At 65.3% G+C, this 57,671-nt stretch carries 46 protein-coding genes, 3 rRNA genes and 1 pseudogene (2 of these 50 running past the window's edge); 34 read left to right on the top strand and 16 right to left on the bottom strand.

The window, feature by feature from the left end:
- Nucleotides 1-657 carry the 3' portion of a cation diffusion facilitator family transporter gene (locus MUN23_RS01315; RefSeq protein WP_248761739.1) on the top strand. 348 nt of this gene lie to the left of the window's left edge, so only the last 657 of its 1,005 coding nucleotides appear in the window; the start codon falls outside the window, past its left edge; the stop codon is at nucleotides 655-657.
- 59 nt (nucleotides 658-716) lie between these two features.
- Here MUN23_RS01315 and MUN23_RS01310 read toward each other — a convergent pair whose 3' ends face one another.
- Nucleotides 717-1,925 carry an MFS transporter gene (locus MUN23_RS01310; RefSeq protein WP_248761737.1) on the bottom strand — a complete coding sequence of 403 codons (1,209 nt, stop codon included), beginning with the start codon at nucleotides 1,923-1,925 and terminating at the stop codon, nucleotides 717-719.
- Nucleotides 1,926-1,993: 68 nt separating this feature from the next.
- On the opposite strand from MUN23_RS01310, the gene MUN23_RS01305 reads away from it, so the two are divergent.
- From MUN23_RS01305 to MUN23_RS01290, 4 genes are all read left to right on the top strand, one after another.
- Complete coding sequence (locus tag MUN23_RS01305; RefSeq protein ID WP_248761736.1) at nucleotides 1,994-2,446, top strand: (deoxy)nucleoside triphosphate pyrophosphohydrolase; 453 nt, start codon at nucleotides 1,994-1,996, stop codon at nucleotides 2,444-2,446.
- Nucleotides 2,447-2,607: 161 nt separating this feature from the next.
- Entirely contained in the window at nucleotides 2,608-3,588 is a 981-nt protein-coding gene (locus MUN23_RS01300; RefSeq protein WP_248761735.1) for a methionine ABC transporter ATP-binding protein, read from the top strand.
- Nucleotides 3,585-4,286 (top strand): methionine ABC transporter permease, encoded by a 702-nt coding sequence (locus MUN23_RS01295; RefSeq protein WP_248761734.1) that lies wholly within the window; start codon nucleotides 3,585-3,587, stop codon nucleotides 4,284-4,286. The genes MUN23_RS01300 and MUN23_RS01295 overlap by 4 nt, the downstream gene beginning before the upstream one ends.
- A gap of 70 nt (nucleotides 4,287-4,356) precedes the next feature.
- Nucleotides 4,357-5,160, top strand: coding sequence for a MetQ/NlpA family ABC transporter substrate-binding protein (locus MUN23_RS01290; RefSeq protein ID WP_248761733.1), 804 nt, complete (start codon nucleotides 4,357-4,359; stop codon nucleotides 5,158-5,160).
- A gap of 10 nt (nucleotides 5,161-5,170) precedes the next feature.
- Here the strand turns inward: MUN23_RS01290 and MUN23_RS01285 are convergent, their stop codons facing one another.
- The 3 genes from MUN23_RS01285 to MUN23_RS01275 all read right to left on the bottom strand — a co-directional run bounded on the left by MUN23_RS01285 (nucleotide 5,171) and on the right by MUN23_RS01275 (nucleotide 7,531).
- Complete coding sequence (locus MUN23_RS01285) at nucleotides 5,171-6,298, bottom strand: Rv2578c family radical SAM protein (protein WP_248761732.1); 1,128 nt, start codon at nucleotides 6,296-6,298, stop codon at nucleotides 5,171-5,173.
- A 91-nt stretch (nucleotides 6,299-6,389) separates the two neighbouring features.
- A complete protein-coding gene (locus MUN23_RS01280; RefSeq protein WP_248761731.1) occupies nucleotides 6,390-7,046 on the bottom strand; it encodes an SIMPL domain-containing protein in 657 nt (218 codons plus the stop codon).
- A 2-nt stretch (nucleotides 7,047-7,048) separates the two neighbouring features.
- Nucleotides 7,049-7,531, bottom strand: a complete 483-nt coding sequence (locus MUN23_RS01275) for a hypothetical protein (protein ID WP_248761730.1) — start codon at nucleotides 7,529-7,531, stop codon at nucleotides 7,049-7,051.
- A 200-nt stretch (nucleotides 7,532-7,731) separates the two neighbouring features.
- Here MUN23_RS01275 and pheS point away from each other — a divergent pair, with 200 nt between their 5' ends.
- The 3 genes from pheS to MUN23_RS01260 all read left to right on the top strand — a co-directional run bounded on the left by pheS (nucleotide 7,732) and on the right by MUN23_RS01260 (nucleotide 12,068).
- Complete coding sequence (gene pheS / locus MUN23_RS01270) at nucleotides 7,732-8,793, top strand: phenylalanine--tRNA ligase subunit alpha (RefSeq protein ID WP_248761728.1); 1,062 nt, start codon at nucleotides 7,732-7,734, stop codon at nucleotides 8,791-8,793.
- 2 nt (nucleotides 8,794-8,795) lie between these two features.
- Nucleotides 8,796-11,339, top strand: coding sequence for a phenylalanine--tRNA ligase subunit beta (gene pheT, locus MUN23_RS01265; RefSeq protein WP_248761727.1), 2,544 nt, complete (start codon nucleotides 8,796-8,798; stop codon nucleotides 11,337-11,339).
- A 63-nt stretch (nucleotides 11,340-11,402) separates the two neighbouring features.
- The gene (locus MUN23_RS01260) at nucleotides 11,403-12,068 is read left to right on the top strand and encodes a 4'-phosphopantetheinyl transferase superfamily protein (protein WP_248763952.1); all 666 of its coding nucleotides are present in this window, start codon (nucleotides 11,403-11,405) and stop codon (nucleotides 12,066-12,068) included.
- A 27-nt stretch (nucleotides 12,069-12,095) separates the two neighbouring features.
- Here MUN23_RS01260 and MUN23_RS01255 read toward each other — a convergent pair whose 3' ends face one another.
- The 5 genes from MUN23_RS01255 to MUN23_RS01240 all read right to left on the bottom strand — a co-directional run bounded on the left by MUN23_RS01255 (nucleotide 12,096) and on the right by MUN23_RS01240 (nucleotide 19,802).
- Nucleotides 12,096-13,475, bottom strand: coding sequence for a M1 family metallopeptidase (locus MUN23_RS01255; RefSeq protein WP_248761726.1), 1,380 nt, complete (start codon nucleotides 13,473-13,475; stop codon nucleotides 12,096-12,098).
- A 51-nt stretch (nucleotides 13,476-13,526) separates the two neighbouring features.
- Nucleotides 13,527-15,905, bottom strand: coding sequence for a Pls/PosA family non-ribosomal peptide synthetase (locus MUN23_RS23565; protein ID WP_371875960.1), 2,379 nt, complete (start codon nucleotides 15,903-15,905; stop codon nucleotides 13,527-13,529).
- Nucleotides 15,856-17,388, bottom strand: a complete 1,533-nt coding sequence (locus MUN23_RS23560) for an amino acid adenylation domain-containing protein (protein ID WP_371876023.1) — start codon at nucleotides 17,386-17,388, stop codon at nucleotides 15,856-15,858. Before MUN23_RS23560 ends, MUN23_RS23565 begins: the two co-directional genes overlap by 50 nt.
- Before the next feature lie 187 nt (nucleotides 17,389-17,575).
- Nucleotides 17,576-18,538, bottom strand: coding sequence for a quinone oxidoreductase (locus MUN23_RS01245; protein WP_248761725.1), 963 nt, complete (start codon nucleotides 18,536-18,538; stop codon nucleotides 17,576-17,578).
- Nucleotides 18,539-18,710: 172 nt separating this feature from the next.
- Entirely contained in the window at nucleotides 18,711-19,802 is a 1,092-nt protein-coding gene (locus tag MUN23_RS01240; protein ID WP_248761724.1) for an acyl-CoA desaturase, read from the bottom strand.
- Between the two features lie 176 nt (nucleotides 19,803-19,978).
- Here MUN23_RS01240 and argC point away from each other — a divergent pair, with 176 nt between their 5' ends.
- From argC to MUN23_RS01195, 9 genes and pseudogenes are all read left to right on the top strand, one after another.
- Nucleotides 19,979-21,010 (top strand): N-acetyl-gamma-glutamyl-phosphate reductase, encoded by a 1,032-nt coding sequence (argC, locus tag MUN23_RS01235; protein WP_248761723.1) that lies wholly within the window; start codon nucleotides 19,979-19,981, stop codon nucleotides 21,008-21,010.
- Nucleotides 21,007-22,173: a bifunctional glutamate N-acetyltransferase/amino-acid acetyltransferase ArgJ gene (gene argJ, locus MUN23_RS01230; protein WP_248761722.1), complete on the top strand. Its 1,167-nt coding sequence runs from the start codon at nucleotides 21,007-21,009 to the stop codon at nucleotides 22,171-22,173. Before argC ends, argJ begins: the two co-directional genes overlap by 4 nt.
- Before the next feature lie 43 nt (nucleotides 22,174-22,216).
- Complete coding sequence (gene argB / locus MUN23_RS01225; RefSeq protein ID WP_248761721.1) at nucleotides 22,217-23,188, top strand: acetylglutamate kinase; 972 nt, start codon at nucleotides 22,217-22,219, stop codon at nucleotides 23,186-23,188.
- The gene (locus MUN23_RS01220; RefSeq protein ID WP_248761719.1) at nucleotides 23,185-24,480 is read left to right on the top strand and encodes an acetylornithine transaminase; all 1,296 of its coding nucleotides are present in this window, start codon (nucleotides 23,185-23,187) and stop codon (nucleotides 24,478-24,480) included. Before argB ends, MUN23_RS01220 begins: the two co-directional genes overlap by 4 nt.
- A pseudogene (gene argF, locus MUN23_RS01215) lies at nucleotides 24,477-25,545 on the top strand (ornithine carbamoyltransferase). The gene MUN23_RS01220 and the pseudogene argF overlap by 4 nt, the downstream one beginning before the upstream one ends.
- Nucleotides 25,545-26,081 (top strand): arginine repressor, encoded by a 537-nt coding sequence (locus tag MUN23_RS01210; RefSeq protein WP_056343008.1) that lies wholly within the window; start codon nucleotides 25,545-25,547, stop codon nucleotides 26,079-26,081. Before argF ends, MUN23_RS01210 begins: the two are co-directional and overlap by 1 nt.
- A gap of 107 nt (nucleotides 26,082-26,188) precedes the next feature.
- Nucleotides 26,189-27,394, top strand: coding sequence for an argininosuccinate synthase (locus MUN23_RS01205; protein WP_058929438.1), 1,206 nt, complete (start codon nucleotides 26,189-26,191; stop codon nucleotides 27,392-27,394).
- A gap of 5 nt (nucleotides 27,395-27,399) precedes the next feature.
- Nucleotides 27,400-28,839: an argininosuccinate lyase gene (gene argH / locus MUN23_RS01200; RefSeq protein WP_248761718.1), complete on the top strand. Its 1,440-nt coding sequence runs from the start codon at nucleotides 27,400-27,402 to the stop codon at nucleotides 28,837-28,839.
- 107 nt (nucleotides 28,840-28,946) lie between these two features.
- Nucleotides 28,947-29,714: a maleylpyruvate isomerase family mycothiol-dependent enzyme gene (locus MUN23_RS01195; protein WP_248761717.1), complete on the top strand. Its 768-nt coding sequence runs from the start codon at nucleotides 28,947-28,949 to the stop codon at nucleotides 29,712-29,714.
- Nucleotides 29,715-29,716: 2 nt separating this feature from the next.
- On the opposite strand, the gene MUN23_RS01190 is transcribed toward MUN23_RS01195, so the two are convergent.
- Entirely contained in the window at nucleotides 29,717-30,238 is a 522-nt protein-coding gene (locus MUN23_RS01190; RefSeq protein ID WP_248761716.1) for a methylated-DNA--[protein]-cysteine S-methyltransferase, read from the bottom strand.
- Nucleotides 30,235-31,761: a DNA-3-methyladenine glycosylase 2 family protein gene (locus MUN23_RS01185; RefSeq protein WP_248761715.1), complete on the bottom strand. Its 1,527-nt coding sequence runs from the start codon at nucleotides 31,759-31,761 to the stop codon at nucleotides 30,235-30,237. Before MUN23_RS01185 ends, MUN23_RS01190 begins: the two co-directional genes overlap by 4 nt.
- Nucleotides 31,762-31,839: 78 nt before the next feature.
- Between MUN23_RS01185 and MUN23_RS01180 the strand changes: the two genes are divergently transcribed.
- Nucleotides 31,840-32,490: a DNA-3-methyladenine glycosylase gene (locus MUN23_RS01180; protein ID WP_248761714.1), complete on the top strand. Its 651-nt coding sequence runs from the start codon at nucleotides 31,840-31,842 to the stop codon at nucleotides 32,488-32,490.
- On the opposite strand, the gene MUN23_RS01175 is transcribed toward MUN23_RS01180, so the two are convergent.
- Nucleotides 32,460-33,095, bottom strand: coding sequence for a GNAT family N-acetyltransferase (locus MUN23_RS01175; protein WP_248761713.1), 636 nt, complete (start codon nucleotides 33,093-33,095; stop codon nucleotides 32,460-32,462). The genes MUN23_RS01180 and MUN23_RS01175 overlap by 31 nt on opposite strands.
- A 155-nt stretch (nucleotides 33,096-33,250) precedes the next feature.
- Here MUN23_RS01175 and MUN23_RS01170 point away from each other — a divergent pair, with 155 nt between their 5' ends.
- Together MUN23_RS01170 and tyrS are read left to right on the top strand one after the other, a co-directional pair.
- Nucleotides 33,251-35,479 (top strand): AAA family ATPase, encoded by a 2,229-nt coding sequence (locus tag MUN23_RS01170; protein ID WP_248761712.1) that lies wholly within the window; start codon nucleotides 33,251-33,253, stop codon nucleotides 35,477-35,479.
- A gap of 79 nt (nucleotides 35,480-35,558) precedes the next feature.
- Nucleotides 35,559-36,872, top strand: a complete 1,314-nt coding sequence (gene tyrS / locus MUN23_RS01165) for a tyrosine--tRNA ligase (RefSeq protein ID WP_248761711.1) — start codon at nucleotides 35,559-35,561, stop codon at nucleotides 36,870-36,872.
- Nucleotides 36,873-36,889: 17 nt separating this feature from the next.
- On the opposite strand, the gene MUN23_RS01160 is transcribed toward tyrS, so the two are convergent.
- Complete coding sequence (locus MUN23_RS01160) at nucleotides 36,890-37,156, bottom strand: hypothetical protein (RefSeq protein WP_248761710.1); 267 nt, start codon at nucleotides 37,154-37,156, stop codon at nucleotides 36,890-36,892.
- Between the two features lie 218 nt (nucleotides 37,157-37,374).
- On the opposite strand from MUN23_RS01160, the gene MUN23_RS01155 reads away from it, so the two are divergent.
- The 14 genes from MUN23_RS01155 to MUN23_RS01090 all read left to right on the top strand — a co-directional run bounded on the left by MUN23_RS01155 (nucleotide 37,375) and on the right by MUN23_RS01090 (nucleotide 54,145).
- Nucleotides 37,375-38,900 (top strand): 16S ribosomal RNA (locus MUN23_RS01155).
- Between the two features lie 61 nt (nucleotides 38,901-38,961).
- On the top strand, nucleotides 38,962-39,426 hold the full coding sequence (locus MUN23_RS01150; protein ID WP_248761709.1) for a hypothetical protein: 465 nt from the start codon (nucleotides 38,962-38,964) through the stop codon (nucleotides 39,424-39,426).
- A 22-nt stretch (nucleotides 39,427-39,448) separates the two neighbouring features.
- Nucleotides 39,449-42,584: ribosomal RNA gene (locus MUN23_RS01145) — 23S ribosomal RNA — on the top strand.
- A gap of 233 nt (nucleotides 42,585-42,817) precedes the next feature.
- Nucleotides 42,818-42,934 (top strand): 5S ribosomal RNA (gene rrf / locus MUN23_RS01140).
- Together the 16S, 23S and 5S rRNA genes form the textbook arrangement of a ribosomal RNA operon.
- 404 nt (nucleotides 42,935-43,338) lie before the next feature.
- The gene (locus tag MUN23_RS01135; RefSeq protein ID WP_248761708.1) at nucleotides 43,339-45,303 is read left to right on the top strand and encodes a tetratricopeptide repeat protein; all 1,965 of its coding nucleotides are present in this window, start codon (nucleotides 43,339-43,341) and stop codon (nucleotides 45,301-45,303) included.
- A 6-nt stretch (nucleotides 45,304-45,309) separates the two neighbouring features.
- Nucleotides 45,310-46,299: an HAD-IIA family hydrolase gene (locus MUN23_RS01130; protein ID WP_058929429.1), complete on the top strand. Its 990-nt coding sequence runs from the start codon at nucleotides 45,310-45,312 to the stop codon at nucleotides 46,297-46,299.
- Between the two features lie 9 nt (nucleotides 46,300-46,308).
- Complete coding sequence (locus MUN23_RS01125; RefSeq protein ID WP_248761707.1) at nucleotides 46,309-46,539, top strand: hypothetical protein; 231 nt, start codon at nucleotides 46,309-46,311, stop codon at nucleotides 46,537-46,539.
- A 2-nt stretch (nucleotides 46,540-46,541) separates the two neighbouring features.
- On the top strand, nucleotides 46,542-47,354 hold the full coding sequence (locus tag MUN23_RS01120) for a TlyA family RNA methyltransferase (protein WP_248761706.1): 813 nt from the start codon (nucleotides 46,542-46,544) through the stop codon (nucleotides 47,352-47,354).
- A gap of 13 nt (nucleotides 47,355-47,367) precedes the next feature.
- The gene (locus tag MUN23_RS01115; protein WP_058929426.1) at nucleotides 47,368-48,393 is read left to right on the top strand and encodes an NAD kinase; all 1,026 of its coding nucleotides are present in this window, start codon (nucleotides 47,368-47,370) and stop codon (nucleotides 48,391-48,393) included.
- Nucleotides 48,394-48,396: 3 nt separating this feature from the next.
- Nucleotides 48,397-50,136 (top strand): DNA repair protein RecN, encoded by a 1,740-nt coding sequence (recN, locus tag MUN23_RS01110; protein WP_248761705.1) that lies wholly within the window; start codon nucleotides 48,397-48,399, stop codon nucleotides 50,134-50,136.
- Nucleotides 50,137-50,224: 88 nt separating this feature from the next.
- Entirely contained in the window at nucleotides 50,225-51,970 is a 1,746-nt protein-coding gene (locus MUN23_RS01105) for a CTP synthase (RefSeq protein ID WP_058929424.1), read from the top strand.
- 25 nt (nucleotides 51,971-51,995) lie between these two features.
- A complete protein-coding gene (locus MUN23_RS01100; RefSeq protein ID WP_056342385.1) occupies nucleotides 51,996-52,658 on the top strand; it encodes an NUDIX hydrolase in 663 nt (220 codons plus the stop codon).
- Nucleotides 52,658-53,641: a site-specific tyrosine recombinase XerD gene (gene xerD, locus MUN23_RS01095; protein ID WP_248761703.1), complete on the top strand. Its 984-nt coding sequence runs from the start codon at nucleotides 52,658-52,660 to the stop codon at nucleotides 53,639-53,641. Before MUN23_RS01100 ends, xerD begins: the two co-directional genes overlap by 1 nt.
- Before the next feature lie 30 nt (nucleotides 53,642-53,671).
- Complete coding sequence (locus MUN23_RS01090) at nucleotides 53,672-54,145, top strand: 8-oxo-dGTP diphosphatase (RefSeq protein ID WP_248761702.1); 474 nt, start codon at nucleotides 53,672-53,674, stop codon at nucleotides 54,143-54,145.
- Nucleotides 54,146-54,231: 86 nt separating this feature from the next.
- Here the strand turns inward: MUN23_RS01090 and MUN23_RS01085 are convergent, their stop codons facing one another.
- The 3 genes in view from MUN23_RS01085 to MUN23_RS01075 are tightly spaced (at most 35 nt apart) and all read right to left on the bottom strand, a layout consistent with a single transcriptional unit that may run on beyond the window.
- On the bottom strand, nucleotides 54,232-55,371 hold the full coding sequence (locus MUN23_RS01085; protein ID WP_248761701.1) for a bifunctional 2-methylcitrate synthase/citrate synthase: 1,140 nt from the start codon (nucleotides 55,369-55,371) through the stop codon (nucleotides 54,232-54,234).
- A gap of 35 nt (nucleotides 55,372-55,406) precedes the next feature.
- Entirely contained in the window at nucleotides 55,407-56,312 is a 906-nt protein-coding gene (gene prpB, locus MUN23_RS01080) for a methylisocitrate lyase (RefSeq protein ID WP_248761700.1), read from the bottom strand.
- Nucleotides 56,313-57,671 carry the 3' portion of an MmgE/PrpD family protein gene (locus tag MUN23_RS01075; RefSeq protein WP_248761699.1) on the bottom strand. It continues 162 nt past the right edge of the window, so 1,359 of the gene's 1,521 nt are visible here — the last part of the coding sequence; its start codon lies off the right edge, out of view — the gene reads right to left on this strand; the stop codon is at nucleotides 56,313-56,315.

Here is a 57,671-nt window from a genome sequence, read left to right as displayed (position 1 = left end):
CCTTTGGCGGTGCTGATCGGCGCCATTGTTGCTGAGTCTTTCTCGTTCCGGACGGCCATTATCGAATCCAACCACGTCCGCGGCAAGCAGGGCTGGGTGAGCTTTGTGCGCACGGCCAAGCAGCCGGAGCTGCCGGTCATCCTGCTGGAAGACCTCGGGGCGCTTCTTGGCCTTGTGTTCGCGCTCGTGGGTGTGAGCATGACCCTCGTCACCGGCAACGGGATCTGGGACGCCGCGGGTACCGGCATGATCGGCCTGCTGCTCGTGGCCATCGCTGTGGTGCTGGCTATCGAAACCAAGTCCCTGCTGCTGGGCGAGTCCGCCACCCGGGATGACGTGGCCCGCATCAGTGAGGCCATCGAGGCTGGGGGACACAACCGGATCATCCACCTCAAGACCCTTCACCTCGGACCGGAGGAGCTGCTGGTGGCCGCCAAGATCTCCGTGGGTGCCGCAGAAACCGGCCGGGACATCGCCGCCGCGATTGATGGTGCCGAGTCTCGAATCCGCACGGCCGTTCCGATGGCGCGGGTGATCTACCTCGAACCGGATCTGCACCGCGAGGACAGTCGCACGGACGAGGTCTCAGGCGCCGGTCAGGTTCCCAATGCCGGCCAGCTAGCCGCGGAGGCCGGGGCTCAGGACGCGCAGGCCTGACGTTCCTTCCTCAGCGCACCGAATGCTTCGGTGAAGCCGCTGCCCGCCCGTTCCCAGGATCAGGCGGCCAGCGGCTTTTTGCGTTCCAGGACGCCGCTGGTCAGCGCGATGCCAAAGCCCAGGACTGCCAACACGGCGCCCACGAGCGCGGGTGCCACGAAGCCCCAGCCCCAGGCGATCACTAGGCCGCCCAGGAAGGCGCCCAGGGCATTGGCAACGTTTAGCGCGGCGTGGTTCAGCGAAGAAGCCAGGGAGGGGGCGTCCGGCGACGCATCCAACAAACGGGTCTGCAGGGCCGGGATCAGCATGGAGCCGGACGCTCCCACCACAAAGACCATCACCAGGGCTGACCAGGGCCAGTGCACAGCCACCGCGTAGACCACCAGTGCGACGGCGATCCCGGGCAGGACCCAGTACAGCGTCCCCATCACTGACTTGTCGGCCAGCCTGCCGCCGACGACTGTTCCGGCCACCATGCCCAGTCCGTAGAGGGCCACCACAATGGGCAACAGCGATCCCGGAATCCCGGCCACCAGGGTCATGGTGTGCGCAATGTAGGTGTAGGTCGCGAAGAAGCCACCAAAACCCACGATGCCGATCAGGATGGCCAGCCACACCTGGAGCCGCTTGAGCGCACCGAGTTCGCGGCGGATGCTCGCGTCAGGATGGGGGGCCTGGTACGGGACATAGCGCCACAGCAGCACCAGTGTCAGCAAGCCAATGCCTCCCACGAGGAGGAACAGCAGCCGCCAGCCGAAGGTCTGGCCCACCCAGGTGGCCGCGGGCACGCCGATGACGTTCGAAACGGAGAGGCCCGCCATCACCATGGAGATGGCCCACCCCCGACGTGTGGGGGAAACCAGGGAGGCGGCGATCACAGCCGCGACGCCGAAGAATGCACCGTGCGGCAGCCCGGCCGCAAACCGGGAAACCAGCATGCTCCCGTAATCGGGAGCAACATAGGACGTCAGGTTGGCCAGCGTGAAGAACAGCATGAGGCCCAGTGCGAGGTATTTGCGTGGCAATTTGGCACCTACTGCGGCGAGCAGCGGCGCGCCCACCACAACTCCGAGGGCGTAGGCGGAAATGAGGTGTCCGGCCTCCGGGGTGCTGATGCCGAGTCCTTGTTCCACCTCTTTCAGCAGGCCCATCATGGTGAACTCCGTGACACCGATTCCGACGCCGCCCATTGCCAGCGCGAAAATCGCTGCGCCAACATGCGGAGTCTTCGCCTTGGGCGCGGTGGAGGTTTGGACGACGCTGCTCATGTGCCTGCTTTTCAAAGGGGATGTTTGGGGGAAGGCCCGTAAACCATTCTCCCTCATAGACTGGGGCGGTGAGTGGACTGATACAGGTAGTTGGCGGAGCAATAGTGGACTCGTTGGCGAACCCTGCCCGTATGCTGGTGGCCAGGCGGACTGCTCCCGAGCAGTTCGCTGGGCTCTGGGAATTTCCCGGCGGGAAAGTGGACGCCGGTGAGAAATGCGAGGCCGCGTTGCACCGGGAACTCAGGGAAGAACTGGGCGTAGAGGTCCGTCTGGGGCCGGAACTCCCCTCCGGGACGGCAGCTGGCTGGCGGCTGAACGAGCGGGCCAGCATGCGGGTGTGGTTCGCGGAGATTTCCGACGGCGATCCCCAGCCGCTCGAAGACCATGACCAGCTGAGATGGATCAGCACCACGAATCGTGATGAAGCTCTCAGTCTTCCGTGGATCCCCGCCGACTTCCCGATTGTCCGGGCACTTCTTGAATCACTGGGCACGCCTGTGGGCTCAGCCCCCCTTCGCTGAATTTTAGGACGCCACGACGCCCCGAAACGCGGCTTATGTTCGGATTTGGGTGCCGGTTTTGTGAGTTGGCAGAATCTTTAGGATTGCCGCGCCAGACGCGCGCGCCGTTTCCCCGGAGGCCATTCCGGATTCACCACAGCACAGAACTTCTGAGGAGCGCCATGATTTCGGTAAGCCGGGTCACCAAGAGCTACGGCTCGGGGACAGCCCGGGTTCGGGCGTTGGACGATGTCTCACTAACCGTCCGCCAAGGTGAGATCTTCGGCGTGGTGGGCCAGAGCGGTGCCGGCAAGAGCGCCCTGATCCGCGCCATCAATTCGCTGGAGCGTCCTGATACCGGCAGCGTCACCGTTGACGGCCGTGAGATGACCACCCTGGAAGGGGCGGAACTCCGCGCGGCCCGGCACAACATCGGCATGATTTTCCAGCACTTCAACCTGCTCAGCAGCCGCACAGTCCAGGCGAACGTGGAGCTGTCACTGGAAATCACCGGTGCCAGCCGCGGGCAACGCCGTACGCGTGCGCTGGAAATCCTGGAGCTTGTGGGCCTTCACGGAAAGGCCTCCGCCTATCTCGCGCAGCTGTCCGGCGGCCAGAAGCAGCGCGTGGGCATCGCCCGCGCCCTGGCGTCCAGCCCGTCGGTCCTGCTCAGTGATGAGGCCACCTCGGCACTGGACCCTGAAACAACAATGCAGATCCTGGACCTGATCCGGCAGCTCAGCAATGACCTCGGATTGACTGTGCTGCTGATCACCCACGAAATGGACGTTGTGAAGCGGATCTGCGACTCCGCCGCGGTGATGAGCCAGGGACAAATCCTGGAGCAGGGATCGGTGGAGCAGTTGCTGACAACGGAAAAGTCCCTGCTCGGCCACGCGCTGTTTCCCCTCGGTGAGATCCCCGAAACCACGAACACCATTGTGGAGATCACCTTCACCGGTGTGACCGCGGACCGCCCTGTCATCGCCCAGCTGGCGCGAACACACAGCATCGACGTCGGTATCCTCGGCGCCGCGCTCGAAACGATCCACGGACACCAGGCCGGCCGGACCAGGCTGGAACTCCCTGGCGAGAGGCACGTCGTGGACGCGGCCATAGCCGACCTTAGGTCGCAGGGACTTTTTGTGGAGGTAATCAAGTGATTGACCGCAATGATCCGTACTTCTGGGCCGACTGGTTTGAGACGATCCTCAAGGGCACCGGCGAAACTTTCTACACCGTGGGCGTCAGCCTGCTGTTCACCGTCCTGTTCGGGCTGGCCGCCGGTGTGCTGCTTGTGACCACGGAATCCGGCGGACTGCTGTCCCGGCCGTTTGGCAGCCGGGCGCTGGGCCTCGTGCTGAACCGGGTCCTGGACCTGCTGGTGAACATTGGACGCTCCATTCCGTTCATCATCCTGCTGATCCTGCTGATCCCGTTCACACGGCTCATCGCCGGGTCCTTCATCGGCCCCACAGCAGCGATCGTCCCCTTGACGATTGCCGGCATCCCGTTCTTCGCCAGACTGGTCGAAATAGGCATCCGCGAGGTCCCCGTTGGACTGGTGGAGGCTGCCCAGTCGCTGGGCGCCACCCGCTGGACCATCCTGACCAAGGTCATGATTGCGGAGGCAGTGCCTGCCCTGGCGCTCGGACTTTCCACCACGGTGGTCGGACTGATCGGCTACTCCGCCATGGTCGGGGCCGTGGGCGGCGGAGGCCTGGGAGACGTTGCCTTCCGTTACGGCTACCAGCGCTACAGCCCCGAATACATGTTCGGCGTTGTCATCCTGCTCATCCTGCTCGTCCAGATATTCCAGTCCCTGGGGAACTTCGCCGCACGCAGGCTTTCCCACCGCTGACCACAGCACCCCGAAATTCCCTCAGTGACGCATCCCCAAATCACCCCGCACCATCCTGAAAGAGATCCCCATGATCCGAACACATGTCCTCAAAGCAGCCGCCGCCGGTATCGCAGCCATCCTGGCACTGTCCGCCTGCGGTTCCAGTAGCTCCTCCGAGGCGTCCAGCACCATCAAGGTGGGCGCCCTCGCCGTCCCCGCCGGGGACATGGTCAAGCACGTCCAGCGCGAGCTTGCAGCAGCGGAAGGCCTGACGGTCGAGTACAAGGAGTTCAGCGACTACAACACGCCGAACCCCGCCGTCAGCGACGGTGACATTGATGCCAACCTCTTCCAGAACACCACGTTCCTGGAGACCTACAACAAGGCCTCCGGCAAAAACCTGGTCAGCGTCGGCAAGGTCTACCTGCCGCCGATGGCCCTCTACTCGAACGACATCGCCGAGCTGCAGGACCTGCCCGACGGCGCCAGCATCGCCATCCCGAACGATCCCACCAACGAGTCCCGGGCCCTCAAGCTGCTTGCCTCCAAGGGCCTCATCGAGGTGACCGAGAACCCCATCACGCTCAAGGACGTCACGGCCAACCCGAAGAACATCCAGTTCACCGAGATTGAGAACGCCAGCCTCCCGCAGGCCCTCAACGACAAGGACGCCGCCATTGTGACCCTGGCCTTCGCACTGCCTGCCGGCCTGAGCGCCGACAAGCAGCTGCTGGTGGAAGGCAAAGACAGCGCCTACTACAACGTGCTGGCAGTCAAAGCCGAGATGAAGGACGATCCCCGGGTCCTGAAGCTCTACAAGATCCTGACCTCGCAGGACATGAAGGACTTCCTGCAGGAGAAGTACAAGGGCCTGGTCATTCCGGCCAGCTAGGAATCCGTCCCTAGAACAGGGTGGGCTGCTGACGCGGCCCGGCGGCGGCCGGTTGGGACTCCCCAGCCGGCCGCTCCTGTATGCCGACGCCGGGAGACGGGATACTCCCCGCCGGATACTGGGCTTCCTCGCCACGGGGATCGTCCTCGAGGTCACGGTGGCTGAAGCCGTGGCCGCTGGTGAAGCCGTGCCGGTGCTTGAAATAGCGCACCTTTGCGGCGAGCCAGGTGCGGTATTCCTTGGACGCGTAGGACCCTGTGCCATAGAGGCGCCGGTAGCGGCCAGCCAGTTCCGGATGGTCCTTGGCAATCCACTGCAAAAACCACTCGCGTGTTCCCGGCTTCAGGTAGAGGGCGCCGGCGGTGACGCCCGTGGCACCGGCCGCGGCCAACGAAGCGAACAGGGAATCAAGGGCTTCGTCACTGTCGGACAGCCACGGCAGGATAGGCATCGCCATAACACCGCAGGGGAGCCCGGCATCGCGTAAGCGGGAGACCAGCTTCAGCCGCGCCCGAGGCCCGGGCGTGCCCGGTTCCACGGCTTCCGAGAGTGCCTCATCCGTCATCGCCAATGAAATACCCACCCCTACCGGCACCTGGGCGGCAGCCCGCTTCAGGAGCGGAATGTCCCGGGCGAGCAGCGTCCCCTTGGTGAGGATGGACAACGGCGTACCTGATTCAGCCAGCGCCGTGATGATTCCCGGCATCAGCTGATAGCGGCCCTCGGCCCGCTGGTAGGGGTCCGTGTTGGTGCCAAGCGCCACCTGGTGACGGCCCCAGAACGGTTTGGCCAGCTCCTTCCGGAGGACCTCGGCCGCATTGACCTTGACCACCACCTGGCTGTCGAAATCCAGGCCGGCGTCAAAGTCGAGATACGTGTGGCTCTTGCGCGCAAAACAGTAAACACAGGCATGGCTGCAGCCGCGGTACGGGTTCACAGTCCACTCAAACGGCATCCGCGACCCGGCCACCACCTTATTGAGCACCGATTTGGCGGTGACCTCGTGGAAGGTGATGCCGGCGAATTCGGGGGTGGTCACAGAACGGACCAACCCGGCAAGGGGGAGCAGGGCAGGTGATGGGCCACTTCCGAGGTCATCGGCGGGCCGGGGCATCAGCGCTTGTGCATCCCATCTCATGTCTCCATTCGAATATATGTTCGAACATAAGTCAAGGACCGGACACCGCGGAAGTCCGCGCCGCGGGTTCGGCGCCGGGCTGCGGGAACCGTCAGGCCAGCAATTCCCACACCACGGTGACGCTGGCGTTAATGCTCGCGTGGCCCGCCTCCACGCTGATGGCTTCGCTGGCGGCGGCGCGCTGGATCCGGGCCACCGGGATGGGCCCGTGCGCATCCGGGTGCTCGGCAACGGACATCACCGCGCCAAGCCGCGCGGACGCCAAGGATGCAAACTGTTCGGCTTTGGCTGAGGCATCCTGCCATGCAGCGTCCCGGGCGAGGGCGGCGACGGCTGACACATCCGAGAAGCCAAGTTCCAGTCCGTTCAGGCGCACGTCATCGCCGCCGGCGTCTACTGCGGCGGCAATAACGGCGGATGCCGCGCTGACCTGCCGCAGGCGCACGGTGAGCATGCTGGAGGTCACGTACCCGGTCACCTGCTGGCCCACGCCGTCGCGCCAGACGATCTCAGGCCGGATGTTCAGTCCGGAGGTCCGGATGTCCGTGTCGGCCAGGCCGTGCCGGCGGAGCGCACCAGATACAGCTGCGGACGCTGTTCCTGCATCCGCATAGGCGGCGCCCACGCTGTCCCGCCGGCACTCGACGCCCACGGAAATCGTCAGTAAGTCAGGTGGCGCCTCCGCCGTCCCCGTTCCGGTCACGGTGATGGTCCTGTTGTTGGTCGTGGTGTTGGGTTCGCCCGTCATTGTCAGACCTCGATTCCGCCGGCCCCATGGGGCGCTGGCTTTGGTTTCCTGATGTCAACGTAACCGCCGGCTGCCAGGCCGGCCTGCCGTTCGAAGAAATTTGCCGACGCCGGATTGCCCGTCCGGAGCTGCGACCAGCCGGCGGCCAGGAAATACAGCGGAAGGAAGGGCAACCCCAGGCAGTAGGCGTACTGGCTGCAGTGCTTTTCCTCATGCCCCAGGAGCGCCGGAATGGACGTCAGTTCTTCAGTCCGGATCCGGCAGATGACCACGTTGCCCAGGGTGAAGGCCCCCGCATACGGAATGCGCCACCGGTAGCCGGACGCTATGACCAGCCCGCGGGGGCCTTTGCTGACGGCGGTTCCCGCAGCCGCGGCAACGGCCAGGCCCAGCAGGGTAGTGCCGTTGGCCAGGTTGGCGAGCTGTCGTACCCGCTGCCCCGGCGTCAACAGCTGCGCGGCTGACAGGCCCTGACCTTGTGTCATGAGGCCATGGTAGCCGGAGCCTTCACTTAGACTGGAGGATAGTGGCCGCCAGTTTGACCGGTGTGCCCTGACCTGGTCATCGAGTGCCTTCATCTTGGGTGAATCCACAACATGACCTGCCAGTGACGGATGCGCTGCCGGGAAACCGCGCACGGCTGCACCCCTCACCGGCAGCCCCGACTCGTAGCTAAGAACAGTAGATGACTGAAACTTTGCCGGGCGCCGCCATCCCGAACCCTACGGATGAAGCCGCCATCACTGCCGCTGTAGACCATGCCATCGCCGCCATTGCCGGCGCAGGCACCCTTGACGAACTCAAGGCGGTGAGGCTGGCCCACACCGGTGAGAAGTCACCGCTCAGCCTGGCCAACCGGGAGATCGGCGGACTGCCGAAAGACCAGAAAGCCGTAGCCGGCAAACTCATGGGTTCCTCCCGTGGCCGGGTCAACAAGGCGCTCGCGGACCGCACCGCCGAGCTGGAAGCCCAAAACGACGCCCGGATCCTGCTGGAAGAGACAGTCGACGTCACTGCCGCACCCCGCCGTCGTCGGGCAGGAGCGCGTCACCCGCTCTCCACGCTGCAGGACCGCGTGGCGGACATCTTTGTGGGCATGGGCTGGGAAATCGCCGAAGGCCCCGAGGTGGAATCCGAATGGTTCAACTTCGACGCCCTGAACTTCAAGCCGGACCACCCCGCCCGCGAAATGCAGGACACGTTTTTCGTGGAGCCGCCGGAGGCCCACCTGGTGATGCGTACGCACACCTCCCCGGTGCAGGTCCGTTCCATGCTGGAACGCGAAGTACCCATCTACGTCCTCTGCCCCGGCAAGGTGTTCCGCACCGATGAACTGGACGCGACCCACACCCCGGTGTTCCACCAGTTCGAGGGCCTGGCCATCGACAAGAACCTGAGCATGGCCGACCTCCTGGGCACGCTGGAGCACTTCACCCGGCAGCTGTTCGGCGACGAGGCGTCCGTCCGGCTGCGCCCGAACTATTTCCCCTTCACCGAACCCTCTGCGGAACTGGACATCTGGCACCCGGGCGCCAAGGGCGGCCCGCGCTGGATCGAATGGGGCGGCTGCGGCATGATCAACCCCAACGTCCTCCGCGCCGCGGGCATCGACCCGGATATCTACTCCGGTTTCGCATTTGGCATGGGCATCGAGCGCGCGCTCATGTTCCGCAATGACGTCGGCGACATGCGCGACATGATCGAAGGCGACGTACGTTTCAGCGAGCACTTCGGGATGGAGATCTAACAGTGCGTATCCCACTTTCCTGGCTGCGTGAATTCGCAGCAGTACCGGCCGGAGCAACGGCCGAAGACGTGATGGCCGAACTGGTCAAGGTCGGTTTTGAAGAAGAGGCCGTCCACCGTCCCACGGACGCCTTGCAGGGTCCGGTTGTGGTGGGCCAGGTCCTGAGCATCGTCAAGGAACCCCAGACCAACGGCAAAACCATCAACTGGTGCCAGGTCCGGGTTGTCCCCGAAGGCCAGGAACAGACCCTCACAGGAGACGGCATCGACCCGTCCGGGGTGCAGGGGATCATCTGCGGCGCCCACAACTTCGTTGCGGGCGACAAGGTAGTTGTCACGCTGCCCGGCGCGGTCCTGCCCGGCGACTTCCACATCTCCGCGCGGAAGACCTACGGCCACCTTTCCGCCGGCATGATCGCCTCCGTGCGTGAGCTTGGCATTGGCGAGGACCACGACGGCATCCTGGTCCTGTCCCGCATTGGGCTTGATCCGGAAATCGGCACGGACGCCATGGACCTGCTCGGCCTCTACGACGAAGCCGCCGAGATCAACGTGACCCCGGACCGCGGCTACGCGTTCTCCATCCGTGGTGTGGCCCGTGAATACGCCCACGCCACCGGCACGGGATTCACGGACCCCGCTACCAAGGTCCAGGCTCCGGCGGAGCTTTCCGGCGGCTACGGCGTGAAGCTCAACGACGACGCTCCCATCTATGGCAAGCCCGGCTGCGACCGCTTTGTGGCCCGCACCGTCCGCGGCGTCGACGCGACCAGGCCGACGCCGCCGTGGATGACCTCAAGGCTGCGGCTTGCCGGGATCCGCTCCATCTCCCTGCCCGTGGACATCTCCAACTACGTGATGCTCGAGCTTGGCCAGCCCACGCACTGCTATGACCTGGACAAACTGTCGGGCGACATCGTGGTCCGCCGGGCCGTGGCGGGGGAGAAGATCACCACCCTGGACGACAAGGAGCGCACGCTCGACGTCGAGGACCTCCTCATCACCGACGGTTCCGGCGCGATCGGCATTGCCGGCGTGATGGGCGGTGCAGCCACCGAGGTGAGCGATTCGACGTCGAACGTCCTGGTGGAAGCTGCGCACTTCGACGAGGTGTCCATTGGCCGTTCCCGCCGCCGGCACAAGCTGCCGTCCGAGGCGTCCAAGCGCTTCGAGCGCGGCGTCGACTGGCACGTGGCGGACATCGCTGCCCAGCTTGTTGTTGACCTCCTGGTGGGCCTCGCCGGCGGGATTGCTGATCAGGCAGGGACCGACGTCGGGACCGCACCGGACGCTGTGACCATCGCGCTGCCGGCAGCCTTCGCCGCCCAGCGGATCGGCATCGATTTCACCGAAGAGCAGATCACCACCTCGCTGGTGGACCTCGGTGCCGTGGTGGAAAAAGCCGACGGCGGCTGGACCGTTACCGCCCCCAGCTGGCGCAGCGACCTGGAAACCAAGGAAGACCTCACCGAGGAAATCGCGCGGCTGGTGGGTTACGACAACATCCCCGCCACCCTTCCGGTGGCCCCTCCGGGACGTGGCCTGACCCGTGTGCAGCAGCAGCGCCGTCGGCTCATCCAGTCACTGGCTGACGCCGGTCTGACCGAAGTCCTGGCCTACCCGTTCGTCTCCAAGGCGGCCAACGACACGTTCGGCGTCGCCGAGCAGGGTGCGGCCCGGAGCGCGGTCAAGCTGGCGAACCCGATCAGCGAGGAACACGGCTTCCTGCGCACGTCCATCCTCCCCGGGCTCATCGAGGTGGCCAAGCGGAACTACTCCCGCGGGTTCCGCGACCTGGCGCTCTTCGAGTCGGGCCTCGTTTTCCTGCCGGGCGAGACCGTGGGTACGCCGTCCATCCCGCCGCTGGGCGTCAAGCCTTCCGACGAGGTACTGGATGCACTGTACGACGGCGTTCCGGACCAGCCGCTGCACGTCGCCGCTGTCCTCACGGGCCACGATTCACCCGCTGCCGCCGGCCACACGCCGCGCTTGTGGGACTGGTCCGACGCGCTTGACATTGCCCGGCTCGCCGGGGATGTCCTGGGTGTGGAGGTTGTGGTCAGCCAGGGTGCGCACCAGGCGTTCCACCCGGGCCGTGCCGCGCAGCTCTCGCTGCGGACCGGTGAAGTAGTGGGTTACGCCGGCGAGCTGCACCCGAAGCTCCTGGCCGCGCACGACATGCCTGCCCGTTCGGTGGCGCTGGAGTTCAACGCGGATGCCCTGTTCGAGGCAGCCGCGGATGTGATTGTGGCCCGCCACATCTCCACGTTCCCGGTGGCCACCCAGGACGTTGCCCTGGTGGTGCCGCAGGAGATTCCCGCGGACCAGGTCCTCGAAGCGCTCCGCGAAGGCGCCGGCGAGCTGCTGGAGGACGTGGCGCTGTTCGACGTCTACGCCGGCAAGGGAATTGAAGAAGGCAAGAAATCGCTCGCCTTCGGCTTGCGTTTCCGGGCAACGGACCGGACGCTGACGGCCGATGAGGCCTCGGCTGCGCGCGAAAGCGCGGTTGCCCTGGCTGCAGAGCGCTTCGGCGCCGTCCAGCGCTAAACGCGGATCCGGATGGCGGGGCTGGTGGGGCGGGTGCCAGAGATGGCGGGGCCGTTGGCGCCAGTGCCGGTCCTGCGTTCCTGCCCTCCCGGAATACCGGGAGGGCAGGACCCGACGGCGGGCGGCCAGCTGGTAGTGCTGGGGCCTGCCGAGCTGGCCCGCGCTGCCGCCCTGGCACCCGGCCCGCGGGCCGTTTTTGTGGCTGGCCGGCGTGCCCTGCGAAGGTTCGCAGCAGAACTGCTGGACGTACCGGCGTCGGACCTCACCACTCACTTCAGCTGCCCCCGGTGCGGCTCCGGCCCCGAGCTATCGCACGGCAGGCCGGGCTATACGCTCAGGGGAGAGCCGGTGCCGCTCGCGCTGAGCCTGTCCCGGAGTTCCGGGTGGATCCTGTTGGGCGCCGTGGTGGATCCACCGGCCGGAGTCACGATGGGCCTGGACCTGGCGGACCCGTCCGGCATGGCCTTTGAGGGGTTCGACGGCGTGGCCCTCACCGACGCCGAGCGCGCGGCCCTAGCCGGGCTTGCCGGGCCTCTGCTGCTGCAGGAGCGGGCAAGGCTCTGGGTCCGCAAGGAGGCCTGGCTCAAGATGACGGGCGACGGTCTCGCCACGGCGCCGGACACGCTCGACGTTTTGTCGCGCCCGGAAATCCGGGACCTGGCCGCCGGCGAGGCGGGCCTCCCGCTCAACTTTCGCGCCGCCGTCGCGGTTTCGCGCACCGGCAGCTAGCGACGTTGTTGTCAGCGCACTTGCTCGTCAGCGCACCGGCAGCGGCGGAAGGGCCGCTTCGAGCAGCCACGGGTGCAGCAGCGCCTCGGTGTCCAGTCCGGTGGCCCGGTCCGCGGCGAGAATAAAGGCCGCCGTGGACACTGAACCGTGACGGTGGGCATCCGTCCAGTCGTGCAGCAACGCAAAGAATGCCAGGTCGCCGCACCGGACCCGCAGGGCATGCAGGGCCAAGGCTCCCCGCTTGTAGACGCGGTCATCAAACATAAGCTCCGGCCCGGGGTCGCCCACGATAATGTCCTGGCTGCCGGCGGCCAGTTTCCGCCAGGCTGCGGCGGCCCGGTTCGCGGCAGGCAGGACGCCCGCCTCCTCCGACCAGATCCACTCCGCATAGCAGGCGAAGCCCTCGTGGAGCCAGATGTCCGACCATGATGCGGCAGTGAGGGAGTTCCCGAACCACTGGTGCGCGAGCTCGTGGGCGATGAGCCGCTGGGATTCCCACTCCTGCGTCAGGTGGTTCCGGCCCAGAATGGAGAGCGTCTGCGCTTCAAGCGGTATTTCCAGCTCGTCTTCGGTCACCACCACGGAGTATTCCGGGAAAGGGTAGGGCCCGAAACAGCTGGCAAAGGTGCGCATCATCTCAGGCTGCCTCGCCAGGCCTTCGCGGGCCGTTTCGACCAACAGTGCCGGGACGGCGGCGAACTGCGGAACCTGCCCGTCCACGGGGAAGGGAGTCAGGGCGAGGAACTCATAGCGGCCGATCTGGACCGTGGCCAGGTAGGTGGCCATGGGCTCGGCCTGTTCGTAGACCCAGGTCTCGCGGCTGGCCCTGCTGGTGTGGGAGATCAGGGTGCCGTTACACACGGCCCTGTAATTCGCGTCGGTGGTCACGCTGATCCGGTAGCTGGCCTTGTCACCGGGGTGGTCGTTGCACGGGAACCAGGAGGCGGCGCCGTTCGGCTGGCCGGCCACAAGGACGCCGTCGGTGAGTTCCTCCCAGCCCACCTCGCCCCAGAACCCGCGCCGGGGACCAGGGTTGCCTTCGTAGCGGATGTCGAGGGTAAATTCCTCGCCCGCCGGCAGCGCGGCCTCGGGCACAATGACCAACTGCCCGGCTCGCTGGCTGAACTTTTTGACCCGGCGCCCGCTGAGCTGGATCTTCGTGGCCCGGAGCCCGGTCAGGTCCAGCACAAGGGCCGCCGTCGCGTACCGGGTGACGGCGTTCAGGACCGCGCGCCCGTTCAGGCGGTTGCTGCTGAGCTTGTAGTCAAGATCCAGTTCGTAGCGGCTGACCTTGTACGCGTTCGTGCCATGGCCGGGCATATAGGGGTCGGGCGAAGATGCGCCGTGCTCCGAGGTGCGTGCAGGGCCGTTACTGGCGGCCGTGGGGCTCGGTGCGGGGGAACTCATAAGACGGTCTTTCCGATCAGCGTAGGGCGGCAGGACAGCTGGTACTGCGGGCTAGCGTGGTTTGGGAGCAGACGCTGCGGGACCGCTCCAGGGGCTCACGGGGTTGCCCATCCAATAGGTCGCGGCGGGAACGGATTCGCCCCGCATCACCAGCGAGGCCGGTCCTACAGTTCCACCGCTGCCGATGCTCGCCTGCGGCAGGATGACGCCGTGGGGGCCCATGGTTGCTCCGTCTTCGAGGGTAACAGTGTCCAGGCTCATGACCCGGTCATGGAACAGGTGGGTCTGGACCACACAGCCACGGTTGACGGTGGAGTTCCGCCCGAGGGTGACCAGGTCCGCTTCGGGAAGCCAGTAGCTTTCGCACCACGTGCCGCGGCCGATCCGGGCGCCGAGCGCCCGGAGCCACCAGACCAGGGCCGGGGTCCCGGTGGCTGCCCGCGCGAACCAGGGGGCGCTGACCATTTCGATAAACGTATCAACCACCTCGTTGCGCCAAATGAAGGAGCTCCAGAGCGGGTGCTCGCCGGCACGGATCCGGCCCACGAGGACCCATTTGGCGACGACGGCGCTGCCCGCGGCCACCGCGCCCGCCAGCAGCATCACGACGCCGCCCAGGGCTGCGGCAATCCCGTAGTTGTAGGCGGCAGCCAGCCAGTCAAAAGCAAGCATCACGCCGGCGGCGATCGCCACCGTTACCACCACGGGGATGAAGCGGCCCAGTTCCCAGAGGCAGCGGGCAAACTTGAGCCGCGGCGGCGGCTGGTAGGTGCGGGTGTCGTCCGAGGCGATGGCGGTGCGCCGGAGCCGCACAGGCGGGCTGCCCAGCCAGGACGTCCCGGACTTGGCCTTGGCCGGTGTGGCCGACAGGACGGCTACGAGTGAGTTCTTGGGGACATTCCGGCCGGCAGCGGTCATGCCCGAGTTGCCCAGGAAGGAGCGCTTGCCGATCTTCGCGGGCGCAATCCGCAGCCACCCGCCGTCGAGCTCGTAGGAGGCCACCATGGTGTCGTCGGCCAGGAAGGCGCCCTCGCCCACGGTGGTCATCTTGGGGATGAGCAGGACCGTGGAGGCTTCGACGTTCTTGCCGATCTTGGCGCCCAGCAGGCGCAGCCAGACCGGTGTGAAGAGACTGGCATAAACGGGGAAGAGCAGGTCGCGGGCCAGGTCCAGCACACGTTCCGTGGCCCAGACCTGCCAGCCGATCCGGCTGCGGACGCGGTAGTAGCCCTCCGCCAGGCCGATGCCGAGCATCCGGGTGGTGACCAAAATCAGCAGGAGGTTGACGACGAACCACACGAGGGCCGCGGGTGCGAGGGCCAGCAGGAGTTGCGGGACGGCTGCGGAGAGCGATTCACTGCCTTGGATGAAGGCAAAGGCCACCAGTGCCGCGGCGGCGGCGGAGACGTAGGGGATCAGGGCCAGCACGGCTGACGCCATGGCGAATCCGGCGAACCAGAGCCGGCCAATCAGCCGATGTTCGGCAGGAGTGTCCGGCAGCGAGTGTTTGGCCTTGCCCCGGCGCTCGGCGGGGGACCCGGCAACGTGGTGGCCGGCCTTCACCTTGCCGAGGACGGCCGAGCCGGGCTCCACCTGGGCTCCGGCGCCGATGGAAGCGCCGGGCATCAGCGTGCTGCGAGCCCCGACGCTGGCTCCTGCCCCGATATGGACGGCCCCGATGTGGACGATGTCCCCGTCGATCCACCAACCGGAAAGATCCACCTCAGGCTCGACGTTGGAGCCGCTGCCGAGGGAAAGCATCCCGGTCACAGGCGGCAGCGAGTGCAGTTGGACGTTGTTGCCGATCTTGGCGCCCAACGCCCGGGCGTAGTACGGCACCCATGGTGCGCTGGCGAGGCTGATGGCCCCGGCGAGGTCCTGGATCTGTTCGGCCAGCCAGAGGCGTACGTGCACCCGTCCGGAGCGCGGGTACGTTCCCGGCCCCACCTTCCGGAGCAGCATTCGGGCCGCGGCCACGGAAATCAGCATCCGGCCGGCCGGGGAGACGAAGACCAGCCAGGAGGCGGCCACCCACCACCAGGAAACGGTGGGGGCAGCGCTGAAGCCGGCAAACGCGGCCAGCACGTTGTTGGCCGCCATGACGTAGGTCAGCCAGCGCATCCCCACCAGGATGTGCAAGGGAATGCCCATCAGCGTCTGGAAGACCTGGGACTTGAACGCGGTGGGGCGGACAGTCCGGGACGGCGCCGGCCCGGTGGCCACTCCGTCGGGAAGGGTCTGGCGGGCCGCATCAATCAGGGCACCGATCCTGGGTGTGGCATAAATGTCGGCGACCGTGATGGTGGGGTACCGGACCCTGAGGGCGGAGACCAGCTGCGCAGCGGACAGGGAGCCGCCGCCGTAGGCGAAGAAGTCGGCGTCAAGGCTTGTTACGGTGCTGCCAAGGACTGCAGTCCACTGTTCTGCCACCCAGGAGGCATCTTCGGGCAGGTTCAGGGGGGGCAGCGTCGGCTTCCGCCGGACCGGTCCCGGTCAGCGGCCAGGGTAGGGCGTGGCGGTCCACCTTGCCGCTGGTTTTGGTAGGCAGGGAGTCGACGACGGTCAGCAGCGGAATGAGGGGCGCGGGGAGGCTCTCTGCCAGGAGTTCGCGGGCGGCCGCCAGATCCAGGTCAGGGTCGGCGGCGGCCAGGTAGCCCACCAGGATCTGGTTGCCCGCAGCGGTTGTCCGTACTGCCGCAGCAGCTCCGGCAACGTGTGGGAGGGACTGCAGGGCGGCGTCAATTTCGCCCAGTTCGATCCGGCGTCCACCGAGCTTGACCTGTTCGTCGGCGCGGCCCATGAAGATCAGCCCGGCGGCTTCGTAGCGGACCAGGTCGCCCGAACGGTAGGCGCGGTCCCAACCGAAGGACGGCATGGGCGCGTACTTCTCCCGGTCCTTGTCCGGGTCAAGGTAACGGGCCAGTCCGACGCCGCCGATAATCAGTTCGCCGATCTCCCCTTCGCCGACGGGCAGTCCTTCAGCGTCCACCACGGCCAGGTCCCAGCCGTCCAGGGGCAGTCCGATCCGGACCGGACCGGGGCCACCCAGGGGAGCCGCGCAGGCCACCACCGTGGCCTCCGTGGGGCCGTAGGTGTTCCAGACTTCACGGCCCGGGATGGCAAGCCGCTCGGCCAACTCAGGCGGGCAGGCCTCGCCGCCGAAAATCAGGAGCCGGACGCTCTCCAGGGACTCGGCCGGCCACAGGGCAGCCAGCGTAGGAACGGTGGATACCGCGGTGATGCCGTGACTGATGAGCCACGGTCCGAGGTCCGTTCCGGTCCTTACCAGGGCCCGCGGTGCGGGCACCAGGCACGCGCCGTGACGCCAGGCAAGCCACATTTCCTCACACGAGGCATCAAAGGCGACGGAAAGCCCTGCCAGTACCCTGTCCTGCGGGCCGAGGGGCTCCGCCTGCAGGAAGATCCGGGCTTCGGCGTCAACAAAGGCGGCGGCGGAGCGGTGCTGGACCGCGACGCCCTTGGGCGTGCCGGTGGAACCGGAGGTAAAGATCACCCACGCGTCATCGCCGGGCTCGGCAGCACGACGCTCGGCTTGACCCCGTTCACCGCGTTCCGGGGAGTCAGGCACGGAGACCGCGGCCGCACCGGTGAGCACCGCGGCTACGCCAGCCTCACCGAAAACGAGCCGGGCACGTTCCTCAGGGTCGTCGGCGTCCACCGGAACGTAGGCGGCACCGATGTGCAGGATAGCGAGAATCGAGATGTAGAGCTCGCTGGTCCCGGACGGAATCCGCACACCTATCCTGTCGCCGGCGCCCAGCCCGGCGGCCTGGAGCTCCCGTCCTTTGGCCCGGACCGCGGCCATCAGGTCGGCGTAGCTCAGGGAACGCCGGCCGTCGTCGAGCGCTGAGGCCTCCGGGAAACGTGCCGCCGAGTCCGCCAGGATGGCCATGAGGGTCCGCTCGGGCGGGGCCAGGGGAAAACCGGCCAGCTGGGGGCGGTAGGGATCCTCCGGCAGGGATGCTACGACGTTTGACTGATGCTCACTCACGGACGGATTCTGCCTGAGTAAAGTGAACGCAAGGTGTCCAGAATTAGTTGAAGATTCATGCTTTGTTCACGCGTGCTGCCTGTATCCATCAGGGAACCAGCAGGACCTTGCCCGTGGTGCGCCGGCCCTCGAGGTCCTCATGGGAACGCCGCGCCTCGGCCAGAGGGTAGGTGGCGCCGATCCGTACCGTCAAGTGCCCCTTTTCTGCGGCGGCGAAGATCTCCGCCGAGCGCCAGTGGCGCTCCTGCTCGTTGAGCAGGAAGTGGGCCAGGGACGGACGCGTCAGCGTCAGCGAACCGCCGGCGTTGAGGCGCTGCGGATCCATCGGCGGAACTGCCCCGGAGGCTGCCCCGAACAGGACCAGCATGCCTCGCGTGCGGAGGCAGGAAAGGGAGCCGTCAAAAGTGTTCCGGCCGACGCCGTCGTACACCACGTCCACGCCCTTCCCGTTGGTGAGTTCGCGGACATGGTGGGGGAAGCCCTCGTACCGCAGCACATGGTCGGCCCCGGCGTCGCGGGCAAGTTCTCCCTTGGCCTCCGAGGAAACCGTGGTGATGACGCGGGCCCCCCTCTCCTTCAGCAGCTGGATCAGCAGCAGGCCGACGCCGCCGGCACCTGCGTGCGTCAGTACTGTGTGGCCCGGTTCGACCTTGAAGGAGGAATTGATGAGGTAGTGGGCGGTCATGCCTTGGAGCGGCAAGGCAGCCGCCGTCAGGTCGTCGACGCCGTCCGGCACCGGAAGTGCCTTGGCCGCATCGAGCACCGCGTAGCCGGCGTAGCATTTAGTGCCCTCGGCCGTGGCCACCCTGCTGCCGACTGCGAAGTTTTCGACGCCTTCGCCGAGCTCCTCTACAGTCCCAGCGGCTTCCGAGCCAGGCGTAAAGGGGAACGGGACCTGGTACATGCCCCCGCGCTGATAGGTGTCGATGAAGTTCACCCCGGCTGCCGCCACCTTGATGAGCAACTGGCCGGGACCCGGCGTCGGTCGGTCCACCTCGGCGATCTCGAGGACTTCCGGACCTCCGGACTGGCGGGCAACGATGGCTTGCATAAAAAGGTCTCCTCTCCGGGCGGGGGTTTCCCGCGGCCGGTGTCTCTGACCATCCTAGGGATACCGCTACCGACGACGAAGCGACGGCCGGAAGCCGGCCGTCGCTTCGGGTCATACGGGGCAGAGTCATGCGGGGGAGCCCGCGTGACGCGCCTCGTTTTAGCAGTGCGTGCTAGAACCGCCGGGTCACCGTTGCCATGGGGCACTCGAAGTGGCGTCCTGCAGCAAGGCCTACATCGTTCAGGTAGCGGACGATGATGCCGTAGGACTGCAGCAGCGTGGTTTCCGTGTAGGGAACCTGGTGCTTCGTGCAGTACTCGCGGACAATCTTGGCTGCCTTATCGAGCTGGGGGCGTGCCATGTCCGGGAAGAGGTGGTGCTCAGCCTGGCGGTTCAGGCCGCCGAGCAGGATGTCCATAAACCGGCCACCGGAGATGTTCCGTGACGTCAGGACCTGGCGGCTGAAAAAGTCCACGCGGCTGTCCGCGGGCAGGACCGGCATGCCCTTGTGGTTCGGCGCGAAGGAAGCACCCATGTAGAAACCGAAGACGGCGAGCTGCACGCCGATGAACGCGAACGCCATCCCGAGCGGCAGGAACGTAAAAGCCAGCACGGGCAGGAGGCTAAGCCGGACCAGCAAAATGGGAAGCTCTACCCATCGGTGTGTCACCTTGGCCCGGCGGAAGACGAACTTCACGGAATCGATCTGCAGCCCCAGGCCAACAAGGAACAGTAGCGGGAAGAAGAACCAGCCCTGCTTGCGGGTCAGGAACGAAAACCGGCCCTGCCGTGTGGCGGCACCTTCGGGGTGGAAGGCGATGGCCCCGGTGGCAATGTCAGGATCCTTCGAAATGACGTTGGGGTGGTTGTGGTGGGCGCCGTGCTTCTGCTCCCACCAGGAATAGCTCATGCCGGCAACCGAGGTGGCCAGGATCCGGGCGGTCCAGTCGTTGGCCCGGCGCGACGCGAAGATCTGGCGGTGCCCGGCCTCGTGGGCCAGGAAACTCAGCTGTGTGCAGAGGATCCCGACGGCTGCGGCGATGAGGAGCTGGAACCAGCTGTCGCCGATCAGGGCAAACCCGAACCAGGTGGCGGCCATGAGGAGTACCAGGCTGGCAAAGAGCGTGATGTAGAAACCGACGCGGCGTTCCAGCAGGCCTTCAGCCTTGACGCTCTTCAACAGCTCCGAATAGCTCAGGACAACGGCGTTGGGCTGCCGGACACGCGATTTAGGGCGCTCAGACGTGGGGAACGTGGTGGTCATGGAGCGGGGCCTCGTAACTGTTTCGGGCAACGGTGCAGCCGACATTCGGACTGCACGGTCATGATCACCCTCACTCCATCTTACGCCTGCTTGTCCAGCGGCGCCCCGGGAATCGATGCCAACGTCGATGCATAAATATCGGGCACACTGAATACTTTTGCTGTAAGATTCACGGCATGACTATTTCTGTTGCCGTCTCCGGAGCCAGCGGCTACGCCGGGGGAGAAGTCCTGCGCCTTTTGGCGGCGCACCCGGACGTGACCATCGGTGCCATAACCGCGCACAGCAACGCGGGCTCCCGCCTTGGCGAGCTGCAGCCGCACCTGCACGGACTGGCCAGCCGCATCCTGGAAGACACCACCGTGGAGAATCTCTCCGGGCACGATGTGGTGTTCCTGGCACTTCCGCACGGTGCTTCCGCCGAGATCGCGGCACAGCTTCCGGAGGGCACCGTAGTGATCGACGCCGGCGCAGACCACCGCCTCGAGGATCCAGCCGCGTGGGAAAAGTTCTACGGCTCGGCCCATGCGGGCACATGGCCCTACGGCTTGCCGGAGCTCCCAGGCCAGCGCGAAGTCCTCAAGGGCGCCGCGCGGATCGCCGTCCCGGGCTGCTACCCGACGTCGGCACTCCTGGCGCTGACGCCAGGGTTCGCCGCCAAGCTGCTCCAGCCCGACGACGTCGTGATCGTTTCCGCCTCCGGCACCTCGGGTGCGGGCAAGGCCGCGAAGGTGAACCTCATCGGTTCCGAGGTGATGGGCTCCATGAGCCCCTACGGCGTGGGCGGCGGCCACCGCCACACCCCCGAGATTGAACAGGGCCTCTCCAATGCTGCCGGCGAGAGTGTCACGGTGTCCTTCACCCCGACGCTCGCGCCGATGAGCCGCGGCATCCTCACCACCGCCACCGCGAAGGTCAAGCCCGGCACCACGGCGGCGGACCTCCGCCAGGCGTGGGCTGATGCCTACGACGACGAGCCGTTTGTCCACCTGCTGCCGGAAGGGCAGTGGCCCGCCACCAAGTCCGTCCAGGGCTCCAACCACGCGGCCATGCAGCTGGCATTGGATGAACACACAGGCCGCGTGATTGTGACGTGCGTCATTGATAACCTCACCAAGGGGACTGCCGGCGGCGCCGTGCAGTCCATGAACATTGCCCTAGGCCTGCCGGAAACCGCCGGCCTCAACCTGCAGGGAGTTGCACCGTGACCGTTACCGCCCCCCTGGGATTCCGCGCCGCAGGCGTCACCGCCGGCCTGAAGACGTCCGGCAAGCCGGACTTCGCCCTGGTGGTCAACGATGGCCCGTCCAAGGCGGCGGCCGCCGTCTTCACCAGCAACCGGGTGGCCGCGGCCCCCGTCCACTGGTCCCGACAGGTGGTCTCGGACGGCCGCGTGGATGCAGTGGTCCTTAACTCCGGCGGTGCCAACGCCTGCACCGGTCCCCAGGGGTTCCAGAACACCCACAGCACGGCCGAAAAAGTGGCTGCTGTCCTGGGCATCTCGGCGACGGACGTGTTTGTCTGTTCCACCGGCCTGATCGGCGAGCAGCTGCCCATGGACAAGATCCTCCCGGGCGTCGAGGCTGCCTCGGCAGCGCTCAGCACGGACGGCGGTCCGGATGCGGCCACCGCCATCATGACCACAGACTCGGTGCCCAAGTCCGCACTGTTCATCGGCACGGACGCCGACGGCCAGGAGTTCACCATCGGCGGCATCGCCAAGGGCGCCGGCATGCTGGCACCCGGCCTGGCCACCATGCTGGTGGTCCTCACCACCGACGCCGACGTCGAAGCGGAAATGCTCGACGTCGTCCTCCGCGACGCCACGCGCGTCACCTTCGACCGGGCGGACTCGGACGGCTGCATGTCCACCAATGACACCGTAGTGCTGCTGGCCTCCGGCGCGTCCGGTGCCGTCCCGTCCGCCGAAGCCTTTGGTGCCGGGCTCACCAAGGTGTGCGCCGAACTGGCGCGCAAGCTGATCGGGGACGCCGAAGGCGCCAGCCACGATATAGCCATCCGCACGTTCAATGCGGCCAGCGAGCGGGACGCCGAAACGGTCAGCCGCTCCGTGGCCCGGTCCAACCTGTTCAAGGCAGCCATCTTCGGCAAGGACCCCAACTGGGGCCGCGTGCTGTCCGCCGTGGGCACCACGGACGCCGTGTTCGAACCGGACCAGCTGAACGTGGCCATCAACGGCATCCAGATCTGCCGCAACGGCAGCATCGGCGACGACCGCAACCTGGTGGACCTCGAACCCCGCGAAGTCCTGGTGGAAATTGACCTGCAGTCCGGTGACGCCGAAGCCACCATCTGGACCAACGACCTCACCCACGACTACGTCCACGAGAACAGCGCCTACTCAAGCTAGATCCTCGCGCTGATCAACCAGCAACCCTGGAGATACTGCACGCATGAACACCCAGACCCGTGAAACGACGTCCATGAGTGATGCCCAAAGCAAAGCCGGCACGCTGATCGAGGCGCTGCCCTGGATCCAGCGGTTCGCCGGCACCACCATGGTGATCAAATACGGCGGCAACGCCATGGTCAACGAGGAACTGCGCCGTGCCTTCGCCGAGGACGTGGTGTTCCTGCACCATGTGGGCATCCATCCCGTGGTGGTCCACGGCGGCGGTCCGCAGATCAACTCCATGCTGGCGCGGCTGGGTATCGAGTCCGAGTTTAAAGGCGGACTCCGCGTCACCACCCCCGAAGCCATGGACGTGGTCCGGATGGTCCTCACCGGCCAGGTGGGCCGCGAACTGGTGGGCCTGATCAACTCCCATGGCCCGTATGCCGTGGGCATGTCCGGTGAAGACGGCGGCCTGCTCCGTGCCGTCCGGACCGGCACCGTCATTGACGGCGAGGAAGTGGACCTCGGCCTGGTGGGCGAAGTTGTCGGCGTGAACCCCGAGGGCATCCTGGACATCCTGGCCGCCGGCCGCATCCCGGTCATCTCCACCGTGGCACCGGAAATCGAGTCCGACGGCCTCGAGACGGCAGCCGGAGAGGTCCAGACCACCGGCCAGGTCCTGAACGTCAACGCGGATACCGCCGCGGCTGCCCTTGCCGAAGCGTTGGGGGCCTCCAAGCTGGTGATCCTCACGGATGTCGAAGGACTGTACGCCAACTGGCCGGACCGGTCCTCCCTCATCTCGTCCCTCACGGCCTCGGAGCTGCGCCAGCTGCTGCCGTCGTTGGAATCGGGCATGATTCCCAAGATGGAAGCGTGCCTCAAGGCCATTGACGGCGGGGTGGAACGCGCGCACATCGTGGACGGCCGCCTGCCGCACTCGATGCTCCTGGAAACATTCACGACGGCGGGCATCGGCACGCAGGTCGTCCCCGACGAAGACAGCGAAAAAGAGGGAGCCACCCCATGAACGCGGTAAAAACAGGAAGCCACGCGGCCAGCACACTCGAGAAGACTCCGGTGGGAGACCTTGTCGAAACCAAGGGCCACAGCAGCGGGGCTGAGTGGCTTACGCGGTACTCCACGTCCCTGATGGGCGTCTTCGGTACCCCGCAGCGGGTCCTGGTCCGTGGTGCCGGCTGCCTGGTCTGGGACGCCGACGGCAAGGAATACCTGGACCTGCTCGGCGGTATCGCCGTCAACGCCCTGGGCCACGCCCACCCGTTTGTCACATCCGTGATTTCGAGCCAGCTGGCCACCCTGGGCCATGTCTCCAATTTCTTCACCAGCCCCACGCAGATCGCACTGGCCGAAAAGCTGCTGGCACTGACGCACGCCCCGGCGGGCTCCAAAGTGTTCTTCACAAACTCCGGCACCGAAGCCAACGAAGCCGCCTTCAAGCTGGCCCGGCGTAACGGAGCCGGCCCGGACGGCACCACGGGCAAACGGACCAAAATCATCGCCCTCGAGGGCGCCTTCCACGGTCGCACCATGGGTGCCCTGGCCCTGACCGCCAAGGAAGCCTACCGCGCACCGTTTGAGCCGTTGCCCGGCGGCGTGGTCCACATCCCGTTCGGCGACGTCGCAGCCCTGGAAGCAGCCATCGACGAAACCGTGGCCGCCGTTTTCCTGGAGCCCATCCAGGGCGAAGCCGGGGTGCGGCCACTGCCTCCTGGCTACCTGAAGGCAGCCCGCGAAGCGACCACAAAGGCCGGCGCCCTGCTGATCCTGGACGAGGTCCAGACTGGAATTGGCCGGACCGGCAAATGGCTCGCGACGGAGGACGCCGGCATCGTTCCCGACGCCATCACGCTGGCGAAGGGCCTCGGCGGCGGCTTCCCCATCGGTGCGCTTCTCACGTTCGGTGAGCGGACGTCGTCGCTCCTGTCCGCGGGCCAGCACGGCACCACCTTCGGCGGCAACCCGGTGGCGACGGCGGCCGCGCTGGCCACGCTGCACGCGATCGAAAGCCAGCGGGTCCTGGAAAACGTTGCAGTTGTGGGGGACTACCTCCGCACCGGACTCGCCGCCGTCGACGGCGTCACCGAAGTCCGGGGCGTTGGCCTGCTCATCGGCTTCGACCTGGACGCCGACGTCGCCCCCGCCGTGGTGATCGCGGGCCTGGACGCCGGATTCATCGTCAACAGCCCCGGCCCGCGCACCATCCGGCTTGCCCCGCCGCTGGTCCTTACCAAGGACCAGGCCGGCACCTTCCTCGCCGCCCTCCCGGCAATCCTCCAGACAGCTAAGGACGCGCAGTGACCCCTGAAGATTCTTCCGCCGGCACAGCCAGCACCACCCGCCACTTCCTGAAGGACACGGACCTCAGCCCCGCTGAGCAGGCCGAGGTCCTGGACCTGGCCGTCCGCATGAAGGCAGCGCCGTACAGCGTCCAGCCCTTCGCCGGGGAGGGGAACGGCCGCAAGACTGTGGCCGTCATCTTCGACAAGACCTCCACCCGGACGCGCGTTTCGTTCGCCACGGGCATCGCGGACATGGGCGGCAACGCGCTGATCATCAACCCGGGCGAGGCGCAGATCGGCCACAAGGAGTCTGTTGAGGACACCGCCAAGGTTCTTGAGCGTATGGTCTCCACCATTGTGTGGCGCACCGGCGCGCACTCGGGCCTCGTGGCCATGGCGGAAAAACTCAAGGGTGCCGGTAATCAACGCCTTGTGCGACGACTACCACCCGTGCCAGCTCCTGGCGGACCTGCTCGCGGTGAAGGAACACAAAGGCGAGCTCAAGGGCCTCACCATGAGCTACCTGGGCGACGCCGCCAACAACATGGCCAACTCCTACCTGCTGGCCGGCGTCACCGCCGGGATGCACGTCCGCATCGCCGGCCCGGAAGGCTACCTCCCGGCAGCAGAGATCGTTGCCGCGGCGGAGGAGCGCGCCGCCCAGACCGGCGGTTCCGTACTGGTCACCACCGACGCCGCCGTTGCCCTCAAGGGCGCCGACGTTGTGGCCACGGACACCTGGGTCTCCATGGGCCAGGAAGCCGAAAAGGAAGCCCGGCTGCAGCTGTTCCGGGAGTACTCCGTGGATGAGGCGGCCATGGCACACGCGGCGGATGACGCCGTCGTGCTTCACTGCCTGCCCGCCTACCGCGGCTACGAGATTTCGGCGGGCGTCATCGACGGCCCGCAGTCGATCGTCTGGGACGAAGCGGAGAACCGGCTGCACGCGCAGAAGGCACTGATGGCCTGGCTGATGCACCGGTCCGGACTCGCCGTCGTCGAAGGCCTGGCCCCCGTGGACGGGCTGGCGCCGGTTGATGGGCTGGCGCCGGTTGATGGGCTGGCGCCGGAGGCTGGCAACTAGTGTCCGTCCCGCCGGCATCGCCGGGCTCCAGCCCGGCCACCAAAACAGCCCGCCAGGCGCGCATCACCGCGATCCTGACGGGTGAATCGGTGCGCTCCCAGGCGGAGCTGGCCGCTTTGCTGGCGGACGACGGCGTCCAGGTCACCCAGGCCACGCTGTCCCGGGACCTCGTGGAACTCGGCGCCGTCCGGGTCCGCGGCAAGGAAGGCGTGCTGGTTTACGCCGTCCCCGGCGAGGGCGGCGAACGTGCGGCCAAGAGCGGGGTCAGCCAGGAGATCCTGGATGCCCGGCTTGCCCGGCTGTGCAGTGAACTCCTGGTCACGGCGGAAGCCTCGGCCAACATCGCCGTGCTCCGGACCCCGCCCGGTGCGGCCAACTTCCTGGCCCTGGCCATTGACCACTCGGTGATGCCCTCCATCCTGGGGACCATTGCCGGTGACGACACCGTGCTGCTGGTTTCCCGGGATCCGCAGGGCGGGCAGGACCTCGCGGTCCGGTTCCTGCAGCTCGCCGAGGAAGCCGGCGGCGGCCAGTAGGCCCACACCGCCCGAACACCCTCCCGGTGTGACAGGCTTTCCCCAGAACGTTTTTCCCTGAAGAATTTCCCCGATCAACATCTACAACCCCAATTAGGAGCATTTTCGTGACTGAGCGCATTGTTCTGGCCTACTCCGGTGGCCTCGATACTTCCGTAGCCATCGGCTGGATCGGTGAAGCCACCGGTGCCGAGGTCATTGCCGTGGCGGTCGACGTCGGACAGGGCGGCGAGTCGCTGGAGACCATCCGCCAGCGCGCCCTCGGCTGCGGCGCAGTCGAAGCCTACGTGGCCGACGCGTCCGACGAGTTCGCCAACGAATACTGCATGCCCACGCTGAAGGCCAACGCCCTCTACCAGGGCCACTACCCGCTGGTTTCGGCCATCTCCCGGCCGGTCATCGTCAAGCACCTGGTCAAGGCCGCCCGTGAATTCGGCGCCACCACCGTGGCCCACGGCTGCACCGGCAAGGGCAACGACCAGGTCCGCTTTGAGGTGGGCATCCAGACCCTCGGCCCGGACCTGAAGTGCATCGCACCGGTTCGCGACCTCGCCCTCACCCGCGACAAGGCCATCGCCTTCGCCGAGGAAAAGGGACTGCCGATCGAGACCACCAAGAAGAACCCGTACTCGATCGACCAGAACGTCTGGGGACGCGCCGTCGAAACCGGCTACCTCGAGGACATCTGGAACGCACCCACCAAGGACATCTACGACTACACCGCGACGCCGGAGTTCCCGCCGGCCCCGGATGAGGTCACCATTTCCTTCGAAGCCGGCGTGCCGGTAGCGATCGACGGCGTCCGGGTCACCCCGCTGCAGGCCATCAAGGAACTGAACCGCCGTGCCGGCGCGCAGGGTGTGGGCCGGATCGACGTCGTCGAGGACCGCCTCGTGGGCATCAAGTCCCGCGAAATCTACGAAGCCCCCGGTGCCATGGCGCTGATCACCGCGCACAAGCACCTCGAGGACATCACCGTCGAGCGCGAGCAGGCCCGCTTCAAGGCCACTGTTGGCCAGCGCTGGGCCGAACTGGTGTACGACGGCCAGTGGTTCTCACCGCTCAAGCGCTCCCTGGACGCGTTCATCGAAGACACCCAAAAGCACGTCACCGGCGACATCCGCATGGTCCTGCACGGTGGACAGGCGATCGTCAACGGCCGCCGCTCCGAGACCTCGCTCTACGACTTCGACCTCGCCACCTACGACACCGGCGACACTTTCGACCAGTCCATGGCGCGCGGCTTCATCGAGCTGTGGGGCATGTCCGCCAAGGTTGCCTCAGGCCGCGATATCCGCGTCGCAGGAAAGTAACATCGGTGGTTGAGCCTGTCGAAACCCCGAAATCCGACGCGACGAACACCGGCGCACTGTGGGGCGGCCGGTTCGCCGGCGGCCCCGCGGATGCCCTCGCAGCCCTGAGCAAGTCCACGCACTTTGACTGGCGGCTGGCCCGCTACGACATCGCCGGCTCCAAAGCGCACGCCCGCGTGCTGCACAAGGCCGGGCTGCTGGACGACGCCGAACTCGGCGGCATGCTGGACGCCCTGGGCCGCCTGGATGACGATGTTGCCTCAGGCGCGTACTTGCCGGCGGAATCCGATGAGGACGTGCACGGGTCACTGGAACGCGGCCTGATCGAACGCGCCGGCACCCAGCTGGGCGGCAAGCTCCGCGCCGGACGGTCCCGCAACGACCAGGTGGCCACGCTGGGCCGCATGTTCCTGCGTGACCATGCCCGGATCATCGCGCGCGGCGTGCTGGCAACCATCGAGGCGCTGGTGGGGCAGGCCAAGGCCCACCAGGGTGTGGCCATGCCAGGCCGTACTCACCTGCAGCATGCCCAGCCCATCCTGCTCAGCCACCACCTGCTGGCCCATGCCTGGGCGCTGCTGCGCGATGTGCAGCGGCTCCAGGACTGGGACAAACGCGCGGGGGTTTCGCCTTACGGTTCGGGTGCCCTCGCCGGCTCGTCGCTGGGCCTGGACCCGGAGGCCGTCGCGGCGGACCTGGGCTTCTTCTCCGCCACGCACAACTCTATTGACGGCACCGCATCGCGCGACGTCTTCGCGGAGTTTGCGTGGGTTACGGCCATGATCGGCGTGGACCTGTCCCGCGTGTCGGAGGAAGTCATTCTCTGGGCCACCAAGGAGTTCTCCTTTGTGACCCTGCACGATTCCTACTCCACCGGTTCCTCGATCATGCCGCAGAAGAAGAACCCCGACGTCGCCGAACTGGCCCGTGGCAAGGCAGGGCGCCTGATCGGCAACCTGACCGGGCTGCTGGCCACGCTCAAGGGACTGCCGCTCGCGTACAACCGCGACCTGCAGGAGGACAAGGAACCGGTCTTCGACGCCGCCGATACCCTGGAGCTGCTGCTTCCGGCTGTCTCGGGCATGATCGCGACGCTGAAGTTCAATACGGAACGGATGGAGTCGCTGGCACCGCAGGGCTTCGCGCTGGCCACGGACATTGCCGAGTGGCTGGTCCGCCAGGGCGTTCCGTTCCGCGAGGCGCACGAGCTCTCCGGAGCAGCGGTGAAGCAGGCCGAAAGCCGCGACGTGGAGCTGTGGGACCTGACGGATGAGGAATACGCCGCCATCTCGGAGCACCTGACACCGGAGGTCCGCACGGTCCTGTCCACGGAAGGGTCGCTCAACAGCCGCAACTCACAGGGCGGCACTGCACCCGCCGCCGTCGAACGCCAGCTGCTCGCGCTGGAAAGCGAGCTCGCCGGCGTGCGGGACTACGCAGCCTAACAACACGCGAGATGGCACTTCGCGGCAATGTTTTTCGAAACAACTGCCGTGGAGTGCCATCTCGTTCCGCGTTAATGGACGTTAACTCTGTCGGCTACCATGGCGCTATGACTGAGATCACTACTTCAGAACTACTGGCCGAACTGCATAAGGCCGCCGACGCCGTGGCCTCGACCGCCGCGAAGTTCACCGATGAGGATGTCAAGGCACCGTCGGGACTGCCCGGCTGGACCCGCGGGCACGTCCTGGCGCATCTCGCCGGCATCTCCAACGCCATGGCGCGGCAGCTGGAATTTGCCGCCCGCGGCGCCACTGTTGAGCTGTACGACGGAGGCCAGGACGGACGCACGAAGGCCATCGAAATGTCCGCCGGCCACAACGCGGATGCGCACCGGGCTGACCTGCAGGCCGGCCTGGACCGGGCACTGACGGCTTTTGATTCGCTGGAAGGCGACGCCGACTGGCAGGCCTCCATTGCCTACCGTGGAGGAGTGGTCTTCGACGGCGGCCTCGCGCTGTGGCGTGAACTGGTGATCCACACAGCGGACCTGGGCGCGGGCCTCGGGCCCGAGACGTGGAGCCGGAAGTTCTGCGAGCACCTCTTCGACTTCCTGGCGGCCCGTGTCCCGGCGGGGGAAAAACTCGTGCTGCAGCCACTCGGGCTCCCGCCCGTGACCCTTGGCCTCGGCCGTTCCACCGTCATCAGCGGGATGATCACTGACATTGCCGCCTGGCTGGCCGGCCGTGAACCATCGCTCGGCAGCCTGCGGGCAACAGCCGCCGCGGACGGCGTGGACCTCCCGGACCTGCTGCCTTGGCCAGCCGGGACACCCGCAGCCGGAGCCACGCCATCCGGGACACCGGCAGCACGGTAGCCCTATCCGGCTTCGCGGGTCAGCAGGCTCTCCGTTGCCTCGCGGGCCAGCAGGCTCTCCTTGATGGCCAGGCCCCAGCGGAAACCGCCCAGGGAACCGTCGGTGCGGATGACACGGTGGCACGGCACAAACAAGGCAGCCGCATTGAACGCACACGCGCTGGCCGCGGCCCGGACCGCCTTCGGATTTCCGGAAAGCTCGGCATACTCGGTGTACGTCACCGGCGACCCGGGACGAACGGTCCTCAGCACATCCCAGGCGTGCGACCGGAACGGCCCAGACTTCTGGCGCACGGGGACGGCCATGGCAGGCGCGGGATCGCCGGCATAGAAGTCCTCCACGGCCCGGGAGATGCTGCCCAGGTCCGTGACCGCTTCGACGTCGCCCGGCCGCAGCCCGGGGTGGATCTGGCCGGTCAGCTCACCCGGCTCGGCGGTCCAGCCCGAGGCGAGGACCACGCCGTCCTGGGCAAGGATGGTGAACGGTCCGTCCGGGGTGGACATCACTAACAGCTGGGCTTTCATAGCATCGCTTTCTCTGGAACGGCTTGTATAGGTTTGGAGGATTTGGACTCCGCGGCGGCGCGCCACAGGTGCATGGTGGCGTAGGACCGCCACGGGCTGACCTCGCGGAAATCGGCGCTTGGCGACATGCCTGGCGCCTCAACGCCGCCGCCGTCTTGGCTCGTGAGGGCTGGGGCGAGCGCCTTGATGCCGTTCCGCACCGCAGCGTCGTTGGCCAGAAAGACGTCCGGCGCGCCGAGGACACGCATTGCCACGTAGCCCACGGTCCACGGGCCCACCCCGGGAAGGGCAAGCAGCTTGGCGCCGAGCCCGGGCAGATCGTCCCCGTAGCCAAAATCCAGTTGGCCTCCAGCCAGGGCCGACGCGGCGGAACGGATGGCGTCAATCCGGCGTTGCGGACCGCGCAGCAGCGTGTAGCCGGTCTCGGCGATTTCGGCCGCGGTGGGAAACAGCCGGTCAAGGCCCTCGCCGGGGACCGCGCTGGTACTGCCGGCAGCGGCCAGCTGCGTCAGTGCGGTCCGGGCCGCAGCCACGGTGATTTGCTGCCCGATCATCGCCCGGATGAGCAGCTCCTGCGGATCCAACGCGCCGGGCATCCTGATGCCCGGCGCACCGGCAACCGAGGCGGCCAGGCGGGGCTCCTGGCACAGGGCACTGTCGATGGCTACCGGATCGGCGTCGAGGTCGAAGAGCCGGCGTACCCTGCTCAGCAGTGCGGGCAGGTCCCGGAGGTCCACCGCGCCGATGGTGAGGGTCAGTGGCCTTCCGGGAGCGCCGGCGTCGTAAGTCACGCTGAAGCGGGCATCGCCATGCGGAAGCTGCAAAGTACGGGCGTACGACGTCGGCGTCCCCGCCTCGATCCCGGGGATCGCCCTGACGGCGAGGAAGGAAAAGATGCCGGGATCGAACGGTTCGCGGTACGGCAGGCTCAACGTCAGCGACGTCGCGGCGGCAGGGGAGCTGTGGTGCCTGGCGGTCGCGCGCAGGGCCGTGGGCGTCATGGCGAACACCTCCACCATGGTGTCGTTGAACTGGCGGACGCTGCTGAAGCCGGACGCGAATGCGATGTCCGCCAGCTTCATCGCCGTGGACACCAACAGGGTGCGGGCGGTCTGGGCGCGGCTGGCCCGGGCCAGGGAGAGCGGACCGGCGCCGAGTTCGTGGCTGAGGATCCGGTTGAGCTGGCGGGAGGAGTATCCCAGCCGGGCGGCGAGGCCCTCCACCCCGTCCCGGTTGATCACTCCGTCGTTGATCAGGCGCATCGCGCGGCCCGCCAGGTCCTGCCGGATGTTCCACGCAGGCGTGCCTGGCACTGCTTCGGGAAGGCAGCGCTTGCACGCCCGGTAACCGGCGTCGTGCGCTGCGGCAGAGGTTTCGTAGAAGGTGACGTTCACGGCTTTCGGGGTCCTGGCGGGGCAGGACGGGCGGCAGTAGATGCCGGTGGTCCGGACGGCTGTGTAGAACTGCCCGTCGAACCGGGTGTCCCGCGCGTCAATCGCGCGGTAGCGCTGCCAGAAGTCCATGCCCTCCATCCTGCCAGCCGGCGACCGGGACTGCTAGCGGAAATCGGACACCGCCGTGGCGTTCGATAGAGTCGGACCATGACCGCCAGCCTGAGTCCCGCCAGCCCGGATCAGCTCCGCGAACTGCTGTCCGGCGACGCCCGGAGGGTCGCTCCGCGGCTGCTGGGATCCGTTCTGACCCACCACAGCCACGAGGGAACTGTGGCTGTGCGGATCACCGAGGTGGAGGCGTACATGGGTCCCGGCGACTCGTCGCATCCGGATCCCGGCTCCCACACTTTCCGTGGCCCCACGGCCCGCAACGCGCCCATGTTCGGCCCGGCCGGCCACCTCTACGTCTACTTCACGTATGGCTTGCACTACTGCGCCAACATCGTCTGCGGCCCGGCGGGCACCGCATCTGCCGTCCTGCTGCGGGCGGGCGAGGTGGTGGAGGGGCAGCACCTCGCGATGGTGCGGCGTCCGACGTCGAAATCGGCTCTCGACCTGGCGAGCGGCCCTGCCCGGCTGGCCACCACGCTGGCCCTCACTACCGCCGACAGCGGCCGGGATGCGCTGGCTGACCCCTTCGAGCTGCGGCTGACTTCGGTACCCGCTCCCGTGTTCAGTTCCGGGCCGAGGGTGGGCGTTTCCGGCGACGGCGGCTCCGCGACGTATCCCTGGCGCTTCTGGCTGCCAGGCGATCCCACCGTGTCCCGCTACAAGGCGGCAAAGGTGCGCCGGGCATAATCCGTCCCGCCCGGGTGGTCACCCGCCAGGGCGAACGGCGCCAACCGGTGCTGGAGGCGCTGCTGCACCGCGGGCCATTCCTGCCCCAGGACAGAGAACACTGCCGAATCCGCACGTGTGCCGTCAGGCGCCAGGCGGTGGCTGCGCAGCACGCCCTCGAACGTTGCCCCCAGCCGTTCGATGGCTGCGGCGCTGCGCACATTACGTGCGTCGCAGCGAAACGCAACGCGCTGAACGTGAAGAACGTCGAACGCAAAGGCGAGCAGGGCGTGCTTGCTGGCGGGATTTACGTGCGTGCCCCAGAACTGCCGTCCAAAGAAGGTGCCGCCAACTTCCACGCGCTGCTGGGCGGCATCGAACGCATTCAGCGCGGTTGTGCCCAGGAGGGCTCCGGTCCGCTGGTCCGTCACGGCGAAGGCCAGGCTGGCCGGGTCCTCAATCCTGGCCGCAAACAGCCCTGAAAGCTCGTGCGCCGTGGCCGGCAGGGGCGCGGCCATTCCTGCCCACATCGCGGCGTCCACGAAGTCAAACAGCCCTTCGGCATGGTGCGGTGCCAACGGAAGGAGGGAAAGCCCGTATCCGGTCAGGACGTTCTCGTGGTGCATTGCAGTATTGAATCATTCACGTGGCGGAACGGCTACGGAAGTGTGCGGCCTGAAAGTGAACATTGGGTGACTTCCGGGGAAGGGGACCGGCAGGCGCGTTAACCGAAATGGTTGTAGAATGGACGGTCTGTCTTTTGCGATAGGGGAACGTTTAAATGCTCGACGCCGATTTGGCCCACGAACGGAACTATGTTGCCGGCCTGTACGCGCGGCTGGAAGAGCTCCGCACGGAAAAGCGCCAGCAGCTGGCACAGGTCCGCCGGGCCGGTGCCGTGGGCACCATGCAGAATGTCTCCGAACGCGACGCCTTCGCCGCGCTCTACGAGGACCGCCTCGCCCAGCTCGACGCCGTCGACGACCGTCTGGTCTTCGGCCGCCTCGACCTGGATTCCGGTGAGGCCCAGTACATTGGGCGCATCGGCCTGACCACCGATGACCTCCAGCGGCTCATGGTGGACTGGCGCGCGCCCGAAGCCGGGCACTTCTATCAGGCAACGGCGTTTGACCGGCAGGGCGTCCGCCGCCGGCGGCACCTGATTCTGCAGGGCCGGGAAGTCAAGGCCATCGAGGACGACGTCCTTGATGCGGACATGCTCGCGGACGACGCCTCGCTGCAGGGCGAAGGAGCATTGCTGGCGGCCCTCGATTCCAAGCGCACGGGCAGGATGTCCGACATCGTCGGCACCATCCAGTCCGAGCAGGACCGCATCATCCGGTCCTCCATTTCCGGCGCCCTCGTGGTGCAGGGTGGTCCCGGTACCGGTAAGACTGCTGTGGCCCTGCACCGGGCCGCGTACCTGCTGTACACACACAGGGAACGGCTGAAGACTGCCGGCGTGCTGCTGGTGGGCCCGTCGTCGTCCTTTATGAAGTACATCGAACGTGTTCTTCCCTCGCTCGGTGAGACCGGCGTGGTCATGGCCAGCGTGGGTCGCCTGATGCCCGGGATCAAAGCGGTTGCTGAACCTGAGGCCGAGGTCGCGGCCATCAAGGGGCGGCTGGACATGGTGAAGGTTGTGGCCAATGCGGTCGCGAACCGGCAGCGGATCCCCGCCGAGGACCGTGTCCTGGACGTCGACGGCCGCAAGCTGGTACTGACGCGGCGGCAGGTAAGCCGGGCGCGCGAACGTGCCCGGTCCACCGGCAAGCCGCACAACGAGGCGCGCCTGACATTTATCAAAATTCTGCTCCGCGAACTGACCGAGCAGATGACTGATCTTGTGGAGGCCGGGAGCATCGGCAACAATGCCGACCGCTCGTATCTGGCCGAAGATGTCCGCACGGCCCGCGACGTCCGGATCGTCCTGAACCTGTGCTGGATGCCGATGACTCCGGAGAAGCTGATCACGGAGCTTCTGAGCAAGCCCGCAGTCCTGGCGGCCTGCACACCGAACCTGTCCCTTACGGAGCGGTCGCTGCTGCTGCGCCCCGCTGATGCTCCCTGGACCGAGGCCGACGTCCCGCTGCTGGACGAAGCCGCCGAGCTCCTTGGCGACTTGGACCCGGCAGCCGGCCGCGGACTTGCGCAGCAGGAGCATGACCGCGCCCGCGACCTTGCCAACGCCAAGCAGACGCTGGTGAACATGGGGGACATGGGGGTCGACGTCCTCATCACCGCCGAGGAACTCGCCGATCAGAACCAGGAGCGCGAGAACCGCCAGACGGCCGCAGAACGCGCCACCAGCGACCGGACGTGGGCCTTCGGCCACATCGTGGTGGATGAGGCGCAGGAGCTTTCGCCGATGCAGTGGCGCCTGCTGGTCCGCCGGTGCCCGCTGAAATCCTTCACCATCGTGGGCGACATCGCGCAGACCAGTTCAGTCGCCGGCGCCAACTCCTGGCAGGGGGCCCTGGGGCCCATGTTCGGTGACCGCTGGCAGCTGGAGGAGCTGACAGTCAACTACCGGACGCCCTCCCAGATCGCTGAAGCCGCCGCCCGCATGGCCAACGCGGCCGGACTGGTGGTTTCCGCGCCGAAGGCCGTCCGCGAGGGACGGTGGGCCCCTGTCATCGACAAGGTTGACCGCGGACAGGTGGTGAACCGTTTGGTGGAGGTGCTTCCGGAGGAACTGGCAGCGCTCGACGGCGGCCTCCTCGCCGTGATTGCCGACGGCGACCTTCTGCCGGCTGCAACGTCAGCCCTCCGTGCCGTGTACGGCCGGCGCATCGGCAACGGCGCGGGCAGCTACGAACAGGACATCGTGGTCATCAGCCCGCGCGAGGCCAAGGGCCTGGAGTTCGACGGCGTTGTGGTGCTTGAGCCGTCCGTTATGCTCAACCACGAGCACGGCCGGGTCGGCGATCTGTACGTCGCCATGACCCGGCCCACCCAGCGGCTCCGGCTGATCGGCGCCGAAGGTATTCCGGCCGGCATCGAAGGCTGAGCCGGTCCGCTTTACCCCTTGACGCCCGGCGCCATTCATTTCGGCGCCGGGCGTCGCCGATCCTGCTAACTTAGAAGTCGTGTCAGAACTCAACGATCTCGAATCCCAGCAGAACGACCCCACCTTCGCCAATGTCTGGCAGGAGCTGAAGTGGCGCGGCCTGGTCCACGTCTCCACCGATGAAGAGGAACTGGAAAAGCTCCTCGCCGGTGATCCGATCACCTATTACTGCGGATTCGACCCCACCGCGCCGAGCCTGCACCTGGGCAACCTGGTCCAACTCCTCGTGATGCGCCGCCTGCAGCTCGCCGGGCACAAGCCGCTGGGCCTGGTGGGCGGATCCACGGGACTGATCGGCGATCCGCGGCCCACCGCCGAGCGCACGCTGAACACCAAGGACACCGTTAATGAATGGGTGGGCTACCTGCAGGCCCAGGTCCGCCGCTTCCTCAGCTTCGATGGCCCCAGCGCGGCCCGTATGGTCAACAACCTCGACTGGACCGCTCCCTTGAGCGCCATCGACTTCCTGCGCGAGATCGGAAAGCACTACCGGGTCGGCACCATGCTTCGCAAGGATGCTGTTGCGTCCCGCCTCAGTTCGGACGAGGGCATCAGCTACACCGAATTCAGCTACCAGATCCTGCAGGGCATGGACTACCTCCAGTTGTTCCGGGACTACGGCTGCATGCTGCAGACCGGCGGCTCGGACCAGTGGGGCAACCTCACCAGCGGCACTGAACTCATCCGCAAGGTTGAGGGTAAGAGCGTCCACGCCCTGGGGACGCCGCTGATCACCAACTCCGACGGCACTAAGTTCGGCAAGAGCGAAGGCAATGCCATCTGGCTCGACGCCGGCATGTGCAGCCCGTACGCCTTCTACCAGTTCTGGCTGAACACCGCCGACTCTGACGTGGTGGACCGGCTGAAGGTCTTCACTTTCCTGAGCCGCGCGGAAATCGAAACCCTGGCAGCTGCCGTGGCCGAACGTCCGTTTGCGCGGGAAGGCCAGCGGAAGCTGGCGTTCGAAGTGACTTCCCTGGTCCACGGTGTGGAGGCAACGGAGAAAGTCATCGCGGCGTCCGCTGCACTTTTTGGGAACGGCGACCTGTCCGCCCTGGACCGGCCAACGCTTGAGGCAGCCACATCGGAGCTTCCGTCCGCCCGTATAAAGGTGGATGGCCTCGGGATCATTGACCTGCTGGTGGCATCCGGCCTCTCGGAGAGCAAGTCCGCGGCACGGCGGACTGTCGGCGAAGGCGGTGCCTATGTAAACAACGAGAAGGTGTCCGACCCGGAAGCAGTCATCTCCGAGTCGGAGCTGCTGCATGGCCAGTACCTGCTCCTGCGCCGCGGCAAGAAGAATCTCGCGACTGTCGAAGTCCTGGTTCCTTAGCCTTCCCAAGCCCCCATTCACGCTCCTCCGAAGCCGATTTGCACGGCCTCGGGGGAGCGTGTATTGTTTTCTGAGTCGCCGCCGTTGAGTGGTGACAAACCCCCTTCACAAGAGAAGCAATTCATCGTGTGCAAAGCACGAAAATGATGAAAAGCTTCACTTTCTGATGGGCGGATTCGTTCCACAGAGTGAATATCGGGAAAATAACCCGGATTTGCAAAGTGAATAAGAATGAAATAAGCTATAAACATCGCAGCGAAGAAAAGCGAAACAAAAGAATTCATTTGAATATGAATTGTTTCGGGAATTATTCGAATGTGTCTGTTGTTTGAGAACTCAATAGTGTGCCAAGTTTGTTGATACCAATTTATTGTATTGAATTGGTTGAATTGACTGGATTATGCCACCCCGTGGTGTGGTCTGGTTTTTACAGCTGGTTTCAAATTTTGTGCAGCCATTTTATCCTGTTATTTCCGGGGTTGGTGGTTGTGTCTGTTTTACTTCAACGGAGAGTTTGATCCTGGCTCAGGATGAACGCTGGCGGCGTGCTTAACACATGCAAGTCGAACGATGACCCGGTGCTTGCACCGGTGATTAGTGGCGAACGGGTGAGTAACACGTGAGTAACCTGCCCTTAACTCTGGGATAAGCCTGGGAAACTGGGTCTAATACCGGATATGACTCCTCATCGCATGGTGGGGGGTGGAAAGCTTTATTGTGGTTTTGGATGGACTCGCGGCCTATCAGCTTGTTGGTGAGGTAATGGCTCACCAAGGCGACGACGGGTAGCCGGCCTGAGAGGGTGACCGGCCACACTGGGACTGAGACACGGCCCAGACTCCTACGGGAGGCAGCAGTGGGGAATATTGCACAATGGGCGAAAGCCTGATGCAGCGACGCCGCGTGAGGGATGACGGCCTTCGGGTTGTAAACCTCTTTCAGTAGGGAAGAAGCGAAAGTGACGGTACCTGCAGAAGAAGCGCCGGCTAACTACGTGCCAGCAGCCGCGGTAATACGTAGGGCGCAAGCGTTATCCGGAATTATTGGGCGTAAAGAGCTCGTAGGCGGTTTGTCGCGTCTGCCGTGAAAGTCCGGGGCTCAACTCCGGATCTGCGGTGGGTACGGGCAGACTAGAGTGATGTAGGGGAGACTGGAATTCCTGGTGTAGCGGTGAAATGCGCAGATATCAGGAGGAACACCGATGGCGAAGGCAGGTCTCTGGGCATTAACTGACGCTGAGGAGCGAAAGCATGGGGAGCGAACAGGATTAGATACCCTGGTAGTCCATGCCGTAAACGTTGGGCACTAGGTGTGGGGGACATTCCACGTTTTCCGCGCCGTAGCTAACGCATTAAGTGCCCCGCCTGGGGAGTACGGCCGCAAGGCTAAAACTCAAAGGAATTGACGGGGGCCCGCACAAGCGGCGGAGCATGCGGATTAATTCGATGCAACGCGAAGAACCTTACCAAGGCTTGACATGAACCGGAAATACCTGGAAACAGGTGCCCCGCTTGCGGTCGGTTTACAGGTGGTGCATGGTTGTCGTCAGCTCGTGTCGTGAGATGTTGGGTTAAGTCCCGCAACGAGCGCAACCCTCGTTCTATGTTGCCAGCGCGTTATGGCGGGGACTCATAGGAGACTGCCGGGGTCAACTCGGAGGAAGGTGGGGACGACGTCAAATCATCATGCCCCTTATGTCTTGGGCTTCACGCATGCTACAATGGCCGGTACAAAGGGTTGCGATACTGTGAGGTGGAGCTAATCCCAAAAAGCCGGTCTCAGTTCGGATTGGGGTCTGCAACTCGACCCCATGAAGTCGGAGTCGCTAGTAATCGCAGATCAGCAACGCTGCGGTGAATACGTTCCCGGGCCTTGTACACACCGCCCGTCAAGTCACGAAAGTTGGTAACACCCGAAGCCGGTGGCCTAACCCCTTGTGGGAGGGAGCTGTCGAAGGTGGGACTGGCGATTGGGACTAAGTCGTAACAAGGTAGCCGTACCGGAAGGTGCGGCTGGATCACCTCCTTTCTAAGGAGCACCTACGGATTGTTCATGCCATGTATGTGGTGTGGGGGTTTGTCAGGAGTATATGCCCGTTGCGCAGACGATTGTTCTGCGGCGGGTGCTCAAGGGTGGAATATCAACGAATAGGTGCCTGGTGGCACATGCCGGCAGCGAGTACGGATTCCTTCGGGGGTCCTGGAAAGCGGCGGGGATGGGTTGTTGGGTAGTGTTTGGCACACTGTTGGGTCCTGAGGCAACAGGGCCGGGAGGATGGGCTGCAGCTTACGGGTTGTGGTGTGTTTTGTCGGGTTTGTTTGTTTCTGGTTTCCTGGCTGCATCGATCATGCGCGTTTGGTTCTCCTTTTGTGGGGTGCTGGTGTGTGGGGTGTGTGGTTTGGGGTTGTTGTTTGAGAACTACATAGTGGACGCGAGCATCTTTTATAAGAAGCAATTTCCAAGAATTATGAACCTGGATCTGTCCGGGCGTCTGTTGCTGTGGCCTTCGGGTTGTGGTGGTGGTGTCCGGGTGGTTTTCGTGGTTCTCTCGTAAATTAGTTTTTTTGATCTTTTGTGGTCAAGTTTTTAAGAGCACACGGTGGATGCCTTGGCATTAGGAGCCGAAGAAGGACGTAGGAATCTGCGATAAGCCTGGGGGAGTCGATAACCGGACTGTGATCCCAGGGTGTCCGAATGGGGAAACCCCGCCAGGGGCGCGAGCTGCCTGGTGACCCGCATCTGAACACATAGGGTGCGTGGAGGGAACGCGGGGAAGTGAAACATCTCAGTACCCGCAGGAAGAGAAAACAATAGTGATTCCGTCAGTAGTGGCGAGCGAACGCGGATCAGGCTAAACCGTTCCATGTGTGATAGCCGGCGGGCGTTGCATGGTCGGGGTTGTGGGACTTTCCATACCAGTTCTGCCGGACTGGTGAGGTGTGATGTGCAGGCATAGGTGAACGGTCTTGAAAGGCCGGCCAGAGAGGGTGTGAGCCCCGTAACCGAAATGTTTTGTGCCGCCTGGAGAGTATCCCAAGTAGCACGGGGCCCGAGAAATCCCGTGTGAATCTGTCAGGACCACCTGATAAGCCTAAATACTCCCTAATGACCGATAGCGGACCAGTACCGTGAGGGAAAGGTGAAAAGTACCCCGGGAGGGGAGTGAAACAGTACCTGAAACCGTGTGCTTACAATCCGTCGGAGCAACCTTGTAGTTGTGACGGCGTGCCTTTTGAAGAATGAGCCTGCGAGTTAGTGTTACGTCGCGAGGTTAACCCGTGTGGGGAAGCCGTAGCGAAAGCGAGTCTGAATAGGGCGTTGCAGTGGCGTGATCTAGACCCGAAGCGAAGTGATCTACCCATGGCCAGGTTGAAGCGACGGTAAGACGTCGTGGAGGACCGAACCCACTTCAGTTGAAAATGGAGGGGATGAGCTGTGGGTAGGGGTGAAAGGCCAATCAAACTTCGTGATAGCTGGTTCTCCCCGAAATGCATTTAGGTGCAGCGTTGCGTGTTTCTTGCTGGAGGTAGAGCTACTGGATGGCTAATGGGCCCTACAAGGTTACTGACGTCAGCCAAACTCCGAATGCCGGTAAGTGAGAGCGCAGCAGTGAGACTGTGGGGGATAAGCTTCATAGTCGAGAGGGAAACAGCCCAGACCACCAACTAAGGCCCCTAAGCGTGTGCTAAGTGGGAAAGGATGTGGAGTTGCGAAGACAACCAGGAGGTTGGCTTAGAAGCAGCCATCCTTAAAAGAGTGCGTAATAGCTCACTGGTCAAGTGATTCCGCGCCGACAATGTAGCGGGGCTCAAGTACACCGCCGAAGTTGTGGATTTCAGATATTAGCTAAGCCGCCCCTTGTGGGTTGGTTCAGGCGTCTGGAGTGGTAGGGGAGCGTCGTGTGGGCAGTGAAGTCGCGGTGTAAACCAGCGGTGGAGCCTACACGAGTGAGAATGCAGGCATGAGTAGCGAAAGACGGGTGAGAAACCCGTCCGCCGAATGATCAAGGGTTCCAGGGTCAAGCTAATCTGCCCTGGGTAAGTCGGGACCTAAGGCGAGGCCGACAGGCGTAGTCGATGGACAACGGGTTGATATTCCCGTACCGGCGAAAAACCGTCCATGTTGAACAGGGGATACTAACCGCCCGATGCCTGCCCGCCCACCCTTCGGGGTGATGTGGGTTTTGGTGGAGCGCGGGACCTGATCCTGGGAGGCAAGCGTATTAACAGGTGTGACGCAGGAAGGTAGCCAAGCCGGGCGATGGTTGTCCCGGTCTAAGGATGTAGGGCGAACGGTAGGCAAATCCGCCGTTCATGATGCCTGAGATCTGATGGGACCCCCTCACGGGGGGATTTGGTGATCCTATGCTGCCGAGAAAAGCATCGACGCGAGGTTTTAGCCGCCCGTACCCCAAACCGACACAGGTGATCAGGTAGAGAATACTAAGGCGATCGAGAGAATTATGGTTAAGGAACTCGGCAAAATGCCCCCGTAACTTCGGGAGAAGGGGGGCCCCAACCTTGAACACCACTTGCTGGTGGGAGGGGATCGGGGCCGCAGAGACCAGGGGGAAGCGACTGTTTACTAAAAACACAGGTCCGTGCGAAGTCGCAAGACGATGTATACGGACTGACTCCTGCCCGGTGCTGGAAGGTTAAGAGGACCGGTTAGCCTTACGGCGAAGCTGAGAATTCAAGCCCCAGTAAACGGCGGTGGTAACTATAACCATCCTAAGGTAGCGAAATTCCTTGTCGGGTAAGTTCCGACCTGCACGAATGGAGTAACGACTTCCCCGCTGTCTCAACCATAAACTCGGCGAAATTGCAGTACGAGTAAAGATGCTCGTTACGCGCAGCAGGACGGAAAGACCCCGAGACCTTTACTATAGTTTGGTATTGGTGTTCGGAGTGGCTTGTGTAGGATAGGTGGGAGACGTTGAAGCCCGGACGCCAGTTCGGGTGGAGTCATCGTTGAAATACCACTCTGGTCACTTTGGACATCTAACTTCGGCCCGTAATCCGGGTCAGGGACAGTGCCTGATGGGTAGTTTAACTGGGGCGGTTGCCTCCTAAAAAGTAACGGAGGCGCCCAAAGGTTCCCTCAGCCTGGTTGGCAATCAGGTGTCGAGTGTAAGTGCACAAGGGAGCTTGACTGTGAGAGAGACATCTCGAGCAGGGACGAAAGTCGGGACTAGTGATCCGGCGGTACATTGTGGAATGGCCGTCGCTCAACGGATAAAAGGTACCTCGGGGATAACAGGCTGATCTTGCCCAAGAGTCCATATCGACGGCATGGTTTGGCACCTCGATGTCGGCTCGTCGCATCCTGGGGCTGGAGTAGGTCCCAAGGGTTGGGCTGTTCGCCCATTAAAGCGGTACGCGAGCTGGGTTTAGAACGTCGTGAGACAGTTCGGTCCCTATCCGCTGCGCGCGCAGGAAATTTGAGAAGGGCTGTCCTTAGTACGAGAGGACCGGGACGGACGAACCTCTGGTGTGTCAGTTGTACTGCCAAGTGCACCGCTGATTAGCTACGTTCGGATGGGATAACCGCTGAAAGCATCTAAGCGGGAAGCTCGCTTCGAGATGAGATTTCCATACACCTTGTGTGTGAGAGGCCCCCAGCCAGACCACTGGGTTGATAGGCCGGATGTGGAAGCGAGGACTAACGACTCGTGAAGCTGACCGGTACTAATAGGCCGATAACTTACACCACACACCACCCCGTAAACCTATTCAAAAGAGGTTTACACCCAGGGGTGGTACGAAGATAACAAGACTGCTTGCGTCCACTATGTGGTTCCCAAACAACAAACCCGACACCGGCTTGTTGCAGGGAACAAAAACACAACACAATAACAACACCACACCTGCCCTCACCGGCAGGAAGCATGTTGTAACCACAGATTTCCCACCCCACGGCACAGCCAACGGGTGCGGAGCAAGGGTTACGGCGGTCATAGCGTGGGGGAAACGCCCGGTCCCATTCCGAACCCGGAAGCTAAGACCCACAGCGCCGATGGTACTGCACCCGGGAGGGTGTGGGAGAGTAGGTCACCGCCGGAACATCATTACGGTCGAGAGCCCCCCAACCACCAGGTTGGGGGGCTCTCCCATTTAAACACCGCCACCCCCGGCACCCCCGCACACACCCCGGCCCGGCACCCCACCGAAAACCCCGCACCCCACCACACCCGCCGCCGTCGTGCACCACACAACCCGGCACCCGAACTGACAGAGCGTCCGCCGGAAACCCGCAGAAACTGCGAGAGCATCACCCGGCGAGTGTGAACATTCCCACGACGGCGGCCTGGAGACGGATCCATGTCATCTGTTGGTGGGGTCTCGCCTAGAATTGACTGAGATGTACGGACTTCGAAGCGCTTGATTTCGGGTTGCGTAGGATAACGAAACACGGAACGAGCGGCTGCGATTGCGCCAGTGGTCGGCTCATAACAGGAGGAATCCCCATGGCTGAGCACAACGGCGGCAACCGCGGCGGCAACGACCGCGGTCCTTTCCGCGGCAACAACAATTCTGGCGGCGACCCGCGGGGATTCCGTTCCCGCGAAGACCGTAACCCAGAGGCTCCGAAGCGCGCGCCTGGGTCCGGCGAACGTAAGCCTTTTGGTGATCGTCCGCGTCGTGAAGGTGATGGCGAACGTCGGACCTTCGGTGGTGGAGAGCGAAAGCCTTTCAGCGGCGGCGGAGACCGGAAACCGTTCACAGGCGGCGGCGAACGCAAACCCTATGGTGACCGCGACAACAAGCCTTTTGGTGATCGTCCGCGCCGCGAAGGTGACGGTGAGCGTCGGACCTTCGGTGGTGGAGAGCGAAAGCCTTTCAGCGGCGGCGGAGACCGGAAGCCCTTTAGCGGCGGTGGCGAACGCAAACCCTATGGTGACCGTGATAACAAGCCTTATGGTGACCGTCCGCGCCGCGAAGGTGACGGTGAACGTCGCAGCTTCGGCGGCGGAGACCGGAAACCGTTCACGGGCGGCGGCGGTGGCGAACGCAAGCCTTACGGTGACCGTGACAACAAGTCCTTTGGTGACCGTCCGCGCCGCGAAGGTGATGGCGAGCGTCGCGGCTTCGGCGGCGGAGAGCGAAAGCCCTTTAGTGGCGGCGGAGACCGGAAGCCCTTCAGCGGCGGTGGCGAACGCAAGCCTTACGGTGACCGTGACAACAAGCCTTATGGTGACCGACCGCGCCGCGAAGGTGACGGTGAGCGTCGGGGGTTCTCCGGCGGCGACAACCGCAAGCCGTTCGGTGACCGCCAGGACCGTGCCCCCCGCAGCTTCGACCGTGGTGATTCCGGCCCCCGCCAGTTCGGCAGGGACCGTGCGGAAGACCGCCCGGCCCGTGTACCCAACGCGCGTGATCTTCGCAGCGCCAACCGCCCAGACCGTGAACGTTCCCCGGAAATCGATGAGGATGTCACGGGCAAGGAGCTTGACCGCGCCACGCAGCACCAGATCAAGACTCTGGAAGACAAGAGCGCCGAGTGGGTTGCCCGCCACCTGGTGATGGCCGGACGCCTGATCGACGAAGAGCCCGAGCTGGCTTTCCAGCATGCCCTCGCCGCGAGCCGGCGTGGTGGCCGGCTTGCTGCCGTTCGTGAAGCCGTCGGCCTCACTGCTTACGCGGCAGGACACTACGGCGAAGCGCTGCGCGAATTCCGGACCTACCGCCGCATCAGCGGTTCAAACGTCCACCTTCCCGTGATGGCAGACTGTGAACGCGGACTGGGCCGGCCTGACCGTGCCCTTGACGTGGTGCGGTCCGAGGAAGCCAAAGACCTGGACGCCCCCGGCAAAGTTGAGCTGGCCATCGTGGCGGCCGGGGCACGGTCCGACCTCGGGCAGCTGGACGCCGCCGTGGCTGAACTTGAAATAGCCCAGCTAGACATGAACCGTGCCTTCTCCTACAGCCCTCGGCTGTTCCGGGCGTACGCAAACGCCCTGTCGGCCGTTGGTCGCGAAGATGAGGCGGCAAAATGGCAGAAGCAGGCAATTGTGGCTGAAAATGCCCTGGGCCTCGGCGTCGATGAGGAACCCGATATCGTGGACCTCGGCTGGGACGAGGAAGAGGAAGCCCGCGAGGAAGCTCAGCGCCGGCGTCTGCTGGAGCGCGCTGCCGCAGGCTCCGAAGCCGCGGCATCCACGCCTGCTGCCCGGACCGAAGCAGCCGCGGACAAGACTGCCGTTGAGGCCGCCGCCGTGGATGCAGACATCGACGACGTGGAATCGGATTTCTTCGAGTCCGATGACGCCGAGTCTGACGAGGATTCCGTAGAAGCAGACGAGCTGGAAGCCGGCGACGCCGGGCACGGCGACGCCGAGCACGATGAAGCCGAGCGTGTTGAAGAAGAGCACAGCGAAGCAGACGACAGCAACAACGCCACTGATGGCCACTCTGAGGAACGGGACAGCTAGCCCGCTATGACTGAAGTTCCACTGATTTCCCTGTTCGACGCCCTTTTGGCGGACCTGGACGGCGTGGTCTACGCCGGGCAGCACGCCATCCCAGGCGCCGTGGACTCGCTGCAGCAACTGGAGGGTTTGGGCATTGGCCTGGGGTATGTCACCAACAATGCCTCCCGCACCCCGGCGCAGGTAGCGGCGCATCTCCGTGAACTGGGTGCACCGGCAGACGACGAGCAGGTGGTCAGTTCCTCGCAGGCCGCGGCCGAACTCCTGGCGTCACTCGTCGCCCCTGGAGCGCGGGTGCTGATCACCGGCAGCCCCGCACTGGCGCAGGAAATCGAACTGGTGGGACTGACGCCTGTCCACAGCCAGGACGAGGATCCGGTAGCTGTGGTCCAGGGATTCAATCCCGGGATCGGCTGGAAAGATCTTGCTGAGGCGGCGTACGTCGTGTCGGCCGGTGCACTGTGGATCGCAACCAACACCGATATGTCCATTCCGCAGGCACGCGGCATAGCCCCGGGCAACGGCACCCTGGTGGCAGCTGTAGCCGCCGCCACCGGACAGACGCCGCGGGTTGCCGGCAAGCCGGAGGCCCCGCTCTTCCACGCCGCCGCCAAACGGCTCGCGGCTGACCGCCCGCTGGTGGTGGGCGACCGCCTGGACACCGACATCCTCGGCGGCAACAACGCCGGGTTTGCCACGGTGGCAGTGCTGACCGGCGTCGACACCACAGCCACCATCCTGGCCGCACGCACTGCGGAACGCCCGGACTACATCATCAATTCCCTCAGCGACCTCCACCGCCCCTACCCGGCACTGGACCACACTGACGGAACGCACCGCTGCGGGGCCTCCACTGCGAGGGTCAGCGGCGACACCATCCACGTCAGCGGCAGCGAAGGTGACCTGGATTCGTGGCGGGCCGCCTGCGCCGCCTGGTGGACTGCGGTCCCCGACGCCGCACTTCCCACCGAACCCAAACTCGAGTGGCGCAATCATTAGACTGGTCCAATGACTGAGCTGAACGAACCGCACCATCCGGAAGCAGCCCAGCCAACGCCGGAATGGCCGGACACGGCGGCGTCGGCAACCACCGATCCATCCATTGCGGCGATGTCGGCCGCGCTGGACGGCGTCGAACGGTTGCCCGTGTCTGAGCATGAGGCTGTTTACAACGACCTCCACGATGCTCTGCTGCACGCGTTGAACGAAGAGGCCCCAAACGGCGAAGGAGAAGCTTGAGCATGGCACGACTTGACCAGGCGCTCGTGGCCCGCGGCCTGGCCAGGTCCCGGACCCACGCCGCTTCGTTGATTGCCGAGGGCAAAGTGAGCTCGGACGGGCAAATCCTTTCCAAGGCGTCCCTCCAGGTCGACGACGGCAAGGACCTGTCGGTCGAGCACACGGAAGAGGACAGCTACGTCAGCCGTGCCGGGCACAAGCTGGCGGGCGCTTTGGACGTATTCCCGGAAGTCACTGTTGCCGGCAAGAGATGCCTGGACGCCGGCGCCTCCACCGGCGGCTTCACCGAGGTGCTCCTGCGGCGCGGTGCGGCACACGTGGTGGCGGTCGACGTCGGCCATGACCAGCTGGTCCCGCAGCTCCGCGCCGATGACCGCGTAGCCGTGCATGAAGGCATGAACGTGCGGTACATGGCGCCGGAGGACATCGGCGGCCAGGCCGAACTCACGGTAGCCGACCTCTCCTTCATCTCGCTGACCATGGTGGTCCTGCCCCTGGCGCTGTGCACGCAGCCGGGCGGCGACCTGGTGCTGATGGTGAAGCCCCAGTTCGAGATCGGCAAGGACCGGCTGGGCCGCACCGGCGTGGTCACCTCCGAGCGCGAACGCCGGATGGCAGTGGAAAAAGTTGCCAATGCAGCGCTCGACGCCGGCCTGGACTTATGCGGCTTGGCGGCCAGTCCGCTGCCGGGACAGGACGGAAACGTCGAATACTTCCTGTGGATAAAGCGCAGGATGACCCAAGACCTGCCTAAGATCGAAGAGCGCCTCGCAGCCATTGACGGATTGCTTGGCCGAATCTGGCCGAACCACTAGAAAGCGGAACCCGATGAGCAGGCGAGTACTTGTCCTTGCCCACACTGGCCGCGAGGAGTCACTGAAGGCCGCCTGGGAAGCCTGCGCCCAACTGCATGACTCCGGCATTGTTCCCGTCATGCAGGAGTCTGAGCTGCGTGACATGGAACGATTCTTCGGGCAGCTCAGCCAACCGGTGGAGATCCTGCACGACCACGTACAGCTGCCGGACGTCGAGCTGGTGATGGTCCTGGGCGGTGACGGCACCATCCTGCGCGCCGCGGAGCTGGTGCGGGAGGTGGACGTACCCTTGCTGGGCGTCAACCTTGGCCACGTCGGCTTCCTGGCCGAGAGCGAGCGGGCGGACCTGGCCCAGACGGTGGAATGGATTGCCCGCAGGGACTACACGGTTGAAGAGCGCATGACCATCGACGTCCAGGTCTGGGTCCGTGGCCAGAAGATCTGGCACACCTGGGCCCTTAATGAGGCCGCGATCGAAAAAGGCAACCGCGAACGCATGATCGAGGTGGTGACCGAAGTGGACGAGCGCCCGCTGACGTCCTTCGGCTGCGACGGCGTGGTGGTGGCCACCCCCACGGGCTCCACCGCGTACGCGTTTTCCGCCGGCGGGCCCGTCGTGTGGCCGGAGGTCGAGGCCCTGGTGATAGTTCCCATCAGCGCGCACGCGCTCTTTGCCAAACCGCTGGTGGTATCGCCCCGGTCCCGGCTGGCCGTGGAAGTTCTCACCCGCACCGGTGCCCAGGGTGTGCTCTGGTGCGACGGCCGGCGCTCCGTGGACCTGCCGCCCGGGGCCCGGGTTGAAGTGACCAAGTCCGCCACTCCGGTCAGGCTGGCCAGGACGCACCAGACGCCCTTTTCAGCGCGTTTGGTCCGCAAATTTGAACTCCCCATTCACGGCTGGCGCGGCCCCGTGCCGCAGTCGGAGACCATCCACACCGGACCCATCCCGATCGTCCGGACGCCGCGGCCCAGGCCGCCGCTCCAGCTTGCCTCCGGCGACCAGCCGGAGGACGATACCGATCCCGCGACCGCAAAGTGAACCATGCTTGAAGAACTGAGAATCCGCGATCTGGGCGTCATCACCGACGCCACGCTGCCGCTGGGCCCCGGGCTGAGCGTCGTTACCGGCGAAACCGGAGCCGGCAAAACGATGGTGGTCACCGCCGTCGGCCTCCTGCTGGGGGCGAGGTCCGACGCCGGCGCGGTCCGGAGCGGCGCGAAGAGCGCCACGGCGGAGGCCGTCCTCAAGCTCGACGCCGGGCATCCGGCGATTGCCCGGGCAGTTGAAGCGGGTGCCGACGTGGAGGAGTTCGACGGCGGCGCTGAGCTTATTCTTGCGCGTCGCCTCGGTGCGGACGGGCGCAGCCGGGCCTTCCTGGGCGGGCGGGCCGCCCCGGTGGGCGTTCTCGCGGAGATCGGTGAAACCCTCGTGGTGGTCCACGGGCAGTCGGACCAGATCAGGCTTAAGGGGGCGGCCGCCCAGCGCGGCGCCCTGGACAAATTTGCCGGCGATGCGCTGGCAGGCCCGTTGGCCTCTTACCAGGCGCTCTACAGCCACTGGAAGGCCAGCCAGGCGGAGCTGGAAACCCTGCGCAGCGCCGCCCGCGACAGGCTCCGCGAGGCCGAGTCGCTGGAAGTCGCCCTGGCCGAAATCAGCACCGTGGATCCGCAGCCGGGGGAGGACGAATCCCTCAAGGCGGAGGCTGTGAAACTGGCCAACGTGGAAGAGCTCAGGATTGCGGCGAACACGGCACACCAGGCGCTCATCGCGGAGGACTACGGTGACGCGGGCGACGCCACCACCCTCGTGGACGTCGCGAAAAGGACCCTGGAGCACGTGGCCGAGCACGACGCCGAACTGGGATCCGCCGCAGCGCGGTTGGCCGAAGTGGGCTTCCTGCTCAACGACATCGCCACGGAGCTGGCCAGCTACCAGGCCGGGCTGGACTCGGAGGGCCCCGAACGCCTCGCCGAGATCGAGGACCGGAGGGCCGCCCTGGCCACTCTGGTCCGAAAGTACGCCCCCAGCATCGACGAGGTCCTGGTGTGGGCGGAAAACGCCCGGGTCCGTTTCGACGAGCTGCAGGACGACTCCACCAGGATCGAAGCCCTGGACGCGGACGTGGTTCGGACCGAAGCGGAACTGCAGCAGCAGGCAGCCGCCGTCAGCAAGATCCGCGCCAAGGCTGCCAAGGAGCTGTCCGGCCGGGTGAGCTCGGAGCTGAAGGCACTCGCCATGGCGGACGCCACCCTGGTGATCACCCGTGAGGCGGCCGCCCAGCTGACTCCGCATGGAGCGGACGAGATCACATTCCTGCTCCAGCCGCACTCCGGAGCCCCGGCCCGTCCGCTGGGCAAGGGCGCCTCCGGCGGCGAACTCTCCCGCGTCATGCTGGCCATCGAGGTAGTGCTGGCCGCGGTGGATCCGGTGCCCACGTTTGTGTTCGATGAGGTGGACGCCGGGGTCGGCGGGCGGGCCGCCGTCGAAATTGGCCGCCGGCTGGCCATGCTGGCACAGCACGTGCAGGTCCTGGTGGTCACGCACCTGCCGCAGGTGGCAGCCTTCGCGGACCAGCACATCACAGTCACCAAGACATCCGTCAGGGGGGCCGACGGCGGCACCGCCACCGGGTTCACGTCCAGTGATGTTCGCCTCCTCGACGGCCCGGAGCGTGTGCGGGAACTCGCCCGGATGCTGGCGGGCCAGGAGGATTCGGAATCGGCCCAGGCGCACGCCCAGGAGCTGCTGGACGACGCAAAACTGCTGCCGCAGCGGGCCTGACGGCGAACACCCCTTGATCGCAGGGCGCCTTGCCATGCACACTGGATCATTTGGGGAGACAGTTCCTGATCGGGGAAAGGCTCAATTGATGATAGGCTCGAATTCCGTGGTGCAGCGATCAAATTCCCGTGTAAATTCCCGGTTCCCGGGCTCGTCCAAGACGACCAAACACATCTTCGTAACCGGTGGTGTGGCGTCCTCGCTCGGTAAGGGACTGACGGCTTCGAGCCTCGGTCACCTCCTGCGGGCACGCGGCCTGTCTGTAACTATGCAGAAGCTCGATCCCTATCTGAACGTGGATCCGGGCACGATGAACCCCTTCCAGCATGGCGAGGTCTTCGTCACCGACGACGGCGCCGAGACGGACCTGGACATCGGACACTACGAGCGGTTCCTCGACGAAAACCTCGAGGGCTCAGCCAACGTGACCACAGGCCAGGTCTACTCCACCGTGATCGCCAAGGAACGCCGCGGCGAATACCTCGGTGACACCGTCCAGGTCATCCCGCACATCACCGATGAGATCAAGCGCCGCATGCGGCTGCCGGCCGAAGGCAAAAACGCGCCGGACGTCATCATCACCGAAATCGGCGGCACCGTGGGAGACATCGAGTCGCAGCCCTTCCTCGAATCGGCCCGCCAGGTCCGCCAGGACATCGGCCGCGGCAACGTCTTCTTCGTCCATGTCTCCCTGGTGCCCTACATCGGACCCTCGCAGGAACTGAAGACCAAACCGACGCAGCACTCCGTGGCAGCCCTGCGCTCCATCGGCATCCAGCCCGAGGCAATCGTGGTCCGCTCGGACCGCGAAGTCCCCGAGCCCATGCGCGCCAAGATCGGCCGCATGTGCGACGTCGATATCGAAGCCGTCATCGGATGCCCGGATGCCCCCAGCATCTACGACATCCCCAAGACCCTGCACACGCAGGGACTGGATTCCTACATCGTGCGCGCCCTGGACCTGCCGTTCAAGGACGTTGACTGGACCAGCTGGGACAAGCTGCTTGAAGCAGTCCACAACCCCAAGCACCACGTGGAAATCGCACTGGTGGGCAAGTACATCGACCTGCCTGACGCTTACCTGTCCGTGACCGAGGCCCTGCGTGCCGGCGGCTTCGCCAACGACACCAAGGTCAAGATCCGATGGGTACCGTCGGATGAGTGCGAAACCCATGAAGGCGCCGTGGCGTCCCTGGACGGCGTGGACGCCATCTGCGTTCCCGGCGGCTTCGGCATCCGCGGCCTCGAAGGCAAGCTGGGCGCCCTGAAGTACGCCCGCGAAACCAAGCTGCCGGTCCTGGGCCTGTGCCTGGGCCTGCAGTGCATGGTGATCGAATATGCGCGCAACGTGGTGGGCCTCGAAGGAGCTTCCTCGTCCGAGTTCGAACCGGATTCCAAATACCCGGTGATTGCCACCATGGAAGAGCAGCTGGACATCGTGGACGGCAAGGGTGATCTTGGCGGCACCATGCGCCTGGGCCTGTACGAGGCAAAGCTCGACGACGGCTCGGTCATTGCAGAGACCTACGGCAAGACCACTGTCAGCGAACGCCACCGGCACCGCTACGAGGTCAACAACAAGTACCGCGACCAGATCGCTGCCGAGGGCCTGGTGTTCTCCGGAACGTCACCGGACGGCAAGCTTGTGGAATTCGTAGAGCTGCCCCGCGAGGTCCACCCGTTCTACGTGGCAACCCAGGCGCACCCTGAACTGAGCTCACGGCCCACGCGGCCGCACCCGCTCTTCGCCGGGCTCGTCAAGGCCGCCCTGGACCACCAGAAAGCACAGGACGCGCCGGCAGCCAAGCCGTTGCGTACGGTTGCCGCAAAATAAAACCGAATAAGTAGAGGACGGCGCGATGCCCGGCACACCTGAAACCCCACAAGCCGCACGGCAGGTTTCGGATGCACCGAGCCCGCGCCGTCTTCTGTCTACGGAGAAGGTCTATGAAGGCCGGATCTGGGATGTGGTCAGCGACAGCTTCCAGCTGAGCGAAACGGGGGAGTCCCTGACCCGGGACTACATCGACCACCCTGGCGCCGTCGCCGTCCTGCCCATGAACGATGCCGGCGAGGTTCTTCTGATCAGGCAGTACCGGCACCCCGTGGGCATGGACCTTTGGGAAATCCCAGCCGGCCTGCTGGATGTGGAAGGCGAGGATTTTGTGGCGGGTGCTGCCCGCGAACTCGCCGAGGAGGCGGACCTCGCGGCCGGCGAATGGAACGTCCTGGTGGACTTCTTCAACTCGCCGGGCTCCTCCAGCGAGGCCATCCGCATCTACCTCGCCCGGGACCTCACCGACGTGCCTCACCACGAACGCCATGAGCGGACCGATGAGGAGGCCGAGATTGAGTTCCACTGGATCGCTTTGGACGACGCCGTGGCCGCGGTCCTGGAAGGCAGGCTGCACAACCCGTCCGCCGTCGTCGGAATCCTGGCCGCTGCCGCGGCGAAAGCTGACGGCTTTGCGGGACTGCGCCCCGCGGATGCACCCTGGCCTGCGCACCCCAGCCAGCGTTGATGACGGCGAGCACTGAGGCGGAAGCCCCGACGCCGCCCGTCCGGCCACAGACCGCCATCGACCTCGCCATCACCGAGTATCTGCAACATATGGGCGTGGAACGCGGCCTGGCAGCCAACACCCTCTCCGCCTACCGCCGTGACCTGGCGCGCTACTCCCGTTACGTGACGTCGGAGGGCTGCCAGGGCCCGGGCCAGATCACCCGCCACCACGTGACGGGGTTCCTGATGGCCCTCAACGACGGATCCGACGGCGGCACGGCCCTGGGCGTCCGGTCTGCTGCCAGGACTGTAGTGGCCGTCCGGGGCCTCCACAAGTTCTGGGCTCTGGAGGGGATCACGACGGCGGACCCCGCCAGCGACGTCCACCCGCCCATGCCGGGCAAACGGCTGCCCAAGGCCATCAGCGTGGACGAAGTCACCCGGATCCTTGAAGCCGCGGGGGCTGACACTGCCACAGGGCTCAGGGACCGTGCCCTGCTCGAGTTTCTCTATTCCACCGGTGCGAGGATCAGCGAGGCCGTGGGCCTGGACGTTGACGACATCGCCCTGCACGAGGCCGAGGCCGGGCCCGCCGTGGTCCGCCTGTTCGGCAAGGGATCCAAGGAACGGCTGGTGCCGCTGGGATCCTATGGGGCGCGGGCTGTGGACGCGTACCTGGTGCGCGGCCGTCCACTGCTGGCGGCGAAGGGCAAGGGAACGCCCGCCCTGTTCCTGAACGCCCGCGGCGGCAGGATCAGCCGGCAAAGCGCCTGGACCATCCTGAAGGCGGCCGCGGACAAAGCCAACGTCACCAAGGATGTTTCCCCCCACACACTGCGGCACTCCTTCGCGACGCATCTGCTCGAAGGCGGCGCCGATGTCCGCGTGGTGCAGGAACTCCTGGGGCACGCCTCGGTTACCACAACGCAGGTCTACACCCTGGTTACCGCTGACACACTGAGGGAAATTTACGCAGCAGCCCACCCCCGGGCGCTGGGCTGACGCCGGCGGTCAGGCTATAGGGTTGGGGGCATGACGTTTACCCCTGTCACGCTGTGCTTTCTCACCCGTGAGTCAGCCGGTGTGCCACAGGTCCTGCTGGGCCTGAAGAAGACCGGCTTCGGCCGCGGCAAGGTGGTGGGCCTCGGCGGCCATGTTGAGCCGGGGGAGACGGATGCAGAGGCTGCCTGCCGCGAAGTCCACGAGGAAGCCGGGATTGTGGTCCGGCAGGAGGATCTGCGCGACGCCGGCGTGGTGACCTTCGATTTTCCTGCCCGCCCGGAGTGGAACATGAGTTCGCGGCTCTTTGTCGCAGCCAATTGGACCGGGCAGCCGGCCGAAAGTGCCGAGATCCGGCCGGAATGGTTCGACGTCGGCGCCTTGCCTGTGGACCGGATGTGGCAGGACGCCGCACATTGGCTGCCGCTGGCACTTGGTGGTTCTTTTGTGCGCCTGACAGTGGTCCTGAACGATGACAACGAGACCGTCCGCGAAGTGCTGGACTGATCAGGGCACCGCTCCCTTGGCATAACGGACGACGGCGGGCGGTCACCTTCTCAGGTGACCGCCCGCCGTCGTGCATCCCAATTCAGTTAGGGAACGTGCCGTTCGTCCGGTCCGTTGTATTCGCTCAGCGGGCGGATCAGCGAGTTGCTGGCTGCCTGTTCCATGATGTGCGCGGTCCAGCCGGTGATGCGGCTGGCCACGAACAGGGGTGTGAACGTGGCGGTGTCGAAGCCCATGAGGTGGTAGGTGGGGCCGGTCGGGTAGTCGAGGTTGGGCTTGATGGCCTTGGCCTCGTCCATGGCCTGCTCGAGACCGTTGTACAATCCCAGCAGTTCGGGGCGGCCGTAGTGGGCGATCATCTTGTCCAGCGCGGCCTTCATGGTGGGGACGCGGGAGTCACCGTGCTTGTAGACGCGGTGGCCGAAGCCCATGACTTTCCTCTTATGTGCCAGTGCGTCCTCCATCCAGGCCTTGGCCCGGGCGGCGGCTTCGTCGAGTGATTCCTCGGGCCGGATGCCGATCTCGTCGAAGGTGTGCATCACGGCTTCGTTGGCGCCGCCGTGCAGCGGACCCTTGAGGGCGCCGATCGCGCCCGTCACGGCCGAGTGCAGGTCGGACAGGCTGGAGGTGATCACGCGGGCGGTGAACGTGGAGGCGTTGAAGGAGTGCTCGGCGTACAGGATCATCGAGACGTTGAAGGCGTCCACGACCTCCGGAACATGGTCCTCGCCGAAGGTCATCCACAGGAAGTTTTCCGAGTAGCCCAGGTCATCCCGGGGCTCCACGACGTCCTGGCCGCGGCGGCGGCGCTGGTCATAGGCAACTATCGCAGGCATCGCGGCGAAGAGATCCACGGCCTTGGCCATGTTGGCCTCGGGTGAGGAGTCTTCCGCCAGCGGGTGCCTGGCGCCCATCACGGACGCCGCGGTCCGGCAGACATCCATCGGGTGCGCGGTGGTGGGGAGCGTGTCCACGATCTGCTTCACCACGGGATCAAGGGCACGTCCGGCGCGCTCGCGGGCATAGAATGCGGACAGCTCATCGGGGGTGGGCAGCTCGCCGTTCCACAACAGGAAGGCCACTTCCTCGAAGCTGCACCTGGCGGCCAGCTCCTGGACGGGATAGCCGCGGTACAGCAGCGAATTGGTATCCGGGTTGACCTTGGAGACCGCGGTGTAGTCCACCACGACGCCGGCCAGGCCCTTCTTGATATCTTCAGCAGCCATGCTGAACTCCTTCGTTCTTTCGTGGATCCCGGGCCCTAGCGGACGCCGGGAATTTGGAAGTTGAAAACGCCGGTATCGAAGTGGTTGTAGGCCTCATAGTCCACAAGGTCATAAAGCCGCGCACGGGTGAGCATGTTCTCTACCTGTGCTGCCTGCGACCCTGTTGCCTTGATCGATTCCAGAGTACGCTCTGCTGCGCCCATGGCAATGCGCAGCAGCGTGACCGGGTAAATGACCATGTTGACGCCCACACCCTGCAGCTGGTCCACGGTGAACAGATCGCTCTTGCCGAACTCGGTCATGTTGGCAAGGATCGGCACATCGACGGCGTCGCGGATGGCCTGGAATTCGGACAGGTCCTTCATCGCTTCCGGGAAGATGGCGTCCGCACCGGCTTCCACGAGGGCCCGTGCCCGGTCCTTGGCGGCTTCGATTCCCTCCACGGCGCGGATGTCGGTCCGGGCCATGATGAGGAAGTTCGGATCACGGCGGGCATCAGCCGCGGCGCGGATGCGCTTGGTGGCCGTGTCCTGGTCCACCACGTTCTTGCCGTCCAGGTGCCCGCAGCGCTTGGGGTTGAACTGGTCTTCGATGTGGCAGCCAGCCAGTCCGGCGTTCTCCAGTTCCTGGATGCTGCGGGCCACGTTCATGGGCTCGCCGAAGCCGGTGTCCGCGTCCACCAGCGTGGGCAGGTCGGTCATGCGGGCGATCTGCCCGGCACGCGTGGCCACCTCGGTGAGGGTGGTCAGCCCAATGTCCGGCAGGCCAAGGTCATTGGCAAGCACCGCTCCGGAGACGTAAACACCGGCGAAGCCCATTTCCTCGATCAGCCGCGCCGAGAGCGGGTTAAAGGCGCCCGGGAACTGTTGGATGGTGCCGGACGCGAGCAGTTCCCGCAGCTTCAGCCGCTTCTGCTCGGGTGTCACCTTGGAGTACAGCATTTAGAACAGTCCATTCGGGGCTGCGGCCAGGTCGATGACACCCGGAGCGGCGGTGATGTTCAGCTGGTCCAGTTCGCCCGGGCCCAGGTCCGGGAGGCTTTCGGCGGCCGCGAGGAAACGCTCGATTTCCGCCTCGGCGACCACGCCGGCTGCCAGGCTGCGGAACTTGTTGATGTACTGCTGGCGGGCGAACGGCCGGGCGCCGAGCGGGTGGGCGTCGGCTACAGCGATCTGGTCGGTGATGACCGTGCCGTCGTTCAGGGTGATTTCCACGGAACCGCCGAAGGCCTTCTCGGCGATGTCCAGCGAGTGGTAGCGGCGGGTCCATTCGGGGTCTTCGACGGTGCTGACCTTGTTCCACAGCTTCACGGTGTCGGCGCGGCCGGCACGCTCAGGACTGTAGGAGTCAACGTGGTGCCAGGAGCCGTCCTGGAGTGCCACGGTGAAGATGTACGGGATGGAGTGGTCCAGGGTTTCCCGGCTGGCCGTGGGGCTGTATTTCTGCGGGTCGTTGGCGCCGGAACCGATCACGTAGTGCGTGTGGTGGCTGGTCTTGATCAGGACCGACGCCACGTTGGCCGGGTCCGTTGCCTCGGGGTGCTCGGCGTGGAGCTTGCGGGCAAGGTCGATCCAGGCCTGGGCCTGGTATTCGGCGGAGTGTTCCTTGGTGTACGTGTCCATGATGGCCCGCTTGGCTTCGCCGGCCTCGGGGAGGGGGACCTCGTAGGAGGCGTCCGGGCCGTCCAGCATCCAGGCGATCACGCCGTCTTCGCCTTCGTAGATCGGCACGGGGGAGGTCTGGCCGCGCATGGAGCGGTCCACGGCTTCCACCGCCATCTTGCCCGCGAACGCCGGTGCGTGGGCCTTCCAGGTGGAGATCTCACCCTTGCGGGACTGCCGGGTGGCGGTGGTGGTGTGCAGCGCCTGGCCGACGGACTGGAAGATCGTCTCGACGTCCAGGCCCAGGAGCGTGCCGATACCGGCGGCGGCGGACGGGCCGAGGTGCGCCACGTGGTCGATCTTGTGCTTGTGCAGGCAGATGGCCTTGACCAGGTTGACCTGGATCTCATAGCCGGTGGCAATGCCGCGTATCAGGTCCTTGCCGCTCGCGCCGACATGCTGGCCCACGGCGAGAATCGGCGGGATGTTGTCGCCCGGGTGCGAGTAGTCAGCCGCCAGAAACGTGTCATGGTAGTCAAGCTCGCGGACGGCCACACCGTTGGCCCAGGCTGCCCACTCGGGGGAGACCCGGTCCGTGATGCCGAAGACGCCGGCTCCCTTGCCGTTGGTGGTCGGTGCGTGGGTCAGCGCCTGGGCGCGGGCAGCCACGATCGGGCCGCGGTTCAGGGAGGCGATGGC

This window comes from Pseudarthrobacter sp. SSS035 (assembly GCF_023273875.1).
Classification (GTDB): Bacteria; Actinomycetota; Actinomycetes; order Actinomycetales; family Micrococcaceae; genus Arthrobacter.
This window is presented reverse-complemented; position numbering and strand designations above follow the sequence as displayed.

Coding starts and splice junctions, on each gene's coding strand:
- MUN23_RS01310 (WP_248761737.1), bottom strand. CDS start 1,925: ATGAGCAGCGTCGTCCAAACCTCCACCGCGCCCAAGGCGAAGACTCCG.
- MUN23_RS01285 (WP_248761732.1), bottom strand. CDS start 6,298: ATGAGATGGGATGCACAAGCGCTGATGCCCCGGCCCGCCGATGACCTC.
- MUN23_RS01160 (WP_248761710.1), bottom strand. CDS start 37,156: ATGAATTCTTTTGTTTCGCTTTTCTTCGCTGCGATGTTTATAGCTTAT.
- MUN23_RS01135 (WP_248761708.1), top strand. CDS start 43,339: ATGGCTGAGCACAACGGCGGCAACCGCGGCGGCAACGACCGCGGTCCT.
- MUN23_RS01290 (WP_248761733.1), top strand. CDS start 4,357: ATGATCCGAACACATGTCCTCAAAGCAGCCGCCGCCGGTATCGCAGCC.
- MUN23_RS01220 (WP_248761719.1), top strand. CDS start 23,185: ATGAACGCGGTAAAAACAGGAAGCCACGCGGCCAGCACACTCGAGAAG.
- MUN23_RS01120 (WP_248761706.1), top strand. CDS start 46,542: ATGGCACGACTTGACCAGGCGCTCGTGGCCCGCGGCCTGGCCAGGTCC.
- MUN23_RS01255 (WP_248761726.1), bottom strand. CDS start 13,475: ATGAGTTCCCCCGCACCGAGCCCCACGGCCGCCAGTAACGGCCCTGCA.
- MUN23_RS01275 (WP_248761730.1), bottom strand. CDS start 7,531: ATGACACAAGGTCAGGGCCTGTCAGCCGCGCAGCTGTTGACGCCGGGG.
- MUN23_RS01300 (WP_248761735.1), top strand. CDS start 2,608: ATGATTTCGGTAAGCCGGGTCACCAAGAGCTACGGCTCGGGGACAGCC.
- argC (WP_248761723.1), top strand. CDS start 19,979: ATGACTATTTCTGTTGCCGTCTCCGGAGCCAGCGGCTACGCCGGGGGA.
- MUN23_RS01280 (WP_248761731.1), bottom strand. CDS start 7,046: ATGACGGGCGAACCCAACACCACGACCAACAACAGGACCATCACCGTG.
- recN (WP_248761705.1), top strand. CDS start 48,397: ATGCTTGAAGAACTGAGAATCCGCGATCTGGGCGTCATCACCGACGCC.
- MUN23_RS01125 (WP_248761707.1), top strand. CDS start 46,309: ATGACTGAGCTGAACGAACCGCACCATCCGGAAGCAGCCCAGCCAACG.
- MUN23_RS01175 (WP_248761713.1), bottom strand. CDS start 33,095: ATGCACCACGAGAACGTCCTGACCGGATACGGGCTTTCCCTCCTTCCG.
- MUN23_RS01090 (WP_248761702.1), top strand. CDS start 53,672: ATGACGTTTACCCCTGTCACGCTGTGCTTTCTCACCCGTGAGTCAGCC.
- xerD (WP_248761703.1), top strand. CDS start 52,658: ATGACGGCGAGCACTGAGGCGGAAGCCCCGACGCCGCCCGTCCGGCCA.
- MUN23_RS01180 (WP_248761714.1), top strand. CDS start 31,840: ATGACCGCCAGCCTGAGTCCCGCCAGCCCGGATCAGCTCCGCGAACTG.
- MUN23_RS01195 (WP_248761717.1), top strand. CDS start 28,947: ATGACTGAGATCACTACTTCAGAACTACTGGCCGAACTGCATAAGGCC.
- MUN23_RS01115 (WP_058929426.1), top strand. CDS start 47,368: ATGAGCAGGCGAGTACTTGTCCTTGCCCACACTGGCCGCGAGGAGTCA.
- prpB (WP_248761700.1), bottom strand. CDS start 56,312: ATGCTGTACTCCAAGGTGACACCCGAGCAGAAGCGGCTGAAGCTGCGG.
- MUN23_RS01130 (WP_058929429.1), top strand. CDS start 45,310: ATGACTGAAGTTCCACTGATTTCCCTGTTCGACGCCCTTTTGGCGGAC.
- MUN23_RS01245 (WP_248761725.1), bottom strand. CDS start 18,538: ATGCAAGCCATCGTTGCCCGCCAGTCCGGAGGTCCGGAAGTCCTCGAG.
- argB (WP_248761721.1), top strand. CDS start 22,217: ATGAACACCCAGACCCGTGAAACGACGTCCATGAGTGATGCCCAAAGC.
- MUN23_RS01150 (WP_248761709.1), top strand. CDS start 38,962: ATGCCCGTTGCGCAGACGATTGTTCTGCGGCGGGTGCTCAAGGGTGGA.
- MUN23_RS01185 (WP_248761715.1), bottom strand. CDS start 31,761: ATGGACTTCTGGCAGCGCTACCGCGCGATTGACGCGCGGGACACCCGG.
- MUN23_RS01100 (WP_056342385.1), top strand. CDS start 51,996: ATGCCCGGCACACCTGAAACCCCACAAGCCGCACGGCAGGTTTCGGAT.
- pheS (WP_248761728.1), top strand. CDS start 7,732: ATGACTGAAACTTTGCCGGGCGCCGCCATCCCGAACCCTACGGATGAA.
- MUN23_RS01170 (WP_248761712.1), top strand. CDS start 33,251: ATGCTCGACGCCGATTTGGCCCACGAACGGAACTATGTTGCCGGCCTG.
- MUN23_RS01085 (WP_248761701.1), bottom strand. CDS start 55,371: ATGGCTGCTGAAGATATCAAGAAGGGCCTGGCCGGCGTCGTGGTGGAC.
- MUN23_RS01105 (WP_058929424.1), top strand. CDS start 50,225: ATGATAGGCTCGAATTCCGTGGTGCAGCGATCAAATTCCCGTGTAAAT.
- MUN23_RS01240 (WP_248761724.1), bottom strand. CDS start 19,802: ATGACCACCACGTTCCCCACGTCTGAGCGCCCTAAATCGCGTGTCCGG.
- MUN23_RS01190 (WP_248761716.1), bottom strand. CDS start 30,238: ATGAAAGCCCAGCTGTTAGTGATGTCCACCCCGGACGGACCGTTCACC.
- MUN23_RS23560 (WP_371876023.1), bottom strand. CDS start 17,388: ATGGCCATCCTGGCGGACTCGGCGGCACGTTTCCCGGAGGCCTCAGCG.